The following is a 57671-nucleotide window of genomic DNA, read 5'->3' as shown; positions in this document are numbered from 1 at the left end:
GCCATTACGCCCGAAGAACTGGGTCAAATCAATTTTGAATACATTGATTTTAAAGAGTTCTACCCGGACATGCGTGCCAACACCAACCTCCCCAACTTTGATGAAATCAAGAAACGACTTCAAAGTGCCACAGGCGGATAACCGCCTCCACGGAACCAAGGTCTATGATGATGAAAAACCCTCTGCTTTGCGTCCTTACCCTAGCGCTGCTGACTCACCTCCATCCAACTCTTGCTCAGGAAACCCCTCCTGGGTGGCGATGGTACAACGAGCCAAAAGCAATGCCCGTTAAACCCAAACCTAAGCCGCTGCCAAGTAACACTCAAACCACCGTCTCAAGCCCTAAAACCTTATCGGCCACCGAACAGATGGCCTGGTTTCACTCTGTGCATATTGAAGCGCAAAACGACGCGGCCATTCATCCCAAAGATAAAGACAAGCTCTCAAAGTTTTTAGCGTTGAATCATTTTATCACTGACCAAACCGACCAATTAGGCATGACCTTTAAAGCGCTGCTGCTCGAAAGACCGGAGTTCTCTTACACCAAAGACCATCCGACCGAGCAAGCGGCAAGACAAGTGTATTTAGCACTAGAGGACAAGAAGAAAACCGACGCGGTTGAAAAGATGAAACAAGACGGATGGGGCTTTTTCTTTGTTTATGAAGGAAAAGATACGCTCAGCCAGCAACTCGCCCCGTCCATTCAAGCGTTTGCTGACCAATACCATTTTGAGCTCCTTGGGATCAGTAATGATGAAACCTTCATCACTCACCTCAAAGAAAACCGCCACAACCAAGGCAAAGTCACGGTGCCTTTTACGCCCGCCTTGATTTTGGTCCAGCCAAGCACCGGAGAGATGAAGCCACTGGCGTACGGCTGGATAAGCAAAAATGATTTAATTGGGCGCTTTTACAACGTCGCCACCAACTTTGAGCAATCGGATTTTTAAAGCGAATCAATCCATATAAAACCACCAAACGCCATAAACAGAGCCAGTATGGCAAGTCACTCCAACCATAGTGCAACGTTTGATACAACACACCCAACTTCGTCCAGACCACTCTCTTAAATGATGTTCACTTTCTTTTATTTCTCCTTTTACCCTAAAACGTAAGGAGGCGCTATGCCATTTCTTTGTACCCTTGCGCTGGCTTTTTTAATTCATGCCGCCAGCGTACACGCGGTCATGCAAAACCAGTATGCCCTGGTGTTCTTCTTTGAAAGCACCTGCCCGTACTGCCATAAGACCGCTCCTAAAATCACTCGCCTTGGCGAACGATTTCAATTACCGGTTTACGCCTTTTCTGTTGATGGGCCGGGCATTCCAGGGTTTGAGGTCCCTATTCCTGTCACACCAGAAATAGGCAAGACCTTTTTTCCCGCCCAGAGGAAAACGGTCATGCCTGCGACCTTCTTAATGAACGTAAACAGCCGTAAGTTCTCACGTTTGAGCATTGGAGACGTCCCAGAAAGCACGCTGGCTCAAAGCCTTCAGCACGCCCTTAACGACCCGCGAGTACAGGAGGCTCTCCAATGACGCGTTCACTTTCCCACCATTTATCCACCGTTTCGGTGCATAAGCGAGTTATTCCTTTATTTCTCATCAGCTTAACAAGCGCTAGCCACGCCAACACCAACCACTCACTGGCCCGCTTTTTTGATGATTCAGGGTATAACGCCAACGTCTCGAATCCGACCGCTTACCAAGGGCAATCGGCCAACTACTACACCGGGGGCAGTTTGTTTGTGCGTAATCAAATCGTCGAAGCACAGTTGGTCAGCGTCACGGTTCCCTCCATCAGTGCGGGGTGCTCTGGCATTGATATGTTTATGGGGGGATTTTCCCACATCAGCTCAGACCAACTGGTGAAACTGGGCAAAGCTGTAATTCATAATGCCCCTCCTTTCATTGTCAATTTGGCCCTGCAAACCTGGGCGCCGCAGCTCAAGCAAAACCTGGACAATCTCCAAGCCAGGCTCGACAAATATCTCAATCAATCGGTGAACTCTTGTGAAGCCGCGCAAGCGTCCATCGGTGGACTGGCCGCCTTTGCCGCTCCTGCCACCAAAAAGCACGTCTGCGCGACGCTCGGTACACAAAACAACGCCTTCTCGGATTGGGTACAAGGTCAACATGAATGTGGCGCAGGGGGCAAAGCTGCGGATCAGCTAAAGGACGCCAAAAAGGACCCAGCCCTGAAAGACATGACCCAAACCCATCACAACGTGGTCTGGTCCGCGATCATGAATAACGCTTTTTTGTCCTCTGACAAAAATTTAGCGCAATTTATGATGAGCTTGTCAGGCACTTACGTGTACGACAAAAACGGCAACCCGCGTTACTACCCGAGCCTTTTGACCGACAACAACAATCTGGTCAATGTCTTGCTTGAAGGGGGGCAGGCGGACGTTTATCAGTGTCGCAAAACAGCCCCTGAGGCGTGCATTACCCTCGCCAAGCGCAATAACCTCTCCATCACTCAAGCCAACGGGATTCAAAACCAGATACGCACACAGCTGGAATCGATACTGCAAACGATAGCCACCGACCAAAAACTCACGGAGAAACAAAAAGGGTTTCTGGATCTGACTCAAACCCCGGTACTCAAGTTCTTTATTGACGACTTATCCGCCAATCAATCGCCCGATACCGGCAACTACTCACGAATGATAGCGGTGGAGCTGCTTAACCAGTACCTCGTGAGCATGTTAAATGTTGCCCGCCAATCCTTGGCCAACACCAATAACAGCCAGGATGACATCGCTCTCATCACGCGTGATGTCGATAACGCCAAACGCTTTACTGCGGGGCTGGCCGACAAAGCCATTGAAGCACTCAACCACCGTAATCAACTGATTGACTCGCAAAGAAAAACCGCGCAGCAAAGCACCAAAGAAATCAGCACGACCACCAAACCGATACCGGCTTATAGGAACTAACCGATGATACTCGAATATTACACTTACACCTCCGGCGAAGTGGTCAACAAAGCCTTTAATGCGTTGGCCACGTTTTTTAGAACCAATACCTTTGGGGATTACTTACAGATGTGCATGATGCTGGGGCTTATCACCAGTTTGTTTATCTTCATGCTGTCACGCAATCCTAAAGATCTCATCAAATGGATGGTGGTGTTTTTTGCCGTCCCACTGTTTCTTATCAATATGAAAGCCGACATGCTCATCATCGATAAGACGCAACCGGGTAAGGCTTACAAGGTGGATAATGTGCCTTACCTCGTGGCCGTGCCTACTTACTTTTTCTCTTCGATCATGGTGGGGATGGCCGAAGGCGTGGAAGGCATTTTCACCACCTCCGACGATGAGCGTTATGGTCGTACTGGGATGCTGTTTGGCTCTGAGCTGTATCAGCTCTCAAGACAATCCAGAATCAATGAGCTGGAGCTACAAAAACTCTGGCGAGACTACTTTCATAACTGCATGATTGGGGATGTCAGAATCAATGGAAAATACACTTGGGATGAACTCTTTGCCGCGCCTGATATTTTTGCCTTTCTAGACGGCGTTAGGCAAAGCCCACTGCGCGCGCTCTTTCTTGATGAAGGGGGCGGCCGAAGCAGCTACAAACTGTGTGAAGAAGCCTACCCCATCATCAAGCAGCGCTTTAATGATGCCGCCGATAAAAACATGAGCTTGTTAGCGCATCAATTGCTTGGCAAAGACGCGGACCGTTATAAGCCCCAAGTGGTGCAATCGCTGCAGCGCAGCTACAACAAATTTTTTGCCATCAGTACCAGCGCGTCCAACACCATCAAACAAAATATGTTGATGAATGAGCTGCGTTACAACTTTGATAGCCTAGATCCAACGCAAGCCGCGCTCAATTACGCCTACACCACCAACAAACTGCAAACCACCTCGATGTGGGCGTCCTTAGGGTTAATGGCAAGAGAATACTTACCGATGCTCCATACGATGCTGTTTATGTTGTTCGCGTGTTTGGGCTTCTTTGTTGCCGGTGCCACGGTCATTCCTGGCTTAACCATGATGGTGCTCAAAAACTATGTTGGGACGTTTGCCTTTTTGGCCACCTGGCCAGCCTTATTTGCCATCATCAACGGCTTTCAGCTTTGGGGATTGGAATCTCTGTCTACGGATGTCTCGGGGAAGTTCGGAGGGCTGGTGCTCTCCAACGCGAATACCGCGGATGAGTTGCACAGCCGCTTCGCCTGGATGACCGGTATTTTGATGATAGCCGTCCCTATGATAGCCAAAGGGATTTTAAAAGGCGGTCAAGAAGTCCTGTCAAGCATGAACTACCAGCTCTCAAGCATGATTAACTCGACCAATGCCAGAGCCAGTGCCGCGGCGTCCTCGGGTAATCTAGATTTTGGCAGTATGCAGATTGACAACCACAGCATGAACAACACGCATGCCAATAAGTTTGATACCAACACCCTCGCCAACCAAGGTCATACTTACACCCAAAACCCAGACGGCTCGGTGACCACACAACATGGCGATGGACGCACCACCTACGACAGCACACAAACCACCAGTCGCGGCAACATCAGCGCCAACACGCAAAGCATGCTGCAAGAGAGTGTGGCGAATGCCCGCAATCAAACGCAGCAAAACCTGGCTCAAACCAGTACCCAACTAAGTCAAACCCTCCAAGGAGGCGCTGCGCTGAGCGACCGCTGGCATGACAGTGTGGGTAAAAACCTGGCTTACGGTGAAGGCAGCACCAGTAGCTTTAACACTCAAGTCAGCGAAGGTATGAATGACATGCAAACGGCGGTGAACAGTGTGAGTCAACAAACCGGCTGGACGAAAGAGCAATCACACGCTTACCTACAAAGTGTCTATGGCGGCTTCGAGGGCAGCGTAGGCACAGGCAAAGGCACGTCGCCCTTCAATTTAGGCGCCAGTGGTGGCGTGAAATGGTCTGATGATGAACGTACGGCGTACAGCAAGATGAATACCGAGCAAAAGCAGCAGCTTGAACAAGCGACGCAGCAATACACCGAAGGGGCCAATGCCGTGACCAGTGCCGGCAGGCAGGTGGACAACAAAGATACTCGAACGTCGGTTGAGCAGTTTGCGCATGATTTTGCGATTAACGCCAGCAACACCAAGTCTCTTGGTGCAAGTGCATTACAAAGCCAATCAGACTTGAGCGCACTCTCGAATACTCAAACCCGCCTAGACTCTGGCAGTGCCAGCTTTACAGCCAACGCGATTCAAGGCTTCCAGAATTACTTGGAAACGACAGCTAAATTAGACCAACCAGACGTCCAACGTCTAATGACCGCGCACCAACCGGAAGATATTGCGCAGGCGAAAGAGCAATGGCAATACTACACACGCACCGAAGCGTTCGCCACCATGGCGGGGCTCGATGGTGACGCGGCAAAAATTGTGGGCAAAATGAACCAAGCGCACCAAGCCACCACCCCAACCCAACAACCAGAACTGACACCCGAGCAAAACAACACGATGGAGAAGGGATGGGCTAGTACCGTCGATACCGTGGCTGCTGCCCGCACGGCTATGCTGCACAACAATGAAACGGGCGGACTGTTTAATCAAGCGCGCTTTGATGGGGTTACCGATGATGTAAAACTTCAACAAGAGGAAGCGCAGAAACCCATCATCAAACCTGAGCCGATGATTGAACTGACAGTCAAGTCGCAGGTAGAAAAGGAGATCACTAGACCCGAAAGGACGGAATACGTCACCTCCGACCAAGCCTATCCTGCGGTGCCAAGATACACACAAAATTCGAAAGAATAATACTTAACTAGGTGCATAAAAAAGAACTTTATGCACAGCCTAAATACTGGTATTATGATCAGGTATCTAAAGGGAGAATGACCATGAAAACAGTCTTACCATTGCTACTGCTTACTTGTGCGAGCGTGCAAGCTCAACCCCACTCTCCTGAGCTCACCCAACTTCTGAGCGAGATACATGAGCAATATGACACAGCAACGTTAGCTATGCCTAAAAGAGCAATGGCAGACATCACCAAACTGCCCTACTTCTTGCAGCACATAGATGAAACGGACACCGTAGAGTCCATACGCTTAAACGCCTACTTGCAAGGTTTGCATACGGCGTATTTTGACAATGCCTATAATCAAAAACGCCTAGGTGGTGGAAGCTGGTTCTGTATGCGCGACACCATGGCACTCGACCCAAGGCGTCACCCTGAGTTTATTGTAGAGCTCATCTGGAAGGTGTTAGATAAAACGGCAAAAATCGATCCAGAAGGTTTTAGACAAGGAAATTATGCAGCAGCTTTTAGTGTAGACACGGCAACTGTCATTAACTACGGCTTACAAACCGAATACCCTTGCTACAGCCCTATCCCTAAATCGTTACAATTTAACGGCTGGAAATATTAATCTCGGCATAGGATATCCATCGAAAGTGAATGTAATTTCAGGAACAAAGCCAGTACGAGAAAATAGGAACGGGTTAAATGTCTTTGTTCTAAATTAGGTATTCGTTGGCCGCTGCTGTTTGGGCGCAAGAACGTTCCTTTCGACCCTATAAAGTATCCTCTTAAAATGGCAGCGATCGCATCGATACGCTACTATTTGTTCTAATGAATCATTAGAGTAGTAGCTCTAGCTCATTTCTGCCCCAAAACTTGTTAGATCAAATGCTCTACACATTTTAGGGGCGTACGCTTTACCCTACTAAAAGTTATCCGATAGAGTGTACCCCAAAATTATTGAGCCTTCATTGTGATTGTTTGGCCTGTTAAACTGCCTTTTTAATTAGTTAAATCATCAAACTATCTTGTTGAGGATTATAAATCACTGAAAATATTGTTATTATCCTTCGTGTCTATCAGTAGAACCGACTCCCATGAGATATCAATCCGCTCCTGTAGCCCCAGAAGAACGACAAGAAACCACAAGAGAACGTGCAGAACGTCAACGCCGAGAGCGTCAAGAAGAGTTGAGATATACCGCGAGTGATGAGAAGCGATGGAAGGAAAATCGTGAACGGGTTCTTCGAGAGAGGGAGCGAGTTAAATTACCTCCAATCGAAGAAGTGCCTGAAAACCCAGAGTTAGACAGTGTTAGTTTTGATGATTTTTATTATTCTGTAGCGCCATCTTTTGCTCATAATTCAATTATAGAAAAAGGTTTGATTCCAGCCACAGAAGAACTAGTTTTAAAAGGTGCAACATGTGGAAATAATGATCTTTCTAAACGATCATTAGCCAATAAAAGATTACTATATCAAGCATCCTGTTCGGGTAGAGCTTTTCAGCGTGAGTTGTTTGATTCGAATGTTATTAAATTAAAAGAAGCTGTAAAAGAACTTTCTTCTAGTAATCTTTCAATGAAAGAAATTACTGATAATATCAAATATGAATCTAGGTATTTACCTGAGTTTAGAAAAGAAATTGCAAAAAACTTTATCAATGGAATACCCGATAATAATTTTATAGCTACAACGCTATTAGGTGCCAAAAAAGTAAATAGGACAATATCTAATCAAACTACAATCGATAAATGTTTATCATTGGACAATGATATTGAGCTAAAAGACATTTTATGTTTCAGTGCTTATGAAGCAGCGAGTAAGGAAGCGTTCGAGAATTGCTTAGGTAAATTATATTTAACTACATCGATAGATAATATCGCAAAATATACAGGATATAAGTGTGATCCGAAAAAAGAGGATGATTATGCTTACCTTTATCGAGTTCCTAAGAGTTTAGTTATAGTTGCAGGGGAAGATACGCAAGAAGCGGGGGCCGTTTTTACAACAACTGTAATTCCTCCGAGTAATCTAGAATTCATGAAGACTAAACCGAATAGAGTGTATAAAAAAGAAGATTTTAAAAATGAACAATTTGAGCCTTTAAAAATAAATTTGTAGGAATAAATGTGTCATTTATTTAACGTAACGTCACTTGGTGCGCACCTAACATAAACCAATCTTTTTTCTAGTGCGATTTCACTTATCGCACTAGCTCTTCACAACTCACTTTGCCATACCTGTTGTTATTCATGGTTTGCTAATATTCTATTTTGCGAAACTCATTTTTGTCCAAAAACGTGTTTCAGATGATTGGTTTCAAGTGTGATCACCAAGCGATTCTGTCGTATCTTAATTACCAAGAAACAGACCTCAGCATTCAGCCCTTATAAACAAAGGGCTGGCGACTCACATTGAACTTTTCTGAAATGGGCCCAAATACACTCGCCCAATCACTGTCCGGTGATGCCCATCATCAACATAAAGCTCACCATCTCTAATTACACAGAGACCAATTTCGCTTTTCTTCTTAAAAATAGTCATCAGGATTGCTTTGAAGGTTTCGAGTATAACGCTGACCACGTTCGAGACCGTAAGGATTATCAGAGAAAGGAGATAAAACCAACCAAGTTTTGCCAGCATGTCGGGGCTCTAGACTCCCCCCCCGTCGGAGAGATGAACATCCGTGACTTACCTTCGGCATGCGTAAATTTTTTCATATCAGAGCCCTACACAGCAATACCATTAGCCAACAACCGTTCAATTGTTGGCCAGCTCATCTGCATACACAGGTAATTATCTAAAAAAGTACTCAATTTCACTCACAAGGAACCACGATGCCTAGACCTAAACGCGCGTCCGGCAACCACTTTACCCGTGGCGGACAAATTACTTTTCACTCCATTCGGATGTTCTTTCAAGTCAACAATACCTTAGTCTACGCCGCCATTTGGTCGGTGATAGCGCTCACTGGCGTTCTAACCTGGCTACGCGCGCCCGATAACGCCTTTTGGTCTGTGTTCTACTACTGGCGCAACCATATCTATGCCAGCCTTGGGCACGATCTTAACAGCGAAATCACGACGTTCTGGAGTGGAAAACGCTACGTTGGCACGCTCGCTTCCCAACTGGAAAACACCCAACTCATCAATCTCTACGATAACGTGATACGCCAAATACAAATCAACTTCTTAATTGCCATCGGGATTGCTTTCACCATCTTAATGTTCGCCATGATTTTCTTTAAACGACAAGGCGAAAAACAAAGTGAAGATTTTCACGTCCGAGGCTTTCAATACGCCGAGCCCAAAGTGCTCACTGACGATTTAAAAAAACGGGCAAAGAAACTCAAAAAACAGGGTGTTGGTAACGGACGGATTTCTGATTTCAAAGTGGATGGGCAGGCCTTATTTAAACATGAGTTTGAAGTTCAGCATATGCTCATCGACGGCACCACAGGGGCCGGTAAATCCGTCATGCTTCGTAAACTATTACGCTGGATACGTAAACGTGGGGATAAAGCCATTATTTATGATAAAGGCTGCACCTTTACCAGAAAGTTCTTTGACCCTAGCCAAGACACCTTACTCAATCCCTTTGATGAACGCTGCGCCAATTGGAACGTCTGGTGTGATGCTAAGGATGCCCCTGATTTTGAAAACATTGCGAACGCGCTTATCCCGCAACATGGTGAAGGTGATCCGTTCTGGGTGGATTCCGCCCGGACTATCTTTTCTAGTGCAGCGTATCGCATGAGTCAAGATGAGAAACCCTGTTCGACCGCTCGATTGCTCAGCCTGATTTTGACCTCAGAGCTCGAAGCGTTGGGTAATTTCCTACAAGGTACGGAGTCGGCATCCTTGGTCTCCAAGGACATCAAAAAGACCGCCATCTCGATTAAGTCCGTGTTGGCCACTTACATTAAGAGCCTACGCTTTTTAGATGGACTGGATGAAAAAGACGGTCAAGGCCAACCCAAACGCAAGCCGTTTTCCATCACCGATTGGGTACAAGATGATAAACAAAAAGGCTTTTTATTCTTATCGAGTAACGCGCAGCAACACGCTTCACTGCGTCCTTTGATTTCGACTTGGCTTGCCATTGCCTCTAACGCTATTTTGGGACTCAAAGACGACGAAGACCGCCGTATCTGGGTGATTATGGATGAGATGCCGAGTCTGCATAAATTGCCTGAGCTTGATAACATCATTTCAGAAGTGCGTAAGTTTGGGGGCTGTTATGTGATTGGTCTCCAATCTTATGCGCAGCTCGTGAAAACCTACGGAAAAAATACCGCGGACGTTATTTTTGATTTACTCAACTCTCGCTTTTACTTTCGCGCCCCATCAGCGCAGATGGCGCACATCTCATCCAAAGATTTGGGTGAGCAAGAAGTGGATGTCTCAAGAGAGCACATTTCTTACGGTGCAAATGCGTTGCGTGATGGGGTATCGATTGGTCACCAAACCATCACCCGCCCTGTTGTCTCTAGCAGTGAAATCCAAGCCATGGATGATTTACAATGTTACCTTCGCGTACCAGGAAGCAGCTTTATCACTCAACTGGATTTGCACTTTGATAAGATGCGAGATGTGACACCGGCCTTTATCAAACGTGAACACACTCTATCTCCAGCGATGACTAAAGCATATCAAGAAGCCGTTTACTGTGAGTGTGTTGCTCCAGGGCTTTTCCTTAGTGAAGAAGAGCGTAATGCTCTCTCAAGCCGTCAATCAGAGCAATTTGAAACGCCAGAAGAGATGAAGCTGGAAACCGACCAAATCCAACAATCACAACGAAGTGAGACAGTCAAAGCATTAGCCAGCAAGGAGTCAGAAAAGCTCAAATCAGACAATGACCATCAAAAGCGCGCGCATCAAGAGCTCGACGAGTCGGCGATATCTCAAGATATAGAGATGGACGAGATATCTAAATGATAAAAGGGGAAATACCAGAAATGAGTGACAAAGACAGTCTCGTGTGTGAACACCAAGCGACCTTGTCGTACCATATCTATCAAGCAACATTGACGCTATAAGCAATAGATCACAGCTTTCAGTCCTTATAAATAAATGGCTGACAACACACATTGGACTTTTTGCTGAAATGCCCCCCCAACAAGGAGTTAGAGCGGCAAGGTTTTTTATTGAATCCCGTTAAACTTGTTGGCCTCATCAACCAATGGGCCAAACCAACTCATGCCAGACTTTCTAACGTCACATTTTGTATGTGCAGGGGAAATCATCCCAACAAAATAGCAGTGGTGCTCATTAAAATAGTCTTTCGTGTATACAAGGTAAGTGTCGCTCGTTCTTCCACGTAGATTGGTAGCGCTTTTCCAAGAGTCTTGATCTGCTTTCGTGAAATTTGTGCAGGTTGGGTCGAATACATGAATCTTTGAAAGATCGGCATCAACAACTGCTTGAGGGAAGTGAAATGCGTCCGTTTTACCTAAGTATGGTACTGGCATTTCACCAGTACCGATAGCATCGAGGTGTAGTTCGAGATGGACTTTAACAGCATCGAGGCTGTGGCCTAGGGATTCAACTTCTTTTTCAAACCTTGGAGAAAAGCTGATTTGATGCATTAATCCCTATTCCTTTCCTTAGTGATAGTATGTGTTGCTAGTAGCTGTTTTAAGCGCAGTTAAAAACTCATTTGAGACTTTTGCTTTGTCTGTAGGCTTAGCTGGTCGTAGTTGGGCTTCAATGCTAAGTACGTTACCAATCGCCATTCTCAGCTTAGCTACAGTCACTCGTAGTCTTCTGATCCCTGCAATAATATCATCAGGTAACTGAGTTGCGTTGTCAGCAAACAAATCTGTAACTTGTATGCGTAACATCTCTTCAGACGCTCGAACGAATGTATCGGCATCTAACAACTTCGCTGTATTTACGTCATCAAAATACAACTCTGGAGATGAAGACTCATCGATTTCTCGATACGTCTCACGCCAAGTCATAATCTCTTTGTTGATTTGAGAAATGGTTGCTTCAACAGAATTTAAAAAAATTGAGGTAGCCGCATGCGAACTCACACACTGCGTGCGTAAAGATATTGTAGATTGAGCTGCTTCTAGCAGCGATGCGCTGGCATTATTGCTGAGCGCTAACATTACTGCACTCATAACCATAACCTTACTCATGTTGAACCTTTGTTATTATTCTAGTCGCTTTTTACGGATAGCGATCAAAGATGACCGAAGATTATCCACGTTCAAAACCAGATTACAACCAAAATCATCCAAACCACAAGTCGAATTGCTGACGTTATTCAATGGTCAATTTTAGCAAAACGAAGCCGAATGCATCCTGTTAAAAGATACCTAAGAACCGACCATAAGATGTACATCTGATGCGCATAGCTGCGTACAGTAGCTCTGGGGGATAATTTTCGATGGTTTAAAGTTACTTTCAATCTATTTGCGGATGTTTTTTTAAGAAAAATGTGAATTGAATCGTGAGTTGTGGCCTTTAGGCTTTGTTGACCAGTACCGTCGATACAACAAAATTAGGCCCTGCACCAAAAGGGGGGTGAACAACACATTAAACTGCGTAAGAAACGCTGAGAGTTTTACCCCGTTATCGCCCCCTCCTCTTCAACCACATAGAGTCACCTGCGCACAAAAAGTTATCGAAACTATACCATTAGAAGTGGCAGTAAGAGCGACCGACTCTATCATTGGTTATTTCCTCGTTTGAATTTGCAGGGATCTGAGTTGGCATGCGCTTGGAGTGGTTAGAATCCGTTCTTGTTTGGTGTCAAACGGCAAAAACCAATAGGAAGACTGCCACCCAAAAGTAAACACCACTTAGCCTCACCTACCCCACCGTTAAACGCGATGAATCACTTAAATGCCGCTCAGGTTCCCTGTAAGCGGCAGTTTACGTTACATGAGGAAAAACCCATGCTTTCTATCAGTCCACTTAAATCCGCCTCTGGCGCAGCCAAATACTACCTTAATGAAGAAACCCCCAAAGACCTACCAGACGTCTCTTTAGAAAAAGATGCCAGCGATAACTATTACCTCAAAGAAAAAGATCAGGGAGAAAATACCTTCTGGCATGGCAAGCTGGCCATCGAAGCGGGACTGGTGGGTAAACCCGTAGAGCAAGCCACCCTAGAACCGGTGCTCTCTGGCAGTCTTGACGGTGAAACCATTAAAGGGAAACGGGAAAAACACAAATCTGGCTTCGACCTGACGTTTTCTGCGCCTAAATCCCTCAGCGTTCTTGCACTTATTGGCGGAGACAACCGCCTCATTGAAGCGCACAACAACGCCGTAAAATTTGCCTTAACAGAGCTTGAAAAAGACGTTGCACAAGTCAAAGTTACTCATGAGAAAGGCGTTCAAGAATACGAAAATACGGATTCGATGCTATTTGCGGTCGTGCGCCACAAGACCAGCCGTGAAAACGACGTGCAAGTGCACTCGCACGCGCTAGCCGCTAACATGACGCGCGATAAAAAAGGAGACTTACGCGCTTTATCAACCAGCCTAAAACAAAAAGGGGGCGTGATTAACGGTACAGGCGAGCGCATTTACAACTTCCAAAAATACTACGGTATCTTGTACCAGAGCCAATTGGCTAAAGATGCACAAGCACTCGGTTACTCTACGCGAGGCGTCGGCAACGGTCAGTTCGAAATCAGCGGTGTCCCTCAGCCTATTCTTGATGCGTCATCCACTCGCAAACAGCAAATTGACCAACATACACTCGATTTAGGCTTTGACTCTCGCGCTGCGCGAGATGTCGCGACCCTCGATACTCGTAAAAACAAAACCTACCAGAGCAGTGACAACCTCAACAGACAGTGGCAAAGCACCGTAAAAGAGCAAGGGTATGAGCCGGCTCAACTTGTCACCATGGCGCAACAAGTGAAGGAAGCGCAAAATACCCCGCCACTCGGTGAAACCAAAGCCGCCATCAGCAGAGCCATTGATCATCTAGGGCAATACAGCACCGCGTTACACCTAGAAAAAATCATTGAACTCACCGCCTCAGAGTTCACCAAAGGCGGCGTGCAACTCAACGCCCTTGATATCAAAAAAGTCGCGGATGAAATGATTAAACAGGGCGACTTGATAGGGCTCAGTCAAAAAGGGCAATACACCACCAAAGGCTTAATTGATAACGAACAAGCGCTTATCGACAGCACCCAAGGTCGGGCGCATCACATGCGCACCCACGTTGAATCTAACACGCTCAACAAGCTCGCTATCCCTGAAAACCAGCAGCGCCTATTGACCGAGCTTTATCACTCCACTAAACAGTTCCATGTGGTCAATGTACACGGCTCATCACAAGGTATTGCGCAGCAGCTACTTAATGTAGGCAATCACAGTGGTAAACGCGTCCAATTGGTCTCTCAAAGCGTGAAAGCCAAGACAGAGGGCATGGAGAGCGTACAGCGCAAGAGTCAAACACTCAGCGCTTGGATAGCCCATACCTTTTCACCAGAGCAGCGCCACACCACCCATAGCTTACTGCAAAGTGATACACCGCTGACCAATAAAGACATCTTGCTCATCGATGACGTCAACAAGATGAGCACCAAGGAACTGTTAGATCTTACCGCCAAGGCAAAGCAATTCAACGCCAAAATGGTGATGTTAAACCGCGTATCAAGCCGCCAGGGGTATAAAGCCAATAACGCTATCTCGCTGTATCAAAAGGGTAATGTGGAGAGTCATTCCTGGGTGAACAGTAAACCCATCAACACCGACGTAAGGCTACATGACAGCGACACTGAGAGGATAGCACGCGTTTACGCTGACTTGCCTGATAAAGCCAATACTCAAGTGATCGCCACCTCAGGCATTGAACAACGGCGATTAACTGAAGCCATTCGGAACAGGCTCAAAAACACCGGCATCCTCGCCAGACACGAAACCACCCTATTCACTCAAACCCCTCACCACCTATCCAAAGCGCAACAACCCCTCGTTCAACACTACAAACCAGGCATGACACTCACCCATTGGGAGAAAAACAAACCTCAAAGCTTTGTCATTGCCAGCATCGATAAAGAGAGCAACACCATGACCACACTCAGTCAACGCGATGGACAATCACACATCTTTGACCCGTCCAGTCGCACCTTTAAGCACATGAAGATGCAAATCAATAAACCGCAAAGTTTGAACATCGCCCAAGGCGAACGCCTTCGCACGTTAGGCAAACACTTCCCTGCCAGCTTGGACGCGAATCAAAGTTATCTCGTCACACACATTGACAAAGAAAGCCTCACGCTTAAGAGCAAAGGGGAAACGCAGCGCGTAAACTTAGAAAGCTTAAAAGACGCGCCGCTGCAATACGACTATGTTCACAGCGCCCACCATATTGAGCCAAAAGCCCATACCTTGTTGTCAGGCAAAGCGTTTACCTTGTCTAAACCCCTGATAAACGACCTAACCGAAAAAACAGACCGCCTTGATGTCTTCACGGATAAACCAGACAAAGCCCAAAGCGCACTCGAAAAAGAGCAGGTCTCCCCTTCGGCAATCGAGCGAGTGTTACAGACGCAAAATGTCAACGACCGCTACCTCCATGAAACGACCCAAGCCTTGTTAAAACAGGATGTGAGCCAAGCCCTATCTTCACTCGCGCAAGCGCGAAACGCCCCACTCATTGAGAAAGCAGTCAGCTTTGCCCTTAATCATCTCTCAGAGCGAGAAGCGGCATTTAGCCAAAAAGCGTTAGTCGTGGAAGCGGTGCGCTACGTCTTTGAAGAAGCCGAGGGCTCTGTTACTAAAGAGCAGATTGAAACAGAGCTAACGAAACGCAGCGACACCCTTTCTGCAGAGTACAGTGACGGTACACGCTGGACAACGCAAGCCGCGCTGGAGACTGAAAAGCGCATCTTGCAAAATATCACTGAGGGTAAAGACCAACATCAGCCTTTTGCTACGCCTAAGCAGGTGCGAGACTTTCTCGATACCAAGCTTCGCTTAACCCAAGGCCAAAAGGACGCCATCACCCTTATCTCGACCACCAAGGACAGCTTTGTGGCCATCCAAGGATTAGCCGGTACAGGTAAGTCCACCCTGCTTGAATCCAACATTGAACTTATCCAGTTAGTGAAAGAAGCCAGCCAGCAACCAGAGCAAAGCGTCATCGGTCTTGCGCCCACGCACGCCGCGGTTGCAGAGCTAGAAAGCAAAGGTGTGAAAGCGCAAACACTGGAAAGCTTGCTCTCTGACATCAGGCAAGGCAATCGAGAAGCCAGTGACTATCAACACACCTTGTTCTTTCTCGATGAAAGCTCCATGGTCAGCAACAAGCAAGCCGATGAGTTCACAAAGCTGGTCAATGACAGTCAGTCCAAAACAGTCAAATTGGGCGATAAAGAGCAGTTATTGTCGCTCAGTGCCGGTAAACCCTTTGAGCTGGCCATGAGCCAAGGTCGCATCGATACCGCTTACATGACCGATATGGTACGTCCACAAAATGACACCCTGCACAATGCACAGCAAAACACCATTGATAAACAGCCACTCAGCGCTCTAGACAAACTCCAGCAACAAGCCCCTGATACTCAAGGCAACAGTCAACACGTCATTTCTACGCTGGATGAAAACGACAAAGACCGACGCAGAGCGCAGCTCACCGCCACCGAAAAGCTGCCCTACGTAGTCGCCAAAGACTATTTAGAGCGCACCCCCGAAACGCGAGACAACACACTGATTATCGCGTACACCAACCAAGAGCGAGACAACATCACCGAACACATCCGTGTCGGTTTGATGAAAAAGAGTGAGTTAGGCAAAGAGAACGTCATCGCAACGAGGCTACGCTCAATCGGAGCCACGGGGGAAGAGCTCACGACCATGATGCCCTATCAAAAAGGCTTGATATTGAGCACCAGACCCGGTGAGTACGCGACAATCACTCACGTGGATTCAGAGCATGGCGTGGTGACACTTCAAGACGCGGCGACAGGTAAGACTAGGCCATTCTTACCGCGCAACCGTGACCACCGCTTCACCACACTGTTCTCTACGTCAGAAAAGCCACTCTCAACGGGCGATAAAATCATCACCCGCTTTACCGATAAAGACCGCGGTCTCAAAGCCAACGTCGAATACCGCATCACGCAAGCCAATGAGAAAGGCATCAAAGCGCAATCCAAAACAGGACAAACGCTCACCATAAACCCCAACGAGCTTAAAGATGGGCATTGGGACTACGCTTACAGTCGAACTGCAGACATGGCGCAAGGGGCCTCTTATCCCCACGTCATTACCGCGATACAAAGCAAAGCCGCACTGACGAACCTGAGACGGGCTGGTATCGATGTCACCCGTGCCAGCCAGCACATGCGACTCTATACCGACAACACCAAACAACTGGTCAAAAGCTGGTTATCCAAAGAAAGTCATAAAGCCAGTGCGATAGAAACCCTCAGCCAAATCCCACCCAAGGACACCACCTACTTTAACCGCAATGCCCTCCCATCCGAGGACGTTCGATTCCAAAATAAAATGGGTGACTTTGACTACAAGAAATTTAGGGAGCACATCAATAAGCAGCTACCAAAATACACGGAAAGTCTTGCCATGCAGTTATTAGGCAAGCCTAACCAATCTAAATCAGACCGTGATTACCTCACCTTTGGTCTTGGTCAATCCGCCCTCAAAATCACCCTGACCGGAAAGTACCGTGGTTATTTTAAAGACTACACGACAGGCGAAAAAGGCTCCTTGATTAATCTTATGATGAACCATAAGGCAATAAGCTACAAAGAGGCCATGAATGAAGCACACAAGATGCTCAACGAACCAGAAAAATACCAACTGGAGGAAAACAGCAAACATGAAAAATTGCTCAACACTACCCCAAGGCATATTGCGCAGTTTGAAGAAAGAGCCAAAGAGTACATTAGCCAAAGTCTGCCAATAGATGGCACATTGGCGCAAACGTACTTAAACAAGCTCGGTGTGAATAACATTGAAAATCGAAATGTTAAATTTCATCCTGCAGTGTATTCATCCGAAGACAAATCCCTTCACCCAGCAATGCTAACCAACATCCATAATAAAAAAGGCGAAACCAAAGCCATTGAAGTGACCTATTTAGACACTCAAGGAAATAAAGAAGAAAACCTAGACATCAATCCAAGAACCCTCGGGACAAAATCCAAGCAATTAACACACTTTCATCAAGGGGAGAATTTAGACTCCACCATCATCAGTACCTCAATTGAAAACTCGTTTTTAATTCGAGACCAAACCCAAGGACAGATTGATATTATCAATGTCAATCATAAGAACGACATCCAAAACATCTCTACCGATGAGCTGAGACAGAACATCATTATTGTATTAAATCATGGCAATCACGATTTAAACCCGAACAACATTGAAAAAATCGTCGAGAACTTTAATGGCCGAGACATTCAATTCATGTCAGATGATAACCTTAAAGATGACATCAAATCGTGCATTAATAAGTTAGAGAGGGATAACAGCGCGCATGATATTGAATTAAGTGAAGCACACTCTTTTCATCAAGAGAATGAAATAGACACACTCAACTATAATGAGAAAAAAGAACTCGATAGCCAATCACTCGAACACTTTGAGCCAAAAGAATATTCCCCTCAGCAAGAGATGGAATTTAATCAATCAGAGAAAGAGAGACATTGGAAAAAAAGAGAAATCGACAGAGAGTTAGAGCGATAATAAGAGGGTAGCTGCGGCTACCCTTTTTTTTCGCCTGCAAGATAAGCATCAACTTTTTTATCCACATCAGCGGAAACCAAATTACGCATTTCGCCTGCATCTTTTTTATTTTCATGGAACGCGACACCATCAAAACTTTGTGTGTGGGTTAAATTACCCGTCCCTTGTATCATCCTGATCCGTCGATACATCTCTTCCATCAACTCGCGGTTAGACGGACGCTCATCTTCCTTATCGTTCAGTTTAATCTTCAATGCCAGTGTGAGAAGTTGCCTGACCGCTTCCGCATCACCCAACTTTTCTCTGTCTCTGAACGCCTTAAAATCTTGCTCCAATTCACCCCGAATATAACTCTGTACAGAAAAAGCTTTCACCATAATCCCACCATCCTCTCTTAGATTCACCTCTACACAACACTTTAACCATACATTACAATCACATCACATGTAAATTACATGCTCACAAAGAAGTTCATTATTTATCATTAAAAACATTGAGTTAATTAACAATAAATCACTAGTACATCACTTTCACTTTAAACAAGCTCTCAACCCTTTTTCGAAAAGGGATTAAGTACAATTGATGCATTTATGATGTAAATCTACATTGGATTTCGGCGGCTAATTAGTTGAGATTTTGAAAATTTCCCCCCACTATTTTAATTCTTCAATTTACATATTAAATTATTGATTGTATTGGTTTTATGTTTTCTTCAGACAACCATTTAAATCGTTTTCGATTTAGCGTGGTGTGTGGGATTGGATTGAGGGGAAACAGGGCCACTTCGTTAAACGCTTGCATAATTTGTGCTTTCTCTAAGGCTTTATATTATTAGGTAAAGTCGCCCATATTAAAAGGGGTTGGGGTGAAAAATGGATCACACTACTAAAAAGTCGCAACACCTTTTAGGAATTCAGGGCCATTCGTAAAACGAAATAACAGTAAAATATGACTTTAGAAAGGCGATATTGTATCCGTCATTCCGCCCCCCAATTTAATAATTAAAATAGTGTTACCCAGCGTTCATTTATCAGTAAAAAAACGACACCATCTTGACCGCGATCGGCAGTTTTGAGCTATTACTGTTATTTGACAGTCTCAAAATATGCCTACTCAGCCTGTTATTAAACGCTTGGCTCATCTTGGTCTCATTGCAGCATTTTTCCATGAAATCGGCCTGCCATGAATGATGGACTCGGAGATCACAGCAGAACACTTCACATGTTCTCCGACTTTTTTGAGACCAAGCCCGTGTCTCAGCGCTCTCTCAGGCTATGGCTGAACGCGTTGTTGATAAGCTAGGTTTGACTACTGATTCTGTTCATCTTGATATCACTAGCTTTCACGTTGATGGCGAGTATGCTCAAGAGGAAGATACCAATGCTATTAAGCTCGTGAAAGGTTATAGCTGAGACCATCGGCCTGAACTCAATCAAGTGGTACTTGAGCTCATGTGTGAAAACCAAGCCGGTCTTCCTGTTTATATGCAAGCGCTCAGTGGTAACACCAATGATGCCAAGGCATTCGCTGAGGTCACTAGCAAGCACATTCATTGTCTAAAAGACGTGCAAAATAGCCGTTACTTTATCGCTGATGCCGCCTTGTACACAGAAAAAACATCTCCTCGTTAGATGAACAAAAGCAAAAGTTCATTACCCGCGTCCCGATGAACATCAAACTCGCAAAGCAATTAAGCGCTATAGGAAATGGCTACTCAGGGTGCTGGATAGACTCTGACTACGGCAAGGTTATTCAGCGCTGGTTGCTAGTCACAATGAACAAGCTACGAAGCAAGAAGAGAGCATCTTTACAATAACTTATAGAAAAATTTAGCAAAATAAATCAATGTGTTAGATAAAATAAGCCAAAAGCCATTCGCTTGCGATGCTAATGCAGAGTTGGCGCTCAAAGAGTTCAGGAAATAATACCACTTACTGGGATTTGAACAAACCGCGACCATAAAAGTCCCTACTTTCTCGAGTCCTGGTCGCCCAAAGAAAAATGAAAAACCGACAGGGTATCAATACTTCATAGAGGCAGGACCGTTTACCGAGCTAGAAAAAGCCACAACGTATTGAAGCATTGCTAATGATAATGACGTTGAGCCTGCTTGTTTACCCCAGCTTAGAGTACAAAATCAGAGAGCAATTAACACAAACCGAAGAGTTCTTCCCGAGCATGGTAAAGAACAAGCCAACGTCGAAACCGACGGCACGTTGGGTCTTCTTGAAGTTCGAAGGTATAGATATCTTGGAGATAAACGGTCAACGATTTATAACAGAGATTCAATAGCATCAAACTCGGCTTTCAAAATTGTTAGGTAGACTCTCTGAGGCCGTTTATTCTTGAATTGGATGCGGAAACTCGGATTAACATCTCGAATTAATGATAATTTTCAGGTGCTCAAGCTTGCATCTTCAAGTTGATTAGGTATATGCCAACGCATTATTCAGATCCATGGCTTCAGTGTTTGCCTTTACTTATACGCTTGAAATACTTATTACTAATGATTTTATGAGGGGTATCAGCTGCAACGATGTGTCCAGAATCAACGACAACAACTTGATCCGTTAGATAAATATTATTTAGATTATGGGTAACTACTAGAACAATTTTATCTTTAGAGATCTCTTTTAGGTGTTGGTGAAAACCTATCTCAGTAGCGAAGTCCAATGAATTCGTTGCTTCATCAAATATCAGTATATCCTGTTCACTATAGAGCGCTCTCGCAATCGCAAGACGTTGCTTTTCGCCACCCGATAAGTTAGCAGCATTCACATGAATATAACTGTTAAAGGTTAGATCATTGTTTAGCATTACTGTGTCGAAATTTGATAGCCTAGACGCACGTTTAAGTCTGATCTCATCAACCTGAGTATACCGCGGCAATAATGTGATGTTTTCCCATAGTGTACCGCTAAAAAAGAAGGGGTCTTGCTCAACAAGAGTTACCCGTTTACTTCCCTGAAGAGTTTTTCCCTCGACTTCTCCCAACATTATTTTACCATGGTAATTGAAGTATAGGCCAGATATGAGCTTTATAAGTGTACTTTTACCAGAGCCAGAACGCCCAACTATTGAGTAAATATGGTTTCTATAGAAGGTGTGCGATACGTTTTTTAATGCTGGGAACTCTGAGAAATTATAATAAAATGATAGATCAATCAGATCGATCTTATCCCCGTTAATGGTGTTATTTTTTTTAATTATAGTGCATTGATTATAGTCAGGCTGCAATAGACAATTAAGATGTGTCATAGCACTCTTTGCTTTAAGTGTAACTGCATTAATATCACTAATAGAGGCAAAAGAATATGACATAAACAGTAAAACCATCACGAATGCGACTAATTCACCCGATGACATTGAGCCTGTTATAACATTCTGCCCTCCAACCCAAAGGACTAAAATGACACTGGAAAATCCACCGAATATTATCATATTAGATATAATAGAATCAAAAAAATGCAATTTTTTTGATTCTATATAAACTGTTTTAGCTTTGGATTCGATTTGATTACCCAGTAAGTTCTCCATTTTGTGTATTTTTATAGACTCAATGCCAGACAAAGTTTCAATAATAGCTGATTTAAACAGCGACGATGCATTTCTTTTTCGGTTGTTAGCTGCCGTAGCATTCTGACTTATCCGAAATATAACCAGAATCAAAACCGGCACAACCACAACAGACACCAAGGTCATATATAAGTTGGTAGAAAGCAAATAAATTAATCCGCACAGCAAGGTGCCAGAGGCTTGAAAAAAAATACTAAGAATGAAGTGAAGGTAAACATTGATAGCGTTAATATCATGGTCGACATTTGCATGCAAACTAGAGGGTGATACTTCATCGAACAATTGTTGTGGCTTGAACATAAGCTGTCGAATAGCGAAGCTCTGAAGTTTGGTACTGAGCATTTCCTTTACATCAAAAACTAGTTTTTTTCTAAGTCCGCTGCTAATTACAAAAGTGACTAATAACAACAAAGTCATGACGACAAAAGAGTTGAGCCGATCTATTGTCACTTCTCTATCAAACAACCGTTCAATCGTATAAGCTATAAAGAACGAACTACCAACAACCATAAAGTTTAATATAATTATCAAAACCATGTGCCAAAATTTTTCGGCGCATAGCGACTTAAACTTCGCATAAACAATATTATCTGGGATAGTTTTTACCATTATATTTAATTATTTTACTAATGATTCTTTAATGACTTTTAACAATTTACCTGTACCACAACACTTATCATTATAGCCTTCAACATGACGGGAATTAATAACACGGTCATGTGGGCAACCGCCATTACAAACAGAAAACCACTCACATTCACCCATACGATTATGGGATTCAACCTCTTCTTTTATTGAATCTTTATTATGACGAGATTTTTCTAATAAAGTAGCCAAATCGGATTCCATTAACGAACCGTAGATACTACCAACCTCTCCAACATATTTATCACATGGAGAAACATCTCCATTAGGTTCTATAGTAACAATCTCTTGTGAACAATTACCTGACCAATAGCATGCAGACAATTTTTTTTCTTTGCCTGATAATACCTCAATAAAGTTATCGAACATACGAATTTGTATTTTTTGTTGATATGAAGTATACCAAACTTTATATATATCACTCAAAAATTTAATATACTCCTGATAACTAATATAGGCTGTACCAATATCATCTCCTGGTTTAGCACGGTTATCAGGCACAATGTTTAGAAATTCAATATCATTCAATTCAATCGAAGTTAAGTAGCTGAGGAGTTTCTCCGGCTCGATATTGTACAAATCTCGGTCGACTACAATTAGCGCACCATATGGTATTCCATATAGTTTCAATTGCTTAATTCCATTTGCTACTTTATGACTGGTTGGCCGTCCTCTTACATCGAGACGTCGGCTATCATGTATCTCAGGTACACCATCGAAACTAATACCGACAGACATGCCCATTCCTTTTAAAAAGGTGAACCATTCCCGTGAGATATTAACAGCATTCGACTGCATAGTATTGGTAATAACATGATCTTTACGTTTAAACTGCTCTTGCAACCATATAAGCTTTTTGAAGAACTCAGTCCTTAACAAAGTCACTTCACCACCATGCCAGACAAACTCAACCCGCGATACATTAGGTATTGATAATATACGTTTCACAATTGTCACTAGTCTCTCAAACTTGATTGTTTGATTTGGTCCTTCAGCCCAAGAATGACAGTAAGTACATCTGAGGTTGCATAAACGTGTTGCCTTAAGAACAACTACTAACTTGTTTGCTCTCAATGGCTTTGCATCAAAGCTCTTATTCATTTGAAAATTAAATAACTCAAGTTCCTCGTCATCTAAAATGTCACTACCTTTGATTTCACCAATCATTTGTGAAGCCAATCTATTATATTGAAAATCAGTCACTTCTAATTGATCAATCGAACTGATTGGCTCATCTACTACCTTAACAGAAATATCTCCAAGCATAATTCCCCCCTAAACTACTAGCGTTCCTTCAACCATTTTTAGTTGCCTATTTGCCACGCTTGCCGCTTTTTCACTGTGCGTGACCATCACGATGGTGGCGTTACATGCAGTGTTCGCATGCTGCAAAATATCGAGAATATTTTGTCCTGTTTTATCATCTAAATTTCCTGTCGGCTCATCAGCAAGAATGATTTCTGGTTTACAGGCCATGACCCTTGCAATCGCAACACGCTGCTGCTGCCCCCCTGATAATTGACTCGGGTAATGTTCTTTTCGACTTGATAGCTCCATCAGTTCGAGCTCTTTCTCGGCAAGGGCGATACACTCTTGCTGTGAAATACCACGAAACTTGAGCGGCAACATGACGTTTTCAAGTACCGTCATATCAGGAATGAGGTTGAATGACTGGAAAACATAGCCCAATAGTCCGCGCCTGTAGTTCAATTTCTGTTTTTGAGAGAGCCCACAGACATTGGTGCCATTGAGCTCAAATTGCCCTGAATCAATATTAGAAAACAACCCAATCGCATTGAGCAGGGTTGATTTTCCTGAGCCCGATTTCCCCATAATTGCCACAAACTCGCCTTTGTCGACCTGCATAGAGACATTATTTAATGCCGTTGTTTTTAGCTTTTTGGTATAAAAATGTTTATAGACATTCTCAAGCTTAATCATGCTACTCAATGTATAGCTCCTCTTCGTAATTTTTATCCAAATCTAGAACAATCAACGTTTTACCAAGAAGATCCATGTTGTCTACCAGTAGGACATTACCAATGGTATTTTTGATAGAGATGGGGGTTTTTACGGCCTTAGATTGATTTTTGGAAAGCAAATAGACAAACACATTACTGTTTTCTTTGAAAGTCGCATTCACAGGGACACTGGCTTGCAACGTTTCAGTTGCGTTGGTTAGTTCGATTTCGATGGATTGTCCGACTTTGATATTGCGGGCAACGCTTTCAAGTAAGCGCACTTCAAGGTGCATGCGAAACTGACCTTGTTTTACCTTTGGGAAAATCTTAAGAACATTCAGTTCGACATTACGATTATCGAACGATGCAAGTACTTGCATCGATTCATTGACGCGATCCAAGTAGAATTCACTGAGCTCGACTTCGATTAAGAAGTTATCAATGATGTCTAATGACCCAAATTCCTCTTTGGGGAGTATCTGTTGCCCTAGCTCAATGTCAAAACCAACCAAATTCCCCGAAATTGGGGCACGAACTACTAAATTTCTTTCACTTTCCTGAAGCTTTAGTAAGAAGTTTTTTAGAATATCAACTGTCTCATTAAGCTCCGTCAGTTGATGTTGGATATTGTTTTTCTGAGACTGGTAATAGGTCGACAACACCTTTCGCTTGGCGATCCAACGAGAGAGGTCATCTTGCAAATATTGAGCATCCGATTTACTAATGAGATCTTTCGTTAGCAACCGCTCTTTTTGTTCCAGTTCTCGATAAATGACCTTGACGTTGAAGATGGCATCTTCAAGTGACAATTGTGTCGATTTCATCTCGCTAGCAAGGTTGAGACGGGTATTTCTGAGGTTACTAATCTGTTCAGAAACCTGAGCCACCTTCTCTGTAATATTCAAAGTGTAGTCATAGTTCTCCAACTCAAGGAGTATGTCACCTTGCTGAACATAGGACTGTTTTTTGTTAATGTAGTACTTTACCCGCCCGCCAATATCAGACGACAATTTAATCGATTTTCTTGGTTTAATTGTCCCCATGGTGGTGATCTTGGTGCGAAAGCCCTCCACGGTGACTAGCTCCAACTCAGAGCTTGAGACCGTTGATATCATTCGATATTGACTAACACCCATGAGCACAATAACAACCAGCAACACAAGGATCGCCAGTGCTATTTTGGTCTTATGGTGATGTTTTGGTTCTCTTGCCGAATCCATAATCATTCCTTCAGGTCAGCAAGAAACTGTTTTCTACTGATAACGAGGCTTAGAGAAATGATAAAGGCGATCGTTGCAGCCACAACCAATAGTGACATGACGTAATGACTTAGGCCAGATTGCACCCCATCAAGCGCTAGAATTTTTCTACTGATCGCTGCGTATCCCAACAGCACACCAACGCCAGAAGCACCGAGGTAAATGAGTATGTTATTCTTAAACACATACCAACATATCGATTTTAATCCAGCACCTAGCTGCCTCATGATGCTCAAGGAGAACCGGTTTCTCTCAACTTCAACTAGTGAATTCGTCATGGTGTTTAGCAAAAGCAGGACAATATTTAACACGATGACAAACAAAAGATAAATAACGATTGTACTCAAATCTGAATACTCTTCATCTCGGGCATCAAGGCTGGATATAAAGGTAGTATCGTTCAATACCACCTTGGTAGCATCATCATTCACGATAAGATAATTGGCTTTTGTCTCATCTATGATGATCATAATGGGTTCAAAGGATGGCTTGACTTTGCCCAGATAAAAGTTACTCACAACGTCAACAACTTGAATCTCTTTTACACCATCACCAAGATTGGTGTAAAAGGTATGCTCAATCAATTTCTCAGCGCTAATATTGGCGAATAAGTGAGAAAATGCCTCAGTGACGATCACAAATACTCTTTTAGACGTGTCTTTTTCACGTAAGACTGGCACAGCATGGTTTTGTGTCAGGACCGTGAGTCCTAGGATGTTGACAATCTCGGGCCCTGCGTAAAAATATTTGGCCTGTATGATTTTTTCATCCATGGTTTGTTGCGCGGTTGAGACCGAAGCGTAACTCACCGATCTATCAAACGGATACCAACTGGTGGCTTCGGAAACCTGACCTTGTTCCGCATTAATGCGATCCCTTAAATAACGAGCCTTGCTGTCATTACGCCCATTCAATTTAGCATAATGCGTGCGTTTGATATCGTATCCATAATCGACTTGTTTAACAGAGAGCAGCTCGTAGGTCACACTCACAGAGATGAATATGACCATCGTCGTTATAACGATCTGTATCATCATTATAAATTTGGTAATGTGCACCATATTGAGGTCAGAAAACCTTGAGATGCTTTGGCCTTCTTGTAATGCAATCGCTTGGGAGACCACCAGAGCGATCACGGTGACATAAACGACTACAAAACAAATCAGCATCACGACAGACATGACCCACTGAACTTCGGTACTGAGCACAGATAAGAAGGTAAACGCCTCAGTTAAAAAAAACAAACCCGCATTAAAAATAGAGATCGACAGCACCACCCCACCCAGTAACGCTATTCTTCTTTCCATTAAGGCGTTAAGAATAATTTGGTAATAACTTCCACCAATACTTAACATTGTTCTAATTCGTTCAACTTGCGATAACTGTATGGAAATCATTGAACTCACAAAGCCAACAAAGCCTAATAAAAAGGAGAAAACACAAACGCCATAAATCAGGTATAAGCTGGATTTTGAAAATGTCAGGCCAAGCGCATCAGAAAAGTTCAAATCATAATGTAGCTGTGAGATAGGCCGCTGCGATAATTGTATAAAAGATTCAGGGGTAAAAGGCGCGCCGGGAATTTGTGGCGCATTTTCAAGGATAATCTGGTTTAGATTCAAAGGAGTTTTGTTTTTTAAATCAACAAAGACATCGACATGCGTATCATACCAGTTGTCATATTGAGACTTGATGACAGAATCATAAGTGGGAGAAAAAGCGATGATCATATCTGGTCTGATGGATGAGCGCTTATCTAACTTAATAATGCCTTCTACTTGGTACAGGCCTAGTCCGTTCAGTTTAAGCCTTTTTCCGATCAGTGAACGAGGGCTTCGAGTGAGTTTTTTTGCAAAGGGCTCTGACAGGTAAACCCCGTTGCTACTCATTGCGAACTCACCGTCATTGTCAAGTTTTAGCATCTTTCGGGCCGATTCATCCATCGCAAGTACGTCGGCACTTTTCACTTCTTCAGTGCCATAGGAGGTAGTGACCAATTCACTTTTAACCCTACCGACACTTTTAACCTGTGGGTGTTCACGAAGTTTCGAAAGTAAGGCAGCAGGGGCTTTTGAACTCTTTACATGATCGCCATTAGGTAGGTTAAATTGCGTCTCTATCTTAAATACGGTCTCGCTAATCTGGCTATTTATATCATGATCGGACCACATAAAGACCAGCATCACACCAAGTAAAACAGTGCCTAATGAAATAGAAAACATACCCGTTATGGAAGACAATATCTTTGGGCTAGTAAAAGTTTTCAACATCTAAAACTCCTATTTAAAACGACTTACTGAAGTGAACTAAGTATAAATAAGGCTGCCATTGACACTAAACATCGTATATTTTAAAACTAAGATAATAATGCACGGTAGAACTATGTGCTTAGACAATTTTTACAATAATCAGGTAAAATAAATATATATTCCATATTATTTATCACATTGATATAGACTGCCAAAACGACGGCTATCTGACAGTCTACACTAAGAAGTCTAGAATGATTTCGACCAGTTCCAAGCTGTAATAGGAGGTGCAATATTAATACTGTTTACTTGCTCCTGATCAAATTTTTTAAGTTCTAAGTTCATTTCTGAAAAACTACTCATTAACGCATCTAATCTCTCAGAAATTGATACTTTTTCTTTTTCTATGATAATCATAATAATTGTTCCTTAATTTTTGAAAATATATACAGCGAGGCAAAAATATCGTTGGGAGTCCTGACATGGAATTAAATTAAATATAATTTATATTTGGATTTGTTGAATAATTCAGTGAAACTAAATCCAGAACCTACGCTCTGCTCAGCTACATTCACTCCCTCTCGTAGCTTTAAGCCTTCACCTCTTTACAAAACAACCAACTAGAAGCAAGACAACCAAGCGCTCATTAACCGTGGTTCTCTGACCTTTTGGATTGATGAAGAGGCGGTAAGTGGCTAGGCGTAAAGCAAACAGAATAAGTGCAGTTGGCCTCATCGATTCAGTGATTTAGCCATCACGGCAGCGCTCATCCCTCCAAGAGAAGGCTCAGCTTCTGGGAGCGTGGCCACCCCCGAAATCTCGAAGTTGGTTGCCAGAAGTTGTACGGTTCAAATAAGTCTTGGAAACAGCGGTATGGTTATCACAAACGTTCACTCTCAAAAACAGCGATGTATCGAGTTAAATAGTTGCTAGGAGGATGATTGAGCTTAAGAAATGACAATGCACAGGTGTAGTGGAAACTTACGCGATGATAAAAGCGTTGAACAAGCTTACTGGGTTAGGTATGCCTGAAACTTGTCGTCTTGACTAAGAAACACACTAAACGGGACGACTCTGTATCTAAACTGAATTACGCAACAAAGCCTCAAAATACCTAAAAAATGGACAGAAATCATTTAGAGTCGATGGTCTACATAATCCTCAGTTCATTACTTTATGTCTGACCCAGCCAATACCACACTACATGTGAAAATCAGTAATGAATAAATACGCAAAAGGCAAGGTTTTAAACCTTGCCTTTATTTTACTTAAGCTGCATACCAACCATCAGCCAGCACTTCAGCCTGCTCTAACACAAGCTTAATTGCTTCTTCAGCAGCATCAGGTGGGTACTTCCAACGGCGAAGTAAGCGACGAACAAGATTACGCATACGAGCACGAACACTATCCCTCTTTTGCCAATCAACCGTAGCTGACTTACGCAGTTGATGAGTCAGTTCAATAGCCAGCTTACGTAAGTTATCGTCACCAAGTTCTCTAACCGAGGATTCGTTGTCGACCAAGGCGCGATAGAAAGCTATTTCGTCGACAGAGAGGTTGAGCTTATCTAGTAACTCTCCATCTTCTTGCATCTCTTTTGCCCATTGAATCAGCTCCTCGATAACTTGAGCCGTTTCAATGCTGCGGTTATGGTATTTTTGCAGCGTCGACATAATACGTTCAGAGTATTTCTTCTCTTGTACGACATCGTTCTTCATTCGAGATTTAACTTCATCACGAAGTAGCTTTTCTAACAGCTCTACCGCAAGGTTTTTCTCTTTCATGTTCTTTACATCTTCTAAGAACTCTTCAGACAGAAGCCCAATATTTGGCTTATCCAGTCCAACCATCGAGAAAATATCATCAACGCCATCAGCTATAACTGCATTATTTAGAATTTGCTTTAACGCTGTATTGCGCTCTTCATCGGTGCGCTTTTTGTCTACCGTTGAATGCTTGATGAAAGCCGTCTTAATCGCAGAGTAAAAAGCAATTTCGTTCTTATAACCTTGAGTTTCATCCATGGTATTACATAGAGAATATGCCTTAGTTAACGCTGCCATTACATCAAGGAAGCGCCTCTTACCATCTCTTACTTGTTTGCCATTAGCATCAGTGTGAGACAGCCCTGACAAATGGTTCACTGCTCCCGGTAGCAAGCGCAATGCATCCGTTTCGAAGTCTGGACGGTAATTGAATACCTTTGTATCAACGGGTGTTGCAAACATCCCTCTGATGATATCAACTTTCTCCATCAATACTGAAAACGCTTCTGCCGTATCGACGGTTGGTTGTCCTTTACCTTGACTGTTGGTATAGGTTTTCAATGCATTTTTAAGTTCGTTTGCAATACCAATATAATCGACAACCAAACCACCGGGTTTATCTTTGAATACTCGGTTAACACGAGCAATAGCCTGCATCAGGTTATGCCCTTTCATTGGCTTATCGATATACATAGTATGACAACAAGGTGCATCGAATCCTGTAAGCCACATGTCTCGAACGATAACGAGCTGAAGTTCATCGTCAGTATCTTTGTAACGCTTCTCGAACAGCTTTTTGGTTTTCTTATCGTGGATGTGAGGCTGCATCTTTTCTTTGTCTGATGCAGAGCCAGTCATCACAATCTTGATTGCACCTTTATCGGTATCTGGGTGATACCATTCTGGTTTAATTGCCACAATAGCATTGTAGAGGTCGACACAGATTTCTCGGCTCATCGAGACAATCATTGCCTTGCCGGGAAATGTCGATGTTCGAGTAGTGAAGTGCTCAACCAGATCTTTTGCTACTTGTTCAATGCGAGGCTCTGCGCCTACCAGCTTTTCTAGCGTTGCCCATTCTGATTTTACTTTTTCACGATCTGCCGTTTCTTCATCTTCACCGATTTCATCTTCAACTTTATCGTTAAGCTGCTCAATTTCATCTTGGTTAATATCAAGCTTAGCGAGGCGAGATTCGTAGTAGATAGGTACAGTGGCACCATCATCAACGGCATCTTGAATATCATAGATAGAGACGTACTCACCAAAAACACCACGCGTGTCTTTGTCATCCATTGCGATAGGTGTCCCTGTAAAGCCTATGAATGAAGCATTAGGCAATGCGTCACGCATATACTTGGAATAACCATAAACGTACTTGTGACCCGTTACAGTGCCGTTTTTGTCCTTCACTTCAACCATCTTTGACTTGTTGCCATACTGGCTGCGGTGCGCTTCATCAGAAACGACAACAATATTACTTCGCTCAGATAGCCTAGGGTGCTCTGTCTCTTCATCTAATAAAGCGAACTTTTGAATCGTCGTGAATATGATGCCGCCAGATTGGCGATTTAAAAGCAGTTCACGTAACGCATCTCGGTCGTCCGCTTGCTGAGGTATTTGCTTTAACGTCTCTTGCGCCATCCCAAAGGTGTTGTAAAGCTGACCATCGAGATCATTTCGATCAGTCACCACCACGATCGTTGGGTTATTCATGGATGCTTGCTGTAACAGCTTACTTGCGTAGCAAACCATAGATATACTTTTGCCACTGCCTTGTGTATGCCAAACCACGCCAGCTTTACCGCTACCTTGCTTAATCTTTTCTAGGGCAGGTATTGTGCTCTCAAGGAAGTTACCTGATGTATTGGCGGCGCGAACCGTCGCCTCAACAGCCGCTCTCACTGCGTGGAACTGGTGATAACCTGCAATTTTCTTGATGATTTTGTCGTTGTCAGTTTCGAATAGTACAAAGTAACGAATATAATCGAGGAGTAGATCTTGCTTGAAGAAGCCACGAACCATGGTTTCTAATTGAAATTCCAATAACGGTCTATCGTCCTCCGTAGCGACTGTTTTCCAAGGTAAGAATCGCTCTTTATTTGCCGTTAATGAACCAACGCGAGCCGTCCAACCATCACTGACAATTAACGCTTCATTGAAAACAAACAGATCTGAAATTTCATCTTTGTAGGTTTGAAGCTGATTGAAGGCATTCCAAATGTCGGCATGCTCATCGGCTGGATTTTTTAACTCGATGACTGAGATTGGTAAGCCGTTAATAAACACCACAACATCAGGGCGGCGGTTTCCTTTGGTACCTGTAATCGTAAACTGATTCACGATAAGGAACTCATTGTTATCAGGCGTCGTAAAATCCATTAACTGAGCATGAGTATGCTTCGTCTTCGATTCACCGTCTTCAACAGCCGTGTATTCAACAGGTACCCCTTCAATCACAAACTTGTGGAAGGCGCGGTTGTTTTTAATAAGAATTGGCGTATCAGGTGAAGAAACCGTGTTAACCACATCATTCAGAGCCTCTATCGGCAGCTCTGGGTTTATGATTTCTAACTGATTTAATAGCCTTTGTTTTAATACCACTTGATGGTAGTCATCACGCTCTGGAGAGTCGCCATCAGGCGCTATGTCATAACCATTTTTGTAAAGGTAACCTTGGTCGGTGAACCATCTAATACATTCTTGTTCTAACTGGTCTTCAGTGATCATGCCTCGGCTCCACCCTCAAAAGTAGTATTTTTTAATTTATCACTTGCCACTTGAAGTGGAGATTTAAACGCTTTTTCGAGTAAGATCATGTGCTCGACTAGCCAGTCAATCATCTCTTGCCATTGTTCTCGATCGTACCCATCAAACTCTTTTCGTAGCTGAACTCTAGATGCTTTTTTATCATCTAACCGCAACCACTCCAAAGGTTGACCAAAAGAGGATTCGATTGGACTTATCTGTTCTAGTAACTGGTCAAACAAGAACTTATTTTCCAAACCTCCAGTACGAGTCATTTCAAGCTGAACTCGAACCTCTCTAACACCAAAGATCAAGGTAAACGGACAAGAACGAACACCGGAGCCAGCACTTAGCCAGTGATCTTTGCTTGGATTGATATTGTTGAACAAATCGCATTGGCTACCCTTCATGGATTCTAATGCTCTCTCCCAAAAGGCCATTCTGATTCGGTGTCGATTCTTAATTTCTGCTTCTGTGTTCTTTTCTTCAGCTTCTTTGGCATTCATTCCAATCATCAATTCCTTAGCTTCAGGAGTCGGAATGATCTGCTCAACGTTAAGAAAAAGATCTTCAGCCATTGAATAAGGCGTCACTTTAAAGCATTGAACCTGAATGCCATGATTCAATAACCACAATGCCGTACTTGTTACTTCTTTTCTAAAGTTGGCTGCAACTAACATCAAGCGTTGATTCATACCAGAGTTAAGAACGACTTCACTCAAATCAGGAGCATCTAGAAATTCACATAATTGAGATTTTGCATCACCACCACCGCAATACTTAATTAGATAGCCCTGATAAATATCGACAATTTGTGACTTGGTTAGATTAGAACAATAAGACGCATATTTAAGAGCCTGCCACATGACATCACGACCAGTATCATCAAGCTTGTTTTCTATAATGATAAGGTTCCCGTCTTTATCCATAGCTAATAGATCAAGGCGCTCTCTCGTATCATCAAACCCATCGAATTCTTTTTGAATGATAAGTAGCTCTTCACCTAAAGCGTCTGGTTGGTTCGCTAGCCATTCTTGCAGGTGATCACGTTCTCGAAAACCAAGATCACTAAAACGTTTAGTTTCTATTCTTGAAATTCGGTTGGATTCCTTATCAATTTTAAACACGTCTTAATGTCCTTATTTTAAACGTCTAACACTTTGTCTAACTCGATTTCGCCGGAAAGCGAGTTAACCGTGCTCTTGTAAATCATTACTTCCCTTTTGCAATATCAGTGAGAGCTTGCACTAGTTGTGAAGCGACTTTTGGTGAAATTGAGGTGGTATCAGGAAGGGGGGCTGTATGATCGACGCCATTAAAAAACTTCTCTGTAAGCTTTTTCTTAATCTCTGTTTGATCCTGAAAATCAAGAGAACTGATATAAGGATCAAGAGCTTTTACTTGCAAAGCAAAGCGCCTTGTTCTTCTTGCTTCTTCCCTATGTTTTGAAGACTGCTGAGCTGTATATCCAGCTCCAAACAACAGCACACCAGTTAAAGAAAATGTGAGAAGATACTTCGACCAGTTGAAGCCTTCTACTTTTTCTGTTGAGCTTGTGTGCGATATTGGGCTTTGTTTTACTGTAGCTGTTACTTTCACTTGTGAGGGGGACTCAGCTCGATACTCATCGTAAGCAGAATAAATCCAGAAAACAGTTGCTAGTACAAAAGAAAGTGACAGCCAACGCCATAAATTCGCCTGTTCTTCTTCATTTTTGGCTGTTTTAGTATAGCCACCAGAAATACTATCTCCGGAAGCTAATTCATACAGTTCTTGAATTTGTTTGTGCTTATTTTCTGACTGTGTTTTCAAGTCATCTAGAGCAGATAAGGTTTCTTTTTTTATAGAATTTAATTCATTAGCAGTGTCTGTTTTTAGCTGCTTTGAGTCACCTCGGATATCTTTATCTAAGCTACTCTTCCAATCCTGATAGTTTTCAGAGCGTTTTTCTTGAGCATCAGAAAATTGTTGTTGCCACTGTGATATCTGTTGATCAACTTCTTGCCTTCTATTTTCGATAACTGTCTCTAGTTCACCCTTTTCTTTTTGCAGGTTTTCGAGCTTATCTTTTAAATCTTGAAATTTGCTAGCTAAATCATCATAGATTTCTCGCAAATGATCTTGTTCAACTTTTGGCCCCCCTTCCATTGGAGATACTAACCAGTATTTGTTGGCAAGGGCGTTAGTTAATTGGTTATTTGCATTACGAATATGAGCCGCATTTCCATTGCTATGGAAGCTGTTTACTTGGTTCCAAACATTTTGATGTCTAAGTGCAGTGTTAAAAGCATCTAATTCATTAATTGCAACAAATTCAGGGTCTACCTGTTTGAGATTATGTTGCACTCTCCTAATAACATTTTCAAAACGTCGTACTTCAGAGATATCGTCAGTGATAGTGTCAACTTCAAGCTGAACCCAACTTAGTAATTGGTCAAGTGTATCGTGCAGCGGATGATTACTTAATTTTTCTGTCCAATTAGACATTTTTAGCCTCTGAAGAATCAGTTAAAATAAACTCGCCGGAAAGTAATTTGGGAAGTAGCGTATCGCGTAAAGACTCCAAGCTTGCATTTTGTGCATTGTTGGCATCAACCTTTGACTGGAAAGACTGCATCATTTCTTCAAACTTTTTGAGTACACACTCACTAGGCGTAATCACATCGAGACGATATGCATTGTTTCGATTTAATCCCGGTACGGCAGCATCCGTGTTCATGTCTTTCAAGCCAAGATTTTGTAATACTAAGTGGCAATATTTCAGTGAATAACCTGCTTTCGGTTTCACGTAGAAGACTGTATCAATTGGATAAAATGCTTTGGGTTCCCAGTACACAGAGCCAACAGTACCTTTACGACCAACAATGATTCCGGGGCCTTCCACGAGGCTTTGATTATGGTATCCCGTCAAACCACCCGAGCCATACACGGGAACATCACCAGCTACACGGTCAGTTTTCTTAAGAGCTTTACCATAGGCTAGCTCAAGTACATCTTTGAGTTGTTTAGGCTCCCAGCCTTCAGGGATCAAACCCAACTCAGACTCAACGAGCTTTTCTGGGAATAGCGAGGCAGTGGCTGCATCTATACCCTCTGGTAGCTCGCCGTTCATTTTGGCTTTTACTGGATCGAAATCGACAAACCACGATTTAAAAATGGTTTGAGCCATTTGTTCTAGAGTCTTATTAACACCACGATTGTTTGAGAGTTTCTTATCTAAAGATTTAACTATTTGCACCACTTGCTTTTGAACATTTTTGGGTGGCAAATCAATTTCAATCCCTTTAAGGGCAACAATGGTCAGTGCTTTTTGTGTTGAACCGATTGTTATCTCACCAAACTTTCTTTTCGCTATTGGAGATGTTAACCAATAAAATAAAAACTCCGCATCGATGGCATCGGCAAATTCTTTAAACCAAGTTAAGTTTCCATCTTTAAAGTAAAACTTATCATTCGCCTGTACTTGATAAGGTATACCAAGAGTGCCTACCGATGTAAGCAATATATGACCTTCTTCAGGCGCTCCAAATTTATCTTTGATAGTTTGGTAGTGTTCTTCCGTTATGTATAATTCGGTAGTTATCGCATTTCCTTTGTAACGCTCTATTACCTCTTTAGAGCGAAAGAAAGGAACTCCCTTTTCAACGTAGTCAGCCATTTTGACCCGTTTACTTGAAGTGATTTCAACAAGTTCTCCAAGTTTCACCTGAGGCCAATTACAGCTCATAGCCCAACCCCGCTAGGTTCATCTTGATCTCTGCTTCTAACGTTGCAGATTCTACAAACTGCTCACTTAATTTCGAGGTCAGTTTTGCCATCTTCTCAGCAAAAGGAACACCATCACTCTCTTCCTCAACAGCGCCAACATAACGACCGGGAGTCAGAACAAAATTATGCTTAGTAATTTCTTCTAGCGTTACAGATTTACAAAAACCAGCCTGATCTTCATAAGCTAAGCCATGAACTTCTTCACCTGTTTTCCATGCATGAAATAGGTCAGCTACTTTCTTAATATCATCAAAGCTGAAGTCACGTAATACACGATCTTTCATGAAACCAAGGTTACGCGCATCGATAAACAGCACTTCACCTTTACGACCACGCAGTTTACGACCCGCTTTATCAACGCGAGGGTTCTTGTTCTTAGTTAAGAACCAGATACAAGCAGGGATCTGTGTGTTGGTAAACAATTGACCGGGAAGCGCAACCATACATTCAATCAAGTCATTCTCGATTAACGCCTGACGAATAGTGCCTTCGTTGTTGGTCGTTGAACTCATGGAGCCATTTGCCAACAGAAGCGCCTGAGAGCCTTCAGGAGCAAGGTGATGAAGCATGTGCTGCATCCATGCGAAGTTAGCGTTGCCTGATGGTGGTTGGCCGTATTTGAAGCGAGGATCGTTATCATCTACGCCCGTGTTCCACTCTTTCATGTTGAATGGAGGGTTAGCCATGATGAAGTCGGCACGTAAATCAGGGTGCTGAACATTGGTATAGGTACTTGCTGGTTCTTTACCAAAATCGTAATCAAGACCACGGATCGCCATGTTCATCGCCGCTAGTTGCCATGTTGTATGGTTGTATTCCTGACCGTAGATAGAGATCTTCTGTTTCTGAGTAAGGGCATCAACCTTCTTCTCGTTTGCATGGCGTTCGATGAACTTCTCTGATTGAACAAAGAAACCACCAGAACCCATTGCAGGATCATAGACTCGACCTTCAAACGGTTCAATCATCTCAACGATCATAGAAACAATCGAGGCTGGCGTATAGTAAGATCCTCCGCGTTTTCCCTCTGCCAAAGCAAACTGACCCAACATGTATTCATATACATGACCAAGGATGTCTTTGCTGTTTAAATCAGCATGAACAAACGGGATGGTGGCAATCAAGTTGATGAGTTCATTCAACTTTGCTTGGTCAATTTTCAAACCAGAGTACAGCTTATTAAGCACACCTTTCAGTTTCGGGTTATCACGCTCGATACCTTCAAGTGCGTTATCAATTAAATGACCAACAGAAGTGATCTTCTTAGGCTTACCATTAATATCAAGTTCAGCCCCACCAATAACTAATGGGCCATTGTCTTGCAGGAACTGCCAACGCGATTCCGTAGGTAGCCAGAACACATTTTTCTCTGTGTAGAAATCACGCTGTTCTAGTTCAATAGCAATCTCTGCCACTAGCTCTTCTTCAGAGTAATCAGCAGGATCTAAGTAGTATTCGTGCTCAGGGTTAGCAATGTCGGCTTTGATTTCATCCTGACGCAGGTTAAACGCATCAGAGACGTATTTAACGAAGATTAGACCTAACACTGCGTGTTTGTACTGCGCCGCGTCTAGCGTTGAGCGTAGCTTGTCTGCGGCGTTCCAAAGCTTGCCTTCAAGCTCTTTCAAATACTGTTGTTCTGTTTGATTCATTAGAAGTTTTCTTGTTATAGAAATATTCCGTCAATCATACCACTGGATGCAGCATTGTCTTTGATTTCTGCCTTACTTAAAGAGCATTTTTATGAAGTAAGGAGCACATTATGGAAGCTTGGAATAAAGGAAAGCGTGTAGGTCAGAAGAAAGCCTTCAAACTAGAGGACATTTGGCGTATCCGTATTCGACTTGAATTGGAAGAACGCTTGTTTGAGTTGGCACTGTTCAATCTAGCAATCGACTGTAAGTTGAGGTCGTGTGATTTACGTAATTTGAAAGTGCAAGATGTCAGTCGCAGTGGCTGCGTAATGTCGAGAACCATAGTGAAACAGCAGAAGACCCAGCAAGAAGTACACTTCGAGATCACGCCCAAGACTCAGCAAACCTTGTCACAATGGATCATCCAAAAATCGTTGTTACCAACAGACTATCTGTTTCCAAGCCCACGCCGTGAGGGGCAGCCCATCTCGTACCATTACTACACCACCATGGTTAATCGATGGGTTACTGATATAGGACTCGATAAAACGCAATACGGCACGCATTCACTGCGCAGAACCAAGGCTTCTTTGATCTACGCTAAAACGAAGAATCTTAGGGCTATTCAGTTACTTCTTGGTCATGCTAAGTTAGAAAGCACGATTGAATACCTTGGTGTCGAGATTGAAGATGCACTAAGGATTTCAGAGAATTGTGAGACTTAGTGCAACAAATATTTTGTGCCATCATGAAACAGACATCATTGCTACACATATGATGTGCCATGTATGATTGATTGCATAAAAACGCCGCATTTTTAAAACTAGAAAGTGCAAATACTATAAAAAACTGGAAAAACTTACCATAATGGTAAATAATCAGCGCAACGTTAGTGCTTTTGAGCAGGATCCACCTACAAGCACAACAACAGGACGTATTAACATAGTCGGCCCGTTGTATGAAAAAGAAGTCGTCCTTAAGATTCTTGAATCTGAAGGTAATACGCCTATTCCTTGGACACGACAATGCAAAACAGATATCCAAAATCTAGCATTAGATACCGACGATATTAATGAATTATTAAAACAAGCAATAAAACAAGGGCAATACTTAAAATCTGAATGGTGCGTACAGAAACCAACAGGTCCTTGGGCGGCTTGTGATAGCTACCGTCTACAAAGAGAAGAGTGGATAGAGTACGCTTACAAGTACATTAGCTGTAACTACTATGTAAAGTTTGCGATTGGTAAGACAGGTAAGATTCTTTTGCTTGTGTCTTGTCATGTTTCGCAATAAGGGCTAAAAAATGGCAACTAAAATCTGTCCAATCTGCGAAGAAGGCCACTTGAGCACTGAGCAGGAAATGATTCATGTAGAGCACATGGGGAATGAAGGTAATATTGTCAGCCAATTCTCAATCTGCGACGCTTGCGGAAGTGAACAAGCTACCGCAGCCGATGCACGCGTAAACAAACGCTCAATGATTGCTTTCAAAAAACAAGTACAAGGTCTTCTGACCGGTGCTGAAGTGCGTGAGCTTCGTAAAAGCTGGGATCTCAGCCAAGAGGATGCAGCAAAAATATTTGGCGGCGGCCCAGTAGCATTTTCTAAATATGAGTCTGATGACGTAATGCAATCCGAAGCAATGGATAGACTAATCAGAGTCGCTCGTGATGTGCCAGCTTCTCTCGATAAGTTAATGGCTAATGCTGGTGTAAAGCGTCAAATTGCTGCTGACTGGACTACTGTCAAAGTAGTTAACTTTCAAGATAGATCTAATATCAAGAGAACTCATATTCTGAACAAACATGAGTTTTCTTTAGAGGCTAATTATGGCTAGTAAAAATAGCAACCAATTACAGAAAGCCATTGAAAACCTAGTAATTGAAGATGTGTATCAGAAGGGTGCAAGAGCATTCTGTGCTGACGACTTTGATCCCAAATCATCTAATGAGATGCAAGAGATCCATGTTCAGCAAATGCACGTTGTACACAAAAGTGAAATGGTTCAAATTGAAGACGACGGTGAGCTACTTCGAGTCTTCGTACGCCTTGGTACTCGATGGATTGTTCCATCTGAAAATACTGATGAACCAGATGTCAAAGCCGCTATTGAAAGTGACTTCATTGCTGAGTACAGAATGAACTCCCCTTTAGCTCAAGAGTGTATCGATGAGTTCTCATTAAAAAATGCTAGTTACCATGTTTGGCCGTACTGGCGAGAATATTTAAGCTCCCAATGTGAGCGAATGAGACTACCAAGAGTTGTTCTTCCTACCGTGCAATTTACTAAATAACTAACACTCTCTTGCCAACCAGTGCAACTTGCGCTGGTTTTTTCTATCTCGCTTTTGTCCCGAAGCGACCTTACCAACATAAAAAGTCATTTTTACTGCATGAGTCTTGTTATCGTCACATGATCAGGGGTTGGGTAAATTCCAGTTGTCTACGAACGCGCATGTTGATGGCCGAATATAATAATGGGCAATAATAGGATAAGCCACTCCCAAAAAGTGGCTTTATAGGGATTCAAGATAACTACCAACTCAAAAAATCCAACTCAGCTCTAATATCACTTATCTGCTCATCCGTTAATTCTGGCAAAATGTTGAATTTCCCTTTTATTGCCTTTGGTTCGGGGTTAGGTTTGTCTGCCTTCAATGCCTTTGTGGTACGTTTTCGTTTTCTGGGCTGTACTTCTTTAGGCTCGACTAATATTCCCGTTATTACCGCCCCCAGAGTATCTACTGCCTCTGTCACATGGTGCTCACTGACATGCATATAACGAAGTGTTGAAGAGATACGTTTATGACCAAGGAGCTTAGCGACCATCGGGAGCGGATAACCTTCCAGCACCGCATAACTGGCAAAAGTATGACGTAAGTCATGAATACGTACATCTGCAATATCGGCTAACACCCGTACTCTTTGCCATACCATCCCAACCTTAGTAGGCCGACTCACATAACAGCGAAGAGGTGAAAAAACATCATTACCACTAGAGTCAAAAAACTGTTTCCCTATTTCCGAAAGGAGTTTTCGAGCATCTTTACCCACATAAACCACTTTCGCCCCCGTTTTACTGTCTGGCAAATGCCATTCATCTCCTTTGATAAAGGACCATTGCAATCCCGTCACCTCTGAAATCCGACACCCCGTCAAAAGCACCAGCTTTATGACCTGACAGCAACACGCCTCAATTTCTCCCTGCTGACTAACCGTTCGTAAAGCCCCTTCAAGTCGCGATAATTCATCCAGACTTAAAAAGCGATTCAACTTCTTTTTTCGGTTCTGCTTGATACCATCGCAAGGATTTTTTAAGCAATACCCTTGTCTCTCGGCATATTTAAAAATGGAACGCAGCACATCAAGAGTGCGATTAGCCGCTCCAGTATAGTCTTGGCTTAACTCATCAAACCAACGCTGCACATGACACGAATCAATACGAGTGACGGGGTAATGCCCAAACTCTGGTAATAAGTGTTTATTTAATGCCCCTCTTGCCCCTCCCTGTGAGCTGGTTTTCCATGTTGAGCACACTTTTTGTAACCATTCACCCTGTACCAATGCATCAAAACGCATCGCCCCAATTGCCCTACTCTTATCATTATCCTGCATCAGGCTTAACGTTTTTTGACGAGCCTGACGAAGAGATAGACTATCGACAGGCGCTATAATCTTATTGCCACCGCCTGTCTTCATGACATAAAAACGGGAAGCGTCTTTGCCTACTCGCACCCCAAACCCATATTGCTTTGTATCCCAAACAACATAAGTTTTGGGTTGGGGCAATAAATACTTAATCTTTTTCTGAGTGAGTCTAATATAGCTCATGAGCGCATCCCCTTAGCCAAAGTCGCTGATATATGAGAGGCCGCTTTACAAGCATCCAGACTGCTTAAGTGGGCATATTTCAGCGTCGTTTCTACATCCGCGTGACCCAGTAAGCGACTAAGCACCGTCAGATTAATGTTGGATTGAATTGCAATACTGGCGTACGTGTGGCGTAAATCATGTAGGCGCACACCGGCTAACTCGGCTAAACGGCGCACTTTACGCCAGAACGAACTCAAGGCCACTTCAGATATCGGTTTGGTATGGCATCGTGCAGGAAAAATATAATCACTCTCTGTTCGCCACTCTTTTAGATACGCCCTAACCGGTGAGCAAAGATACACCGTTTTTGCACCTGTTTTACTGTCTGATAAATGCCAATGCCCTCCCCTGTAATCTTTCCATTGCAACGTTCTCACTTCCGAAGAACGGCACCCTGTATATATCAATAATCGTATAATCATCACGAGAATTGGGTTATCGGCTTCTAACGTTTCGAGTACATGCCATAGGCTACGCAACTCTTCCGGACTGAGGTAGCGTTCGACCTCTCCCGCTTTATAACGCTTAAAGTGACGACAAGGGTTAGTGTTTCTATGTCGATACCCCCACGCTTCACACTGCTGCATCATGACAGACATCAACACTAACGCTTGATTCGCTGAGCCTTTCACGTGATTTAACTGAGCAAACCACCCTTCAATGTCTCTTCGCTCTATGGAGTGAACCTGTTTATCGCCTAAAATAGGCGCGATATGTAAACGAAAGGCGCTCTTATTCTTTACCGTCGTTCTTGGTTTCCAGTGGCGAGGATAACGCTTAAAAAATTCCTCAGCGAAGACCCGAATCGTTATTGGTGGCAGATCTTTTATATCTGCCAGATAACGAGTCTGGTGAACTTCATTCACCACTTGCTTTCGCACCTCTCGTAATGATAGGTCGGTTGCTTTACCAAGCTTGCGGTGAACCCTTAACCCTTCATGCTGAAAGCGAATATAAAATCGCTTACCTCCTGACGGATAAACTCTTAAATACAACTCAGGGACTTTTGTATCGTAAAACTCTTGAACCAGATGGTTAGAAAGGATGCGCTCAACAAAGCGTTGTGTGAGTAAGATTTTTTTCATCATTTAGTACCTTCATATAGGGACATAGAATCACGAAATTTCGTGAAAGCATGCCATACCAATGAAAGACACAAACTACACATCGCTTATCTATCAGACACTTACTACAGACAACCATCCATAATCGCCAGATTATGACGTGGTGTGTGGTCACCAACTCAACTAACCAACAACTCAGAACGAATGATCTGAGTTCCTTAATCAAAGCGACGGGAAAAACTGACAGCGAAAGACAAAAGCCGACCAGGTGGCGAATGAATCTGACGAACGAGGGATGCGGGGGATCTGGAAATTGAAGGAAGAAAGCGAGAGGAAAAGCTAAAGACCTTGCACCATTATGGTGCAAGGTCTTTTATTTAACGTTAGGATTAAAATAAACCGATTGGACTTTTTGGATGTATATTTTTCTGGCGTTCTCGGTGCGTTTGGAAAAACCCGCATTATACGCGCCGACACTGTTCCAGTTATAACCATGACTAGAAAAGTTAGAACTTAATACCCACGCACCTAATGAAACATTAAAACAAGGTTTGTAAATATTGGCTTTATTGACGTTAAATTCAGCCAATCGAGGAAACCAAATAGAGTTAATTTGCATGAGTCCAAAGTCACGACTGGTTACTTGACCTTTTTTATTTTTGTTTTCGTTATAAGCATTAGGATCAAGACTGCTTTCAACTTGTGCTATCGCTCGCAGCAAAGCTGGAGCAACATTATAATGTTGTCCTGCTTCATCAAAACAAAACGAATACCCAACACTTGGAAACACCGACAATAATAAGATTGATTTTTTCATAAACTAAAAAATAGAGTCCAAAGGAACTCCATTATATCGCGTGAATTGACATCATCAATATTCATTCGGGAGCAAAATCGTAGTGCAACTACGATCACGCTTGGTAATTATCCAGACTTGTTCATTACAAATGGTGTAACTGGATAAAACCCGCTCGCCTGTCTTGGTGGCTTCATCATTGGTAAGTTTATCTTCAACACAGACATTTCCCCAATCACCATTTTGGTGACGATGTAAGTAAATCGGTAAATTCACACCAATATTGTTATTTAGCAGTTCAGCAATGCCTTGTGTACAAACGACTTGGCCAAGATCAAACGGCACAGCCGTACAAACATAAATTTTTTCTTTTATTTCTTCGTTACCTGATGTAAGATTTTTAATGTTCATTTTATTTACCCCTGTATTTAAATTGAATTTGCCTTGATATTTGATACAGCAAATATCAAGGCGCTTTACTTTTAGCGTTTAAGAAACGTCTTCCGTTTTACGAATGTGATTAAACACCTCATACACTTCATCGTAAGAAATACCATACCCTTCGAGACTTTCGACACAATCACAAATGTCATTGGTATAAAAACACTCGTGATTGAATAGCTCACGGCGAATGATCGCTTTTTTACCATTCTCTTCGATGTCTTCGGCGATCCCTTCTTGAGCAATAGAATCTAAACGGGTCATTAATTGCTTTGCATTATCAACAGGGCAAATTAAACCCATACCTAACGACGCATATTTCACGCCCTCTTTTTTTGCTTCATCGAACTGTTTAGTGGAAAAGGCAAAAAATGCCCCTGCTTCATTAAATGCTAGCGTTTGTTTGTCTTGAACATAGTGAGAGAGATATTTCATGACTTACTCCTTACGTTAATACAAAATATCCCAGTAATTAAAACGGGCAACGGTGGAACGAAAAGAGGGCTCTCGAAGGGGTTGATACATCCTTCACAATAAAATTGTCAATTAAGTCCCCTATTTTAAAGTGATGTAAGATACTCTTCTCAACCTCAGCCAGAGTGGATGGGCAGAACTTAGAATCACGCAGAGTAAATCCCGCGATTTTGAGTTCAGCTAAGGTAATATCGCTACACGGCGTAAGAGAAAAGCCGTGCTCTTCTCCCTCTGTACGCTGAGGAATACGCAGTAAAGAGATATCATTTTTTGGTGAGCTTTCGTGCCCAGCGGCGAAACGCTGGTCGCTGAAATTCGATTTAGAGAGAGTTGGGGTTGTATGTTGTTGTGCCATGAGGAGTTTCCTTTCTGTTTAAGTATCACTTTTATGGAGCCGCTTGGCTGTCCACACCTCAAACATGGTTCTTCTCTGCAGGGGCGCGAAGCGTTCATTTACCCTTGCAGAGAAGGTTCTGATTGAGGATGGTTAACAGCCTGCGAGCACCATCAAATGATGCGAGTCGAAAGGGAAATCGGCACATAAGACAGCAAGCCTTTACTCGAACTTAATTGAAATCAGTGAAAGGTAACGAGGAGGCACGACGAGGCGCAGCTACGCAGTAGCGCAGGCGTTCAGGATTGCAGCGATATCCTTTTAGATAGGGGCTGTAGAGAGGCACATTCTGGGGCGGCACGCAGTGACTCACCAGGGTGATGCCACGCTTAGGCCATAGATGAAAGATACAAGCGGAGAGCCTTGCCCGAAGGGTAACGCACAACTCAAGCCTTTATCATGACGCTACGCTTCAAATCAGCCTTAAACCGTTATAATAAAAAAGGCGCCTATCAGCCACAAAGTGACACCATGACAAAGCAATATAATCAAACATCGAGTAAATGGGCGCACTGTGGTACTGAGAGCCGGTTTGACGACCGCTTGCGGTCGAGCCTTTGGCTTAAATTCTTTTAGCGCGAGCGTTGAAGCGATCGAGGACATAACGAGAACAAAAAAATGCCTCTAGGATAAGAGGCATTTCAGAAAACCTATTTGAACATTAAACGTTGATATGACTACCAACCCAAAACGCGGCACCGGCTACCGTCGCAATCATCGCGAAGGCTGTTGCAATAATGAGGTTTTTAAGGGAACTCACTTCAATACGAACCCCTTGGATATCAGATTTCAGCTCATTACGAACACCCTGAATTTCAGACTTCAGCTCATTACGAACCGCTTCAATTTTATCTGAAAGGTCATGACGAACCGCTTCGATCTTCTGATCGAGTTCTTTCCGCGTATCATTTAACTGCTCTTGAGTGGCAGCATGAGCGGTTAGGTTGATCAGCTCTTCAACGCTTAATGTAACTTTGCTTGATTCAGACATAATAGAAACCTTATTTAGTTGTCTTTAGTTTACTGCATTACGTTACCGAAGTCATTCACGCCAGAATAGGCGTGAATGAGAGACATTTTCCACTAACTAATGGTTATATCCAACCACGCTCCGCAAATGACACCACATCTTCAAAAGACACCACGAAGTGATCGAGTACTCGAATATCAACCAAGGCTAGCGCGTCGGTCAGTCGTCGAGTAATACGTCGATCGGCTTGACTGGGTGTGGCATCACCGCTGGGATGGTTATGATAAAAAATGACCACGCTTGCATTTGTGGCCAGTGACTCTTTGACCACTTCACGAGGGTAAACGGATGCGGCGTCAATGGTGCCGTTAAACATCTCTTTTGTGCGTAAAACCCGATGCTGACTATCAAGAAAAATCACCCCAAACACTTCGCTTTCATTGGAGGCGAGTGAAGTCTGACAAAATGACTTCACCAATTCAGGGGAATTGAGGGGCGTCTGCTCTGACACAAACAACTTAGATTTTAAAATGCTCGCGGCATGGTGCAAGATATCTTTTTCTTCTACAGAGAAAAGGCTGTGATTAGAGTAGTTAGCAAGTACAGACATAATAGATCCCTTTTAATATTTAAAGTCGTGAGGGGCGGCGCTCAGTCCATGTTATTGGCCATACAAGCTAGTCAGAAGGTCTTTCGCTATTTCTTGATGCTTAGCGGTCGTTTCAACGTTTCTCTCTTCTTTTTTCGCGTAGGCGTAATCTTCTCGCATCTGTTTTACCGTCGTCACTCTGTCACATACGCTAATGCTCACCCCTTTTCCTTTCTGGCTTTCCTCCAAGATCAAAGAGTCGGTATAACCAAACTCCTTAAGTAAAATCTCATGCACTTTGACCGCTCGAACGCTCGAATTAAAGTCCGTTGAATTCACCCAGATAAGTCCTTTTGAAACCGTCGCTGAAACAGTCGAACGAACTGCACGTTCAACGACCCGACAGGAGATATCATTTTTTGGTGAGCTTTCGTGCCCAGCGGCGAAACGCTGGTCGCTGAACATCGGTTTAGAGAGAGTTGGGGTTGAGTGTCGTTGTGCCATGAGGAGTTTCCTTTCTGTTTGAGTATCACTTTATGGAGCCGCTTGGCTGTCCCTACCTCAAACAGGGTTCTTCTCTGCAGGGGCGCGAAGCGTTCATTTACCCTTGCAGAGAAGGTTCTGATTTAGGAGGGTCAACAGCCTGCGAGCCCCATCAAATGATGCGAGTCGAAAGGAAAACCGGCACATAAGGCAACAAGCCCTTACTCGAACTTAATGGATGTCAGTGAAAGGAGTGAGAAGGTACGACGAACGGCAACGAGGAAGAATGACGAGGCGCTGGCGTTCAGGATTGCAGCGATATCCTTTTAGATAGGGACTGTAGAGAGGCACATTCTGGGGCGGCACGCAGTGACTCATCAGGGTGATGCCACTCTTAGACCATAGGTGAAAGATACAAGCGAAAAGCCTTGCCCGAAGGGGAACGCCCAAGGCAAGGCTCAATTGTTCTAGGTAGAGACTAACTCTCCTATCTCCCCAAGGTCAGCCATATCCTTTTAAACTGGCTCTTTATTTTCATCCTGAGACGATAAGCCATCAACTAATTCAATGATTTTCTACAACTCATCGATCTTAATCGAACTGTTATAATTGGCCTATGCCATAGCGAGTACCATTTGATAAAGCACATCAGTTCTTAATGTACCAGCACGGCTACCAGACTATTCATATTGTTTACACATTGCCATATCACTGCTTTTACTGGCATTGAATCGAACTTGGACAGGAAAATCATTCATGATTAGCATCAACATTGATATATTCAGCTAAACATTTAGCAATTTCGCCGTACACTCATCGTCCGGTGAGGACGGTGAGAAATCACCAAAATACGTTGTAGTCATATATCGATACTAACCCTGAAGAATAGACACATAATTCTGGTTTTTTCGCAAATCTAGTTAGAGGCGTGACAGACCCACCCTACAGATACAATTATACTGCGAGTGCGTAGAATCGCTCAAAGGCCGTCTGGCCCACAATATCTATCTGAGCTTGTTTCAACATCGTCCACACTTCCCGCCCATGCAAACTGGCCAAGGCTCCTTCCGTTGACTTCCAACCTAGTGCTTGACGTGTTTTCTGCTTCACCCAACGGTGGCTCTGCTCAACGATATTGTTCAGATATTTAATGTCCAAAATCTCTACCAGTGAGAGCATAAAATAACCCGTCAACCAAAGCTGAACATTCATAGAATCAATGGCCGCGTAGTTACTCTTACTACCATCTAGGACGACTTTGTTTGGCGTTGTTGCCTAAATCAGTTGAACCTTTTTCGAGTCTTGCGATCTGATCCTTTATGATGGTTAGAGCGGTGGTGACATGGGTAAGGCAAAAAAGAAGATAACTAACTGGGCGGAGTACAATAAGGCTCTGTGCAAACGGGGCTCGGTTACGTTCTGGATAGATGATTCAGCCGTAGATGCATGGCGATGCAAAGCCCATCATGGTAAGCGTGGTAGAGGCTTCCAGTACTCTGATACAGCGATTGAAACTGCATTGATGATAAGGGGATATTCTCTCTACCATTGCGGGCTCTTCAAGGTTTTATCGACTCTATCTTTGAGCTACTGGAGGTTCCACTGACGTCCCCTGACTACACGTGTATCAGCAAACGCTCGAAGACAGTTCAGGTCAAATATCGTAACAAATCCAGAGGAGCTATTCGCCATATCGCTATTGACTCGACTGGTCTCAAAGTCTTTGGCGAAGGTGAGTGGAAGGTGAAAAAGCACGGCGCCGAAAAACGCAGAACTTGGCGCAAACTGCACTTAGCCGTTGATGTAGAAACTCATGAGGCCATTAGTGCAGAAGTCAGTCTTGTAAGTGTTGGCGATAGCGAAGTGCTGCCAACATTACTCAACCCTTTACGTAGAAAGGTAGATACCGTATCTGCCGATGGAGCGTATGACACAAAAAGTTGCTATGAGACCCTGCAAAATAAGGGCAGTACTCCGTTGATACCGCCTCGAAAGAATGCGGCACTTTGGGAAGAAGGGCATCCCAGAAATGAAGCAGTAAAGGCTTTGAAAAACGGAACAATAGCGGAGTGGAAATCTGAGTCGGGTTATCACTATCGCTCAATATCTGAGACCGCAATGTCTCGATATAAAGGACTAACCAGCGGTAAATTGAGCTTGAGATGTTATAACGCTCAAGTGGGAGAAATCATGGCGAATGTCAAAGCTATAAACAAAGTCATAGGACTAGGTATGCCTGTTCGAAACTAACGGCGAGTCACATATGGCGTCGTTGGTCTTTAAACCGATTTGATCAACAACGCCACTTTGTTTGGTAAACCATTTTGTGAAATGGCCTTATTCAAAAAGGCTTTAGCAGCAGCCTCATCACGGTTCGGGTTAATATAATAATCAATCACATTTCCAAATTTATCGACGGCTCGGTAATAGTAGACCCATTTACCCTTTACTTTGATGTAGGTTTCATCCAGACGCCACGAGTCAGACACCGGCTTCTTTCTACGCCTCGCTCTATGTTCCAATACTGGTGTAAATTTGATAACCCAACGATTAATAGTAGCGTGATCCACAACGACTCCGCGCTCTAATTGTATCTCTTCAATTTCACGATAACTGAGTTTATATGCGAGATAATAACGTACGGTTTCGAGAATAACTTCAGAGGGAAAGTGGCAGCCTTTAAACATTAAGAATCAGTATCATGAATAGAAATCAAGCAAATCTTAACTTAAAGGCTCAAAGTTTGCGACAGAACCGGTTTTTTTCATTACCTACTTCCTCATACCCTTTAGGGAAGCCATTATTATCCAATATATTCATTACAATCAATAATTTAGGTGATGAGAACTATTGTTTTAAGGCTGGAACCATTGAAGATGCATGGTTTAATATTGATGACCAAGGTAACTCTAATGTTTCACTGCTACAACTTAATCCAACTAGTTTGGAACTAAGCGTAGACTGTCGATTAAGCCAGCTTTGTATGTCATTGTCATTTTGAGATAACAAAAGTAGGAATGCATCTAAATCAAGCATATCAGGGGTACCTGACTGAGGTTGTGTTTGAATTATACCAACCCAGCCCTCATCTGATCTATATACACGAGAAACAAGGCAATTTGGCTTACTCTGCCAGTACTTTTCTAGATCGCTTGCTGTCGGGGATTACACGAAAACAGGCAATAAAAAACCTGACTGGTCAAAGTCAGGTTTCTAGTTCATACGTAACGGACCAGCTAATTAAAATGCTTAATAAGAAGCTAGACTAGGTGATAGATCAGCTTCTACATATTTTTCTAATGTTTCAGCTATAAACTCGCTAACTTTAAGCTCTCCTTTCTGATCAAACCACTGACATTCGATAGAATTACCATCAACGTCAGATACAGCCATTATTGGCCCACCACTAACAAGCTGAACACAATCACCTAAATTAAACATATCATTTCCTTAAATTATAATTAAACCATTACTATATATATGGATTACTGTTTAAATAATCAAGTGCTTCAAGTTGAACCAGTGCGTATTGTGCAAATTATGTTACGGGTTAGCGTCTAACAACGATTTTCCTAACGGGCATCAAAAAAGCCAGACAAGCAAGCCTCCTCCTACGTTAGTTCCGCTCGTCATCACTTGCGGTCAGGTGTCTGATTTGTAATAACCACCACCTAATAGAGAGAAGTACTCAAGTCCTTGGTCTCAGACCAAAAAATCAATCAACGCGTCACGTTTGCGTGTAGCTTAAAAGCATGTAATGATACGAATTCTACTTTATAAGTAGAAACGCAAAAAGCCACAATTAAGTGGCTTTTCCAAACTAACCCTATAACAAGATTGCCGTCTACTATATAGGGTTGCTTTAAACTAAAAGGTACAATATGAAATACTTAGAAATAATGTTAATTATCATAGATTTACTAGGTAAAGCTCTTGAGCTTATCAATCATTTGATAGGTTAACATCCAAAACTTATGTGGGGCAAAGTTAGCGCTGAGCTCCACAATCATCTAATCATTTCAACTGTTATCAAATAATGTATGTTTCTCTTTACATTGTCAACGTGTTTAATGCTACTTGAAGTGCGCATTGTGCAAATTATGTTACGGGTTAACTTCTAACAACGATTTTCCTAACGGGCATCAAAAAGGCCAGACAAGCTGACCTCCTCATTGAGCATGTTACTCACCCACGTTCTTATTCAGCTAAGCACAGCGAACCACTCAACATAATTTAGACCCATAATCGACACCGAACGTTTAGTTCTTAAATTAAATAATTAGTATCACATTTGCACTATTGATTATCACAGGTTAGCAACCGCGAGGGGTACGATTGGTCAATCTTTCTCCATACGGCATGGTATGAATTTCTCTAACCTCTCCAAAGCTCACATCTATGACCAATCGTGGGTATTCATCATAAAACCAATGGTCAATTGTTCCTACTGCACAGGGCCCTGGTGAATACCAAATGCCATTTAACTTTTTGCTGCATGGCCATGAAACGTGATAAGTCTTTTTGCGATCAGGGAATCCTAAGATTTCAATCAAGTCCCCTTGTGTCGCCTTTTTCTTGAACGGAAGCTCGACAACCTTCGAGGTTAGTACCTTCTGTTTATTATTTACCTTAACTGTAAGATCTATATCTTCTGTATCAGAAGTTGAAATATTCCATTTTTGTAGTGATTCTTCGTAATAAATTTTTTTATTTGAGGTTATTTCAATTTTGCGTGGTTTACCTTCGATCTCAAAGTAGCCAGCTGTATCGTAATAATAACTACCATTCTCATAAAGAAATACCTCAAGCCATTTATCAGACCAATAGCTGACTTTCTCACCTTTCATCTTATATAGTGATGGAATCTTATTAAAAATACGCACGCTAACCTTGTCGAAAACAAGAAACTTTTCAATATTAGTATCTTCATTAGGAGGGTTAGTTAATGTTTCTTTCTGTTGGGGGGGGGATAAGTATAAGTTGATTGGCAGCCAACCAATAAAAAAATAAAACCCAAGCTATTGATTATTTTTGTTATTTTCATACTTGCATCCATTTAGTTGGCAGGAGTCCAAGCTCTTACTTTAGAACCACAACCTTCTAGAACAATATCTTTTTCTACTAATCCTTCAGCTCTAAGTCTCAATCGAGTACTACTGTCTTTCTTACAATTCAGCTTATATACAGGTCTTATGGTCTCCCTATCTGTCCCAATTTTAGTCAACGAACTATAAATGTTACTCATTGCTTACTTTCCTTGGCTTAATTTTACATTAATGTAACTATACTTCTCTCATTGATATGATTCAAAAAAACTGGAATATCTGCCTACTTAACAATACTTTACCATGGTAGTCGTAAAGCGTTTCGGCTTTGCTGAGTAAGAAGATTTAGATCACTTTGGCGGCCTTTCCGTTACCGCGTCACGGAAATTTAACGTACTGGCACTTAATACGCACCTAAACATAAACCAATCTTTTTGCTAGTACGATTTTACTTATCGCACTAGCTCTTCACAACTAGCTTTACCATACCTTTAGTTATCCATGAATTGCTAATTTAGGGAAGTCACTGGCAAACTTTTATCCAGAGGCTTGATAGACCTGAAGTTTTACTCATGGCACTTTTCTAAAAAGTGCCAGCTAGCTCAGATCTGCCCCATTGTGAGCCAGAGAGGGATTGAACTCAGTTTCAAACCCTGCAACTTGCCTTACTTTTCCTCATGCCTAGAGATCCAACAATGTAGCTAAATTTTATAATCCACAACAGACTGAACTTCAATCACAGTTACGCACGAATATGTTGTTCAACTATTTCTAGGCTATTGAATAGTAGAGAACTAAAGGGAAGTTTTTGATTGATAACGTGCCTTGAATCGGAAGCAATGTGTGCTGGCACGTTATTAAAAGGTTATATTTTTTATCTCTGGTATGATTTGCAATCTTCACTTTTTAGTATAAATTGCACTTTAATAATTTATAACTATATGAAATTAAAATGAATCAAGAAGCCTCAATTGCTGGACAAGCGGTTTACTCGAAGAAAGTACTATCAATATACGATTTCTGGGTTTTAGGAGTATCAAATAACTATTTTTGGAAATGCCCAACTAGACTTATTAGTGAGCAATTTTCAATGTTAGTTTCATCTAATCACTTAGATGTTGGCGTTGGCTCAGGTTATTACCTTAAGAATTACCTACCACAAACAACAAAACGTATCGCTTTGCTAGATTTGAATGAAAATAGTCTTGATACAACCTCAAAAGCAATTAGTCATTTTCAACCTGAAGTTTACTGTGGGGATGTACTTGAGCCTCTTGAATTAAGTATCGAAAAATTTGACTCAATTAGTGTTAATTATTTGCTTCATTGTTTGCCTGGAAATTTAATTGGTAAAGGCATTATGTTTAAGCATTTAAAAAGCCATATGAACGAAGGTGGGGTTTTGTTTGGTAGTACAATTTTAGGTAAGGGTACGAAACTGAACTTTTTCGCTAAAAAATTGATGGGTGTTTACAATAAGAAAGGCATATTTAGTAATAACAACGATGATTTAGACTCATTGGTGACATCGTTAAATGAACACTTTACTGATGTAAAAGTGGAAGTTATAGGGTGTGTTGCATTGTTCTCAGGTAAAAAAATATAACAAATGATCTGCTCCAGTGATACTGGACACTCACGTAAGCGACTTTTTCCATACTTTTAATAATTCATGCTTTGCTATATTAGCAAAAGACGCAACTCGGAATTGTCCAAAAATGAGTTTCATAAGCATCGTTTAATCAAGCCAGGTGAGTGCCTTATCAAACCCATCTGGCGTTATATTGATGTACCAATCTAGATCCACTTTTTTGCGCATAACCAGTCCACACTCTTCAAGAGCTTTACATGAAACTCGGAAGTTGTTCGGGTGAATATCTCTCCCAAGCACTTGATTGACGGCCAGGTTGATGACGGTTGACTTACCTTCTTTTACTCCTTTGATGAACGCCTTGGCCAAACATCTTAAGACCTCTTTTTGAACCTGGCTCATTCTTGCTCTTTTCATTCTCTCTGCCTCTTAATCATTGCAACAATAATTAAATTAAAATTCTGAAAATTTATTTATTTCATCAAGGGATAGGTTCGTGCTGGCTGCTATATGCTTGCATGTAGAGTCAGTATGAAGCCGACAGAGCGAAGCAACGTCAGTCAGCTCTTTACTCATTTAAAGAACAGCTTTGTTCGCGATTCTAAAGAGAGATATTTTTTCCTAGAACCTTATAGACCGTAGTCCTACTGCACTCTAACTCTTTACTGATCGCATGCTTGTTCATTCCTTGGCCTGCAAGCTCTTGAATACGTGTATGAAGCGTCTTATTAGGAAATCGGCCAAGATGCCTCCCCTCAGAGCGAGCACGCTCTCTGCCTTCATTACAACGCTGTAATATTCGTTTTCTTTCCATTTCAGCAAACGCCGATATGGTCGTATAAATGACTCTACCTACATCGCTATTGATATCTAAATCCCCCAAATCATGAAACACCAAACCCGCTTTCTTTTGCGCTAGCTGATCGGCAATTTGCAAAGCATCAATGGTATTTCGAGCAATGCGGTCGACTTTGGTAACATGAATAACATCTCCCTCCCTTGCAAAATCCAGCAACAGGTTAAGCTGCTCTCTATCAGAGGATTTACCGCTCGCTTGCTCTTGGTAAATTTTGTCACAACCAATACGTTTAAGCTGTTCAAGTTGAACATCGAGCGTTTGGTCTTGGGTGCTAACACGAGCATAACCAATTTTCATAAAATGGCCTAAAAGTGAACTTAAAGATATTGATACTCAAGTGTACATGTTCACTTTAAATTATAAAGACTAACTGAACAGTTATTAGATGATTGTGAGCAATGTCCATAAAGTTACACCTTCATGGACAGTCACTAAAATTAAGTAGAGACTCAAAAATTAATCATTGCAGCAATGAATAACCAAAAGTATGGAAAGAGGTTTAACTTGGTTAAAGAAAACTTTGAAAAGCAAAATGTCGCTTAGCTAAGTGTCCAGTCTGACTGGAGCGATCATTAGGGGGAATGGTTAGGATTAAACAAATGTTTATGACTCTACGAGCCTCTGCAATAGCTTCTCTAGCGCAGCTCAGAGCCTTTTGCTAATCTGACTAAGCCAAAGCTAACTGGTCAAAATCTATAGTTTTAACGGCCTTGAGGTTAGTAGTCTGCTTTGCTTTCCATAAATCATACTGGTGTTGCATCGCTAACCAACTCTCAGGAGTTCCGCCCAGTACAACCTGTAGCTTTAGTGCCATCTCAGGGCTGATAGAGCTTTGGCCTTTCACGATGCGGTTGAAAGTAGATGGGCTTACACCCAAGTTCTTGGCTACGGCTCTAGAACTAAGGTTAAACGGTTCAAGGTACACATCGTGGATTAGTTCACCCGGATGTGGAGGGTTGTGCATAATCATTAGTGGTAGTCCCTATAGTCGAGTATAAAAGCGTTTCCATTTCTAAACTGAAACGTAACGCGCCAGTTGCCGTTAACATCAATAGCCCAAACATCATCTTTCTTTGGGTTTAGCTGATGTAGTCTCCAGCCAGGTTTATTGATATCAGCGATAACAATTGCGGTATTGATTACAGCTAACTGTAACCTTAGCTTTTTGATATGTTTGGCTTGGATACCCGCAGCAGTCCCTTTAACAAAGAACTTTTCCAGACCTGTATGCTTAAATGATTTTATCATGTAGATACTATAGCGTGTTGCGCTTCACGCTACAATCTTGGTAAAGACATTTTAGCTCTCATCTGTTCTTTTAGCCAGTTTTGCTATACCCGTGATCATTGGAGGTGGGGTAGAGAGGGAATTAGTAAATTATCCTACGCTAAGCAAAAGTTAGGGGAAAACAGGCAAAGCACAAAATGCGGTGTAACCGGTGTGCGTAAAAGCCCTAGATCTAATGGTGGTAAACTTTCGCTTAATCATTGGTAAGTTTTGCCAAAAGTTTACCAGCGATCGACACAACAAAGATTTTTGATCAATAAAGAAAGCGGTAGGTGTAATCGATATAACCCAACTTTCATCGTTGCCTTTACATTCCAACGAGCCAAAATATTAATCTGATATGAATAAGGCTTCTTGAATATTTTTTAGGCTTAGCTGCGGCTTACAGATAGGAAAGCATGAACATTAGCAGGTTAGGCTACACCACTATTTTTAATGGCTTAAGAATTAGAAACAGTCTGCGCTACACCCAAGTAGTGCTTAAAATGGCTTTTTGAAGCGTAAATAACTATAGCAGTCTTTGTTACGCCTAGTGTAATAGCTATATTCACAAATAAGGCAGCGATATTTTAACTAAATAATTTCAATAACTAAAATTAAAAAGTAAATCACTACAAAAATAAAATGCAGTTTGCACTACACCAAGAGGTAGAAACAATGAGTTGTATAGCACTAAATACAGTTGAGGCTACACCTTTCTATCAATATATAGACAGAAAACACAGTAATGGCTACACCTTTAGAAGAATGAAAGCGGAAAGAAGCAGTTTGGGATACACCATTTAAGAAGATTGCCTGTACACAGTATGCGTTACACGATTTTCCAACCCAAAACTACAGTAATGGATACACCTGACATAGCGATCCCAAACGTGCAGTTATGGTTACACCACAATAGTAATTGGCAATTGGAAGCTGGCTACTTTATTTCGGGTAAAGCTTTATTTCGCTTGGTGATTTTATAAGCCCATTCACCATGCCACGTCGTTTCCTGCCCATGTAAGTAACCAATTGATTCTAGTCTCTTAATTGCCGATTTAATCGATCTATTAGCCTCCTTATTGCTCATATTCAAAGCAAGACGATCTCTCATGCGACTTAGAGATACAGGGAAAGGGTCTTCAGGTAAGCAAGCAAAAAACAAATATAAGCATTGGGCTGTTTCAGCTCTTGGGATAGACGAAAGGGTGCGCATACTAATTAAGATTTGACGATCAATACGATACAGCTCCCACAGATCAGGATCTCCTTCCAGGATGATAATATCGGTATCCATATTATAAACAAATTTCTTAAGCAACGAGGTTGATGTCGCTTTAGAGCCATCTTTCGTAGCCATACTTATCTTTTGACTCTGAATACGCTCTAGTGACTCTTTGATACGCTTACGAAACTTCGTGTTTAACATCTGCGTACTGAATCCACAAAACTTTGTAAATTCAGAGAGCTTCATTGTTATCCTATCGGAATCATAACCATACTTTGAAAAAGCAAAGACAACCCCACACCAAACTTTGAAGTCTGTTCGTACATTGAGTCTTTCACCTTTGAGAGATGCGTATTCGTATCCTTCACGTTTGTACAGGGATATATCTCTGAACTCGTCGCTTACATTATGCTTTACAACAGTAAGATCATCGCTTTTATTACTGTTCTTAGCAATTGGCGTAAATAAGGCTGTACGGATTAATATATTGGGCTGGATAGTATGTGTATCAGATATTACCAGACCATCACTAATCACCGATAAGAGTTTGTTTTTCAT

Annotated in this window: 44 protein-coding genes and 5 pseudogenes (1 of these 49 running past the window's edge); 17 read left to right on the top strand and 32 right to left on the bottom strand. The window is 42.5% G+C overall.

Annotated elements, in window-relative coordinates:
* The 8 genes from traN to traD form a co-directional block, all read left to right on the top strand.
* Nucleotides 1-141 carry the 3' portion of a type-F conjugative transfer system mating-pair stabilization protein TraN gene (gene traN, locus OC193_RS24575; RefSeq protein ID WP_132957380.1) on the top strand. The gene continues 1587 nt to the left of window position 1, outside the view, so the window shows 141 of its 1728 coding nt (coding positions 1588-1728); its start codon lies beyond the left edge, outside the window; it ends in the stop codon at nt 139-141.
* A gap of 23 nt (nt 142-164) precedes the next feature.
* Nucleotides 165-950 (top strand): type-F conjugative transfer system pilin assembly protein TraF, encoded by a 786-nt coding sequence (gene traF, locus OC193_RS24570; RefSeq protein WP_080968098.1) that lies wholly within the window; start codon nt 165-167, stop codon nt 948-950.
* Nucleotides 951-1124: 174 nt separating this feature from the next.
* Nucleotides 1125-1538 (top strand): type-F conjugative transfer system pilin assembly thiol-disulfide isomerase TrbB, encoded by a 414-nt coding sequence (gene trbB, locus OC193_RS24565; RefSeq protein ID WP_048666213.1) that lies wholly within the window; start codon nt 1125-1127, stop codon nt 1536-1538.
* The gene (locus tag OC193_RS24560; RefSeq protein WP_048666212.1) at nt 1535-2941 is read left to right on the top strand and encodes a conjugal transfer protein TraH; all 1407 of its coding nucleotides are present in this window, start codon (nt 1535-1537) and stop codon (nt 2939-2941) included. The genes trbB and OC193_RS24560 overlap by 4 nt, the downstream gene beginning before the upstream one ends.
* A gap of 3 nt (nt 2942-2944) precedes the next feature.
* Nucleotides 2945-5758, top strand: a complete 2814-nt coding sequence (gene traG / locus OC193_RS24555; RefSeq protein ID WP_048666211.1) for a conjugal transfer mating-pair stabilization protein TraG — start codon at nt 2945-2947, stop codon at nt 5756-5758.
* 83 nt (nt 5759-5841) lie between these two features.
* Complete coding sequence (locus tag OC193_RS24550; protein ID WP_048666210.1) at nt 5842-6372, top strand: hypothetical protein; 531 nt, start codon at nt 5842-5844, stop codon at nt 6370-6372.
* Nucleotides 6373-6841: 469 nt separating this feature from the next.
* Entirely contained in the window at nt 6842-7867 is a 1026-nt protein-coding gene (locus OC193_RS24545) for a hypothetical protein (RefSeq protein WP_048666209.1), read from the top strand.
* Nucleotides 7868-8583: 716 nt separating this feature from the next.
* Nucleotides 8584-10683 carry a type IV conjugative transfer system coupling protein TraD gene (gene traD / locus OC193_RS24540; protein ID WP_048666208.1) on the top strand — a complete coding sequence of 700 codons (2100 nt, stop codon included), beginning with the start codon at nt 8584-8586 and terminating at the stop codon, nt 10681-10683.
* Between the two features lie 206 nt (nt 10684-10889).
* Here the strand turns inward: traD and OC193_RS24535 are convergent, their stop codons facing one another.
* Together OC193_RS24535 and OC193_RS24530 are read right to left on the bottom strand one after the other, a co-directional pair.
* The gene (locus tag OC193_RS24535) at nt 10890-11333 is read right to left on the bottom strand and encodes a type II toxin-antitoxin system YafO family toxin (protein WP_048666207.1); all 444 of its coding nucleotides are present in this window, start codon (nt 11331-11333) and stop codon (nt 10890-10892) included.
* Nucleotides 11334-11351: 18 nt separating this feature from the next.
* Entirely contained in the window at nt 11352-11873 is a 522-nt protein-coding gene (locus tag OC193_RS24530) for a hypothetical protein (RefSeq protein WP_048667455.1), read from the bottom strand.
* Between the two features lie 780 nt (nt 11874-12653).
* Here OC193_RS24530 and traI point away from each other — a divergent pair.
* Nucleotides 12654-18431 carry a conjugative transfer relaxase/helicase TraI gene (traI, locus tag OC193_RS24525; RefSeq protein WP_048666205.1) on the top strand — a complete coding sequence of 1926 codons (5778 nt, stop codon included), beginning with the start codon at nt 12654-12656 and terminating at the stop codon, nt 18429-18431.
* Between the two features lie 17 nt (nt 18432-18448).
* Here the strand turns inward: traI and OC193_RS24520 are convergent, their stop codons facing one another.
* Complete coding sequence (locus OC193_RS24520; RefSeq protein WP_048666204.1) at nt 18449-18808, bottom strand: hypothetical protein; 360 nt, start codon at nt 18806-18808, stop codon at nt 18449-18451.
* 728 nt (nt 18809-19536) lie between these two features.
* On the opposite strand from OC193_RS24520, the pseudogene OC193_RS24515 reads away from it, so the two are divergent.
* A pseudogene (locus OC193_RS24515) lies at nt 19537-20723 on the top strand (IS1634 family transposase).
* 171 nt (nt 20724-20894) lie between these two features.
* Here the strand turns inward: OC193_RS24515 and OC193_RS24510 are convergent.
* From OC193_RS24510 to darA, 6 genes are all read right to left on the bottom strand, one after another.
* The gene (locus tag OC193_RS24510) at nt 20895-22616 is read right to left on the bottom strand and encodes an ABC transporter transmembrane domain-containing protein (RefSeq protein ID WP_048666203.1); all 1722 of its coding nucleotides are present in this window, start codon (nt 22614-22616) and stop codon (nt 20895-20897) included.
* A gap of 9 nt (nt 22617-22625) precedes the next feature.
* On the bottom strand, nt 22626-23918 hold the full coding sequence (gene darE, locus OC193_RS24505; RefSeq protein WP_048666202.1) for a darobactin maturation radical SAM/SPASM protein DarE: 1293 nt from the start codon (nt 23916-23918) through the stop codon (nt 22626-22628).
* Nucleotides 23919-23927: 9 nt separating this feature from the next.
* A complete protein-coding gene (locus OC193_RS24500; protein WP_017100164.1) occupies nt 23928-24593 on the bottom strand; it encodes an ABC transporter ATP-binding protein in 666 nt (221 codons plus the stop codon).
* A 1-nt stretch (nt 24594) separates the two neighbouring features.
* Entirely contained in the window at nt 24595-25833 is a 1239-nt protein-coding gene (locus OC193_RS24495; protein WP_048666201.1) for an efflux RND transporter periplasmic adaptor subunit, read from the bottom strand.
* A gap of 2 nt (nt 25834-25835) precedes the next feature.
* Nucleotides 25836-28142: a darobactin export ABC transporter permease subunit gene (gene darB, locus OC193_RS24490; RefSeq protein ID WP_048666200.1), complete on the bottom strand. Its 2307-nt coding sequence runs from the start codon at nt 28140-28142 to the stop codon at nt 25836-25838.
* 228 nt (nt 28143-28370) lie between these two features.
* Complete coding sequence (gene darA, locus OC193_RS24485) at nt 28371-28538, bottom strand: darobactin family peptide antibiotic (RefSeq protein ID WP_155411105.1); 168 nt, start codon at nt 28536-28538, stop codon at nt 28371-28373.
* A 348-nt stretch (nt 28539-28886) separates the two neighbouring features.
* Here darA and OC193_RS24480 point away from each other — a divergent pair.
* Nucleotides 28887-29172, top strand: a pseudogene (locus OC193_RS24480) (IS5/IS1182 family transposase); the annotation flags it as partial.
* A gap of 217 nt (nt 29173-29389) precedes the next feature.
* Here OC193_RS24480 and OC193_RS24475 read toward each other — a convergent pair.
* The 5 genes from OC193_RS24475 to OC193_RS24455 all read right to left on the bottom strand — a co-directional run bounded on the left by OC193_RS24475 (nt 29390) and on the right by OC193_RS24455 (nt 38055).
* Nucleotides 29390-32617 carry a type I restriction endonuclease subunit R gene (locus OC193_RS24475; protein ID WP_048666199.1) on the bottom strand — a complete coding sequence of 1076 codons (3228 nt, stop codon included), beginning with the start codon at nt 32615-32617 and terminating at the stop codon, nt 29390-29392.
* Nucleotides 32614-33762, bottom strand: coding sequence for a DUF4268 domain-containing protein (locus OC193_RS24470; protein WP_048666198.1), 1149 nt, complete (start codon nt 33760-33762; stop codon nt 32614-32616). Before OC193_RS24470 ends, OC193_RS24475 begins: the two co-directional genes overlap by 4 nt.
* A gap of 85 nt (nt 33763-33847) precedes the next feature.
* Nucleotides 33848-35122: a hypothetical protein gene (locus OC193_RS24465; protein ID WP_048666197.1), complete on the bottom strand. Its 1275-nt coding sequence runs from the start codon at nt 35120-35122 to the stop codon at nt 33848-33850.
* Nucleotides 35115-36362: a restriction endonuclease subunit S gene (locus tag OC193_RS24460; protein WP_080968097.1), complete on the bottom strand. Its 1248-nt coding sequence runs from the start codon at nt 36360-36362 to the stop codon at nt 35115-35117. The genes OC193_RS24465 and OC193_RS24460 overlap by 8 nt, the downstream gene beginning before the upstream one ends.
* Nucleotides 36352-38055, bottom strand: a complete 1704-nt coding sequence (locus OC193_RS24455; RefSeq protein WP_048666196.1) for a type I restriction-modification system subunit M — start codon at nt 38053-38055, stop codon at nt 36352-36354. The genes OC193_RS24460 and OC193_RS24455 overlap by 11 nt, the downstream gene beginning before the upstream one ends.
* Nucleotides 38056-38165: 110 nt before the next feature.
* Here OC193_RS24455 and OC193_RS24450 point away from each other — a divergent pair, with 110 nt between their 5' ends.
* The 4 genes from OC193_RS24450 to OC193_RS24435 all read left to right on the top strand — a co-directional run bounded on the left by OC193_RS24450 (nt 38166) and on the right by OC193_RS24435 (nt 40334).
* Complete coding sequence (locus tag OC193_RS24450) at nt 38166-38762, top strand: tyrosine-type recombinase/integrase (protein WP_048666195.1); 597 nt, start codon at nt 38166-38168, stop codon at nt 38760-38762.
* A gap of 142 nt (nt 38763-38904) precedes the next feature.
* A complete protein-coding gene (locus OC193_RS24445) occupies nt 38905-39333 on the top strand; it encodes a hypothetical protein (protein WP_048666194.1) in 429 nt (142 codons plus the stop codon).
* A gap of 10 nt (nt 39334-39343) precedes the next feature.
* Nucleotides 39344-39877, top strand: a complete 534-nt coding sequence (locus OC193_RS24440) for a type II toxin-antitoxin system MqsA family antitoxin (protein WP_048666193.1) — start codon at nt 39344-39346, stop codon at nt 39875-39877.
* Nucleotides 39870-40334: a hypothetical protein gene (locus OC193_RS24435; RefSeq protein ID WP_048666192.1), complete on the top strand. Its 465-nt coding sequence runs from the start codon at nt 39870-39872 to the stop codon at nt 40332-40334. Before OC193_RS24440 ends, OC193_RS24435 begins: the two co-directional genes overlap by 8 nt.
* 241 nt (nt 40335-40575) lie before the next feature.
* Here the strand turns inward: OC193_RS24435 and OC193_RS24430 are convergent, their stop codons facing one another.
* The 10 genes and pseudogenes from OC193_RS24430 to OC193_RS24385 form a co-directional block, all read right to left on the bottom strand.
* Entirely contained in the window at nt 40576-41871 is a 1296-nt protein-coding gene (locus OC193_RS24430; RefSeq protein WP_048666191.1) for a tyrosine-type recombinase/integrase, read from the bottom strand.
* Complete coding sequence (locus OC193_RS24425) at nt 41868-43001, bottom strand: tyrosine-type recombinase/integrase (protein WP_230853856.1); 1134 nt, start codon at nt 42999-43001, stop codon at nt 41868-41870. Before OC193_RS24425 ends, OC193_RS24430 begins: the two co-directional genes overlap by 4 nt.
* Before the next feature lie 349 nt (nt 43002-43350).
* Nucleotides 43351-43794 carry a lytic transglycosylase domain-containing protein gene (locus OC193_RS24420; RefSeq protein WP_048666189.1) on the bottom strand — a complete coding sequence of 148 codons (444 nt, stop codon included), beginning with the start codon at nt 43792-43794 and terminating at the stop codon, nt 43351-43353.
* A 54-nt stretch (nt 43795-43848) separates the two neighbouring features.
* Nucleotides 43849-44184: a hypothetical protein gene (locus OC193_RS24415; RefSeq protein ID WP_048666188.1), complete on the bottom strand. Its 336-nt coding sequence runs from the start codon at nt 44182-44184 to the stop codon at nt 43849-43851.
* 78 nt (nt 44185-44262) lie between these two features.
* The gene (locus OC193_RS24410; protein WP_017100396.1) at nt 44263-44649 is read right to left on the bottom strand and encodes a DUF7659 family protein; all 387 of its coding nucleotides are present in this window, start codon (nt 44647-44649) and stop codon (nt 44263-44265) included.
* 37 nt (nt 44650-44686) lie between these two features.
* Nucleotides 44687-45043, bottom strand: coding sequence for a hypothetical protein (locus tag OC193_RS24405; protein WP_048666187.1), 357 nt, complete (start codon nt 45041-45043; stop codon nt 44687-44689).
* Between the two features lie 700 nt (nt 45044-45743).
* Nucleotides 45744-46073: an ATP synthase subunit B family protein gene (locus OC193_RS24400; protein WP_048666186.1), complete on the bottom strand. Its 330-nt coding sequence runs from the start codon at nt 46071-46073 to the stop codon at nt 45744-45746.
* A 103-nt stretch (nt 46074-46176) separates the two neighbouring features.
* The gene (gene radC / locus OC193_RS24395; RefSeq protein WP_048666185.1) at nt 46177-46662 is read right to left on the bottom strand and encodes a RadC family protein; all 486 of its coding nucleotides are present in this window, start codon (nt 46660-46662) and stop codon (nt 46177-46179) included.
* A gap of 51 nt (nt 46663-46713) precedes the next feature.
* A complete protein-coding gene (locus OC193_RS24390) occupies nt 46714-47145 on the bottom strand; it encodes a hypothetical protein (RefSeq protein ID WP_048666184.1) in 432 nt (143 codons plus the stop codon).
* Between the two features lie 933 nt (nt 47146-48078).
* Nucleotides 48079-48390: pseudogene (locus OC193_RS24385) on the bottom strand (IS6 family transposase); the annotation flags it as partial.
* Nucleotides 48391-48466: 76 nt separating this feature from the next.
* Between OC193_RS24385 and OC193_RS24380 the strand changes: the two are divergent.
* Nucleotides 48467-49374 (top strand): annotated as a pseudogene (locus OC193_RS24380) (IS5 family transposase).
* A 47-nt stretch (nt 49375-49421) separates the two neighbouring features.
* Here OC193_RS24380 and OC193_RS24375 read toward each other — a convergent pair.
* From OC193_RS24375 to OC193_RS24365, 3 genes and pseudogenes are all read right to left on the bottom strand, one after another.
* Nucleotides 49422-49811, bottom strand: a pseudogene (locus OC193_RS24375) (IS6 family transposase); the annotation flags it as partial.
* Between the two features lie 562 nt (nt 49812-50373).
* On the bottom strand, nt 50374-50565 hold the full coding sequence (locus OC193_RS24370) for a YodC family protein (protein WP_048666181.1): 192 nt from the start codon (nt 50563-50565) through the stop codon (nt 50374-50376).
* A gap of 872 nt (nt 50566-51437) precedes the next feature.
* Nucleotides 51438-52007, bottom strand: coding sequence for a hypothetical protein (locus tag OC193_RS24365; RefSeq protein WP_132957383.1), 570 nt, complete (start codon nt 52005-52007; stop codon nt 51438-51440).
* A 1114-nt stretch (nt 52008-53121) separates the two neighbouring features.
* Between OC193_RS24365 and OC193_RS24360 the strand changes: the two genes are divergently transcribed.
* On the top strand, nt 53122-53775 hold the full coding sequence (locus OC193_RS24360; RefSeq protein ID WP_048666178.1) for a class I SAM-dependent methyltransferase: 654 nt from the start codon (nt 53122-53124) through the stop codon (nt 53773-53775).
* Between the two features lie 132 nt (nt 53776-53907).
* Here OC193_RS24360 and OC193_RS24355 read toward each other — a convergent pair whose 3' ends face one another.
* The 5 genes from OC193_RS24355 to OC193_RS24335 form a co-directional block, all read right to left on the bottom strand.
* Complete coding sequence (locus OC193_RS24355; protein WP_048666177.1) at nt 53908-54177, bottom strand: hypothetical protein; 270 nt, start codon at nt 54175-54177, stop codon at nt 53908-53910.
* 184 nt (nt 54178-54361) lie between these two features.
* On the bottom strand, nt 54362-54916 hold the full coding sequence (locus tag OC193_RS24350; RefSeq protein WP_048666176.1) for a recombinase family protein: 555 nt from the start codon (nt 54914-54916) through the stop codon (nt 54362-54364).
* Between the two features lie 370 nt (nt 54917-55286).
* Nucleotides 55287-55589 carry a HigA family addiction module antitoxin gene (locus OC193_RS24345; protein ID WP_048659320.1) on the bottom strand — a complete coding sequence of 101 codons (303 nt, stop codon included), beginning with the start codon at nt 55587-55589 and terminating at the stop codon, nt 55287-55289.
* Nucleotides 55589-55867 (bottom strand): type II toxin-antitoxin system RelE/ParE family toxin, encoded by a 279-nt coding sequence (locus tag OC193_RS24340; protein WP_048659319.1) that lies wholly within the window; start codon nt 55865-55867, stop codon nt 55589-55591. The genes OC193_RS24345 and OC193_RS24340 overlap by 1 nt, the downstream gene beginning before the upstream one ends.
* A gap of 958 nt (nt 55868-56825) precedes the next feature.
* Complete coding sequence (locus OC193_RS24335; RefSeq protein WP_048659318.1) at nt 56826-57671, bottom strand: RepB family plasmid replication initiator protein; 846 nt, start codon at nt 57669-57671, stop codon at nt 56826-56828.

The sequence above is a fragment of the Vibrio crassostreae genome (assembly GCF_024347415.1).
GTDB classification, from domain to species: Bacteria; Pseudomonadota; Gammaproteobacteria; order Enterobacterales; family Vibrionaceae; genus Vibrio; species Vibrio crassostreae.
This window is presented reverse-complemented; position numbering and strand designations above follow the sequence as displayed.

Bases quoted from the DNA above. Each gene is read 5' to 3' on its own strand.
- traF (WP_080968098.1), top strand. From the start codon at position 165: ATGATGATGAAAAACCCTCTGCTTTGCGTCCTTACCCTAGCGCTGCTG.
- trbB (WP_048666213.1), top strand. From the start codon at position 1,125: ATGCCATTTCTTTGTACCCTTGCGCTGGCTTTTTTAATTCATGCCGCC.
- OC193_RS24560 (WP_048666212.1), top strand. From the start codon at position 1,535: ATGACGCGTTCACTTTCCCACCATTTATCCACCGTTTCGGTGCATAAG.
- traG (WP_048666211.1), top strand. From the start codon at position 2,945: ATGATACTCGAATATTACACTTACACCTCCGGCGAAGTGGTCAACAAA.
- OC193_RS24550 (WP_048666210.1), top strand. From the start codon at position 5,842: ATGAAAACAGTCTTACCATTGCTACTGCTTACTTGTGCGAGCGTGCAA.
- OC193_RS24545 (WP_048666209.1), top strand. From the start codon at position 6,842: ATGAGATATCAATCCGCTCCTGTAGCCCCAGAAGAACGACAAGAAACC.
- traD (WP_048666208.1), top strand. From the start codon at position 8,584: ATGCCTAGACCTAAACGCGCGTCCGGCAACCACTTTACCCGTGGCGGA.
- OC193_RS24535 (WP_048666207.1), bottom strand. From the start codon at position 11,333: ATGCATCAAATCAGCTTTTCTCCAAGGTTTGAAAAAGAAGTTGAATCC.
- OC193_RS24530 (WP_048667455.1), bottom strand. From the start codon at position 11,873: ATGAGTGCAGTAATGTTAGCGCTCAGCAATAATGCCAGCGCATCGCTG.
- traI (WP_048666205.1), top strand. From the start codon at position 12,654: ATGCTTTCTATCAGTCCACTTAAATCCGCCTCTGGCGCAGCCAAATAC.
- OC193_RS24520 (WP_048666204.1), bottom strand. From the start codon at position 18,808: ATGGTGAAAGCTTTTTCTGTACAGAGTTATATTCGGGGTGAATTGGAG.
- OC193_RS24510 (WP_048666203.1), bottom strand. From the start codon at position 22,616: ATGGTAAAAACTATCCCAGATAATATTGTTTATGCGAAGTTTAAGTCG.
- darE (WP_048666202.1), bottom strand. From the start codon at position 23,918: ATGCTTGGAGATATTTCTGTTAAGGTAGTAGATGAGCCAATCAGTTCG.
- OC193_RS24500 (WP_017100164.1), bottom strand. From the start codon at position 24,593: ATGATTAAGCTTGAGAATGTCTATAAACATTTTTATACCAAAAAGCTA.
- OC193_RS24495 (WP_048666201.1), bottom strand. From the start codon at position 25,833: ATGGATTCGGCAAGAGAACCAAAACATCACCATAAGACCAAAATAGCA.
- darB (WP_048666200.1), bottom strand. From the start codon at position 28,142: ATGTTGAAAACTTTTACTAGCCCAAAGATATTGTCTTCCATAACGGGT.
- darA (WP_155411105.1), bottom strand. From the start codon at position 28,538: ATGATTATCATAGAAAAAGAAAAAGTATCAATTTCTGAGAGATTAGAT.
- OC193_RS24475 (WP_048666199.1), bottom strand. From the start codon at position 32,617: ATGATCACTGAAGACCAGTTAGAACAAGAATGTATTAGATGGTTCACC.
- OC193_RS24465 (WP_048666197.1), bottom strand. From the start codon at position 35,122: ATGTCTAATTGGACAGAAAAATTAAGTAATCATCCGCTGCACGATACA.
- OC193_RS24460 (WP_080968097.1), bottom strand. From the start codon at position 36,362: ATGAGCTGTAATTGGCCTCAGGTGAAACTTGGAGAACTTGTTGAAATC.
- OC193_RS24455 (WP_048666196.1), bottom strand. From the start codon at position 38,055: ATGAATCAAACAGAACAACAGTATTTGAAAGAGCTTGAAGGCAAGCTT.
- OC193_RS24450 (WP_048666195.1), top strand. From the start codon at position 38,166: ATGGAAGCTTGGAATAAAGGAAAGCGTGTAGGTCAGAAGAAAGCCTTC.
- OC193_RS24445 (WP_048666194.1), top strand. From the start codon at position 38,905: ATGGTAAATAATCAGCGCAACGTTAGTGCTTTTGAGCAGGATCCACCT.
- OC193_RS24440 (WP_048666193.1), top strand. From the start codon at position 39,344: ATGGCAACTAAAATCTGTCCAATCTGCGAAGAAGGCCACTTGAGCACT.
- OC193_RS24435 (WP_048666192.1), top strand. From the start codon at position 39,870: ATGGCTAGTAAAAATAGCAACCAATTACAGAAAGCCATTGAAAACCTA.
- OC193_RS24430 (WP_048666191.1), bottom strand. From the start codon at position 41,871: ATGAGCTATATTAGACTCACTCAGAAAAAGATTAAGTATTTATTGCCC.
- OC193_RS24425 (WP_230853856.1), bottom strand. From the start codon at position 43,001: ATGATGAAAAAAATCTTACTCACACAACGCTTTGTTGAGCGCATCCTT.
- OC193_RS24420 (WP_048666189.1), bottom strand. From the start codon at position 43,794: ATGAAAAAATCAATCTTATTATTGTCGGTGTTTCCAAGTGTTGGGTAT.
- OC193_RS24415 (WP_048666188.1), bottom strand. From the start codon at position 44,184: ATGAACATTAAAAATCTTACATCAGGTAACGAAGAAATAAAAGAAAAA.
- OC193_RS24410 (WP_017100396.1), bottom strand. From the start codon at position 44,649: ATGAAATATCTCTCTCACTATGTTCAAGACAAACAAACGCTAGCATTT.
- OC193_RS24405 (WP_048666187.1), bottom strand. From the start codon at position 45,043: ATGGCACAACAACATACAACCCCAACTCTCTCTAAATCGAATTTCAGC.
- OC193_RS24400 (WP_048666186.1), bottom strand. From the start codon at position 46,073: ATGTCTGAATCAAGCAAAGTTACATTAAGCGTTGAAGAGCTGATCAAC.
- radC (WP_048666185.1), bottom strand. From the start codon at position 46,662: ATGTCTGTACTTGCTAACTACTCTAATCACAGCCTTTTCTCTGTAGAA.
- OC193_RS24390 (WP_048666184.1), bottom strand. From the start codon at position 47,145: ATGGCACAACGACACTCAACCCCAACTCTCTCTAAACCGATGTTCAGC.
- OC193_RS24370 (WP_048666181.1), bottom strand. From the start codon at position 50,565: ATGTTTAATTTAGGTGATTGTGTTCAGCTTGTTAGTGGTGGGCCAATA.
- OC193_RS24360 (WP_048666178.1), top strand. From the start codon at position 53,122: ATGAATCAAGAAGCCTCAATTGCTGGACAAGCGGTTTACTCGAAGAAA.
- OC193_RS24355 (WP_048666177.1), bottom strand. From the start codon at position 54,177: ATGAAAAGAGCAAGAATGAGCCAGGTTCAAAAAGAGGTCTTAAGATGT.
- OC193_RS24350 (WP_048666176.1), bottom strand. From the start codon at position 54,916: ATGAAAATTGGTTATGCTCGTGTTAGCACCCAAGACCAAACGCTCGAT.
- OC193_RS24345 (WP_048659320.1), bottom strand. From the start codon at position 55,589: ATGATTATGCACAACCCTCCACATCCGGGTGAACTAATCCACGATGTG.
- OC193_RS24340 (WP_048659319.1), bottom strand. From the start codon at position 55,867: ATGATAAAATCATTTAAGCATACAGGTCTGGAAAAGTTCTTTGTTAAA.
- OC193_RS24335 (WP_048659318.1), bottom strand. From the start codon at position 57,671: ATGAAAAACAAACTCTTATCGGTGATTAGTGATGGTCTGGTAATATCT.